Annotated in this window: 57 protein-coding genes, 4 tRNA genes and 1 pseudogene (2 of these 62 only partly in view); 48 read left to right on the top strand and 14 right to left on the bottom strand. The window is 34.6% G+C overall.

Going from position 1 to position 57,671, the window contains the following annotated elements; genetic code table 11:
* A protein-coding gene (locus tag LACWKB8_RS01905) for a PTS system mannose/fructose/sorbose family transporter subunit IID (RefSeq protein ID WP_038521355.1) crosses the window boundary here: on the top strand, positions 1-570 show its 3' portion. Its footprint begins 345 nt before the window's first position; the window shows 570 of its 915 coding nt (coding positions 346-915); the start codon falls outside the window, past its left edge; its stop codon occupies positions 568-570.
* A 6-nt stretch (positions 571-576) separates the two neighbouring features.
* Complete coding sequence (locus LACWKB8_RS01910; protein ID WP_038521358.1) at positions 577-939, top strand: DUF956 family protein; 363 nt, start codon at positions 577-579, stop codon at positions 937-939.
* Positions 940-978: 39 nt separating this feature from the next.
* Here LACWKB8_RS01910 and LACWKB8_RS01915 read toward each other — a convergent pair whose 3' ends face one another.
* Entirely contained in the window at positions 979-1,668 is a 690-nt protein-coding gene (locus LACWKB8_RS01915) for a B3/4 domain-containing protein (protein WP_038521361.1), read from the bottom strand.
* A 134-nt stretch (positions 1,669-1,802) separates the two neighbouring features.
* A complete protein-coding gene (locus tag LACWKB8_RS01920; protein WP_038521364.1) occupies positions 1,803-3,173 on the bottom strand; it encodes an amino acid permease in 1,371 nt (456 codons plus the stop codon).
* 186 nt (positions 3,174-3,359) lie between these two features.
* Between LACWKB8_RS01920 and LACWKB8_RS01925 the strand changes: the two genes are divergently transcribed.
* On the top strand, positions 3,360-3,908 hold the full coding sequence (locus tag LACWKB8_RS01925) for a GNAT family N-acetyltransferase (protein ID WP_038521367.1): 549 nt from the start codon (positions 3,360-3,362) through the stop codon (positions 3,906-3,908).
* Positions 3,909-3,946: 38 nt separating this feature from the next.
* On the opposite strand, the gene galE is transcribed toward LACWKB8_RS01925, so the two are convergent.
* Positions 3,947-4,939, bottom strand: coding sequence for a UDP-glucose 4-epimerase GalE (gene galE, locus LACWKB8_RS01930; protein WP_038521369.1), 993 nt, complete (start codon positions 4,937-4,939; stop codon positions 3,947-3,949).
* Between the two features lie 140 nt (positions 4,940-5,079).
* Here galE and LACWKB8_RS01935 point away from each other — a divergent pair, with 140 nt between their 5' ends.
* Both LACWKB8_RS01935 and LACWKB8_RS01940 read left to right on the top strand, forming a co-directional pair.
* A complete protein-coding gene (locus tag LACWKB8_RS01935) occupies positions 5,080-5,838 on the top strand; it encodes an NADPH-dependent oxidoreductase (protein ID WP_038521371.1) in 759 nt (252 codons plus the stop codon).
* A gap of 67 nt (positions 5,839-5,905) precedes the next feature.
* Positions 5,906-5,978, top strand: a tRNA-Thr gene (locus LACWKB8_RS01940).
* A gap of 417 nt (positions 5,979-6,395) precedes the next feature.
* Here LACWKB8_RS01940 and LACWKB8_RS09320 read toward each other — a convergent pair.
* A complete protein-coding gene (locus LACWKB8_RS09320; protein WP_255409515.1) occupies positions 6,396-6,518 on the bottom strand; it encodes a hypothetical protein in 123 nt (40 codons plus the stop codon).
* A gap of 113 nt (positions 6,519-6,631) precedes the next feature.
* On the opposite strand from LACWKB8_RS09320, the gene LACWKB8_RS01945 reads away from it, so the two are divergent.
* Positions 6,632-8,929, top strand: coding sequence for a hypothetical protein (locus LACWKB8_RS01945; RefSeq protein ID WP_038521373.1), 2,298 nt, complete (start codon positions 6,632-6,634; stop codon positions 8,927-8,929).
* A gap of 5 nt (positions 8,930-8,934) precedes the next feature.
* Positions 8,935-10,536 carry an ABC transporter ATP-binding protein gene (locus LACWKB8_RS01950; protein ID WP_038521376.1) on the top strand — a complete coding sequence of 534 codons (1,602 nt, stop codon included), beginning with the start codon at positions 8,935-8,937 and terminating at the stop codon, positions 10,534-10,536.
* Positions 10,537-10,604: 68 nt separating this feature from the next.
* Here LACWKB8_RS01950 and LACWKB8_RS09385 read toward each other — a convergent pair.
* A pseudogene (locus tag LACWKB8_RS09385) lies at positions 10,605-11,080 on the bottom strand (DDE-type integrase/transposase/recombinase); the annotation flags it as partial.
* 126 nt (positions 11,081-11,206) lie between these two features.
* Entirely contained in the window at positions 11,207-12,253 is a 1,047-nt protein-coding gene (locus tag LACWKB8_RS01955; RefSeq protein WP_038521379.1) for a hypothetical protein, read from the bottom strand.
* A gap of 208 nt (positions 12,254-12,461) precedes the next feature.
* Here LACWKB8_RS01955 and LACWKB8_RS01960 point away from each other — a divergent pair, with 208 nt between their 5' ends.
* From LACWKB8_RS01960 to LACWKB8_RS02015, 13 genes are all read left to right on the top strand, one after another.
* On the top strand, positions 12,462-12,800 hold the full coding sequence (locus LACWKB8_RS01960) for a hypothetical protein (protein WP_052059631.1): 339 nt from the start codon (positions 12,462-12,464) through the stop codon (positions 12,798-12,800).
* Entirely contained in the window at positions 12,781-13,920 is a 1,140-nt protein-coding gene (locus LACWKB8_RS01965; protein ID WP_052059632.1) for a chromosome partitioning protein ParA, read from the top strand. The genes LACWKB8_RS01960 and LACWKB8_RS01965 overlap by 20 nt, the downstream gene beginning before the upstream one ends.
* Positions 13,917-14,372: a hypothetical protein gene (locus tag LACWKB8_RS01970; RefSeq protein ID WP_038521387.1), complete on the top strand. Its 456-nt coding sequence runs from the start codon at positions 13,917-13,919 to the stop codon at positions 14,370-14,372. The genes LACWKB8_RS01965 and LACWKB8_RS01970 overlap by 4 nt, the downstream gene beginning before the upstream one ends.
* Before the next feature lie 163 nt (positions 14,373-14,535).
* Complete coding sequence (locus tag LACWKB8_RS01975; RefSeq protein ID WP_038521390.1) at positions 14,536-15,576, top strand: Rep family protein; 1,041 nt, start codon at positions 14,536-14,538, stop codon at positions 15,574-15,576.
* 4 nt (positions 15,577-15,580) lie between these two features.
* Positions 15,581-15,769: a hypothetical protein gene (locus tag LACWKB8_RS01980; protein ID WP_038521393.1), complete on the top strand. Its 189-nt coding sequence runs from the start codon at positions 15,581-15,583 to the stop codon at positions 15,767-15,769.
* Positions 15,770-15,833: 64 nt separating this feature from the next.
* Positions 15,834-17,066, top strand: coding sequence for a tyrosine-type recombinase/integrase (locus tag LACWKB8_RS01985; protein WP_038521395.1), 1,233 nt, complete (start codon positions 15,834-15,836; stop codon positions 17,064-17,066).
* A 524-nt stretch (positions 17,067-17,590) separates the two neighbouring features.
* Positions 17,591-18,442 carry a matrixin family metalloprotease gene (locus tag LACWKB8_RS01990; protein ID WP_038521398.1) on the top strand — a complete coding sequence of 284 codons (852 nt, stop codon included), beginning with the start codon at positions 17,591-17,593 and terminating at the stop codon, positions 18,440-18,442.
* A gap of 364 nt (positions 18,443-18,806) precedes the next feature.
* A complete protein-coding gene (locus LACWKB8_RS01995; RefSeq protein WP_038521399.1) occupies positions 18,807-19,667 on the top strand; it encodes a matrixin family metalloprotease in 861 nt (286 codons plus the stop codon).
* A gap of 101 nt (positions 19,668-19,768) precedes the next feature.
* The gene (locus tag LACWKB8_RS02000; protein ID WP_038521402.1) at positions 19,769-20,254 is read left to right on the top strand and encodes a hypothetical protein; all 486 of its coding nucleotides are present in this window, start codon (positions 19,769-19,771) and stop codon (positions 20,252-20,254) included.
* 155 nt (positions 20,255-20,409) lie between these two features.
* Entirely contained in the window at positions 20,410-21,234 is an 825-nt protein-coding gene (locus tag LACWKB8_RS02005; protein ID WP_166484937.1) for a zinc-dependent metalloprotease, read from the top strand.
* A 183-nt stretch (positions 21,235-21,417) separates the two neighbouring features.
* The gene (locus LACWKB8_RS09300; RefSeq protein WP_371211449.1) at positions 21,418-21,552 is read left to right on the top strand and encodes a Rep family protein; all 135 of its coding nucleotides are present in this window, start codon (positions 21,418-21,420) and stop codon (positions 21,550-21,552) included.
* A 181-nt stretch (positions 21,553-21,733) separates the two neighbouring features.
* Complete coding sequence (locus tag LACWKB8_RS02010; RefSeq protein ID WP_038521407.1) at positions 21,734-22,444, top strand: uracil-DNA glycosylase family protein; 711 nt, start codon at positions 21,734-21,736, stop codon at positions 22,442-22,444.
* A 38-nt stretch (positions 22,445-22,482) separates the two neighbouring features.
* Entirely contained in the window at positions 22,483-23,178 is a 696-nt protein-coding gene (locus LACWKB8_RS02015; RefSeq protein WP_052059633.1) for a hypothetical protein, read from the top strand.
* 188 nt (positions 23,179-23,366) lie between these two features.
* Here the strand turns inward: LACWKB8_RS02015 and LACWKB8_RS02020 are convergent, their stop codons facing one another.
* Positions 23,367-24,131 (bottom strand): MerR family transcriptional regulator, encoded by a 765-nt coding sequence (locus LACWKB8_RS02020; protein ID WP_038521410.1) that lies wholly within the window; start codon positions 24,129-24,131, stop codon positions 23,367-23,369.
* Positions 24,132-24,262: 131 nt separating this feature from the next.
* Positions 24,263-25,225 (bottom strand): D-2-hydroxyacid dehydrogenase, encoded by a 963-nt coding sequence (locus tag LACWKB8_RS02025; RefSeq protein WP_038521412.1) that lies wholly within the window; start codon positions 25,223-25,225, stop codon positions 24,263-24,265.
* Between the two features lie 312 nt (positions 25,226-25,537).
* Here LACWKB8_RS02025 and LACWKB8_RS02030 point away from each other — a divergent pair, with 312 nt between their 5' ends.
* The 9 genes from LACWKB8_RS02030 (at position 25,538) to LACWKB8_RS02070 (ending at position 32,982) form a co-directional block, all read left to right on the top strand.
* Positions 25,538-26,392, top strand: a complete 855-nt coding sequence (locus LACWKB8_RS02030; RefSeq protein WP_038521414.1) for a zinc ribbon domain-containing protein — start codon at positions 25,538-25,540, stop codon at positions 26,390-26,392.
* Between the two features lie 14 nt (positions 26,393-26,406).
* A complete protein-coding gene (locus tag LACWKB8_RS08970) occupies positions 26,407-27,807 on the top strand; it encodes a zinc ribbon domain-containing protein (protein WP_052059634.1) in 1,401 nt (466 codons plus the stop codon).
* Between the two features lie 165 nt (positions 27,808-27,972).
* Positions 27,973-28,299, top strand: coding sequence for a hypothetical protein (locus LACWKB8_RS02040; RefSeq protein WP_038521417.1), 327 nt, complete (start codon positions 27,973-27,975; stop codon positions 28,297-28,299).
* A gap of 145 nt (positions 28,300-28,444) precedes the next feature.
* Complete coding sequence (locus tag LACWKB8_RS02045) at positions 28,445-28,630, top strand: hypothetical protein (protein WP_038521420.1); 186 nt, start codon at positions 28,445-28,447, stop codon at positions 28,628-28,630.
* Entirely contained in the window at positions 28,617-29,546 is a 930-nt protein-coding gene (locus LACWKB8_RS02050; protein ID WP_038521422.1) for a phosphate/phosphite/phosphonate ABC transporter substrate-binding protein, read from the top strand. The genes LACWKB8_RS02045 and LACWKB8_RS02050 overlap by 14 nt, the downstream gene beginning before the upstream one ends.
* 164 nt (positions 29,547-29,710) lie before the next feature.
* Positions 29,711-30,139, top strand: coding sequence for a galactose-6-phosphate isomerase subunit LacA (gene lacA, locus LACWKB8_RS02055; RefSeq protein ID WP_038521425.1), 429 nt, complete (start codon positions 29,711-29,713; stop codon positions 30,137-30,139).
* Positions 30,140-30,149: 10 nt separating this feature from the next.
* On the top strand, positions 30,150-30,725 hold the full coding sequence (gene lacB / locus LACWKB8_RS02060; protein ID WP_038521428.1) for a galactose-6-phosphate isomerase subunit LacB: 576 nt from the start codon (positions 30,150-30,152) through the stop codon (positions 30,723-30,725).
* Positions 30,726-30,885: 160 nt separating this feature from the next.
* A complete protein-coding gene (locus LACWKB8_RS02065) occupies positions 30,886-31,965 on the top strand; it encodes an AEC family transporter (RefSeq protein WP_038521430.1) in 1,080 nt (359 codons plus the stop codon).
* An 18-nt stretch (positions 31,966-31,983) separates the two neighbouring features.
* Positions 31,984-32,982: an NAD(P)-dependent oxidoreductase gene (locus LACWKB8_RS02070; RefSeq protein ID WP_038521433.1), complete on the top strand. Its 999-nt coding sequence runs from the start codon at positions 31,984-31,986 to the stop codon at positions 32,980-32,982.
* 43 nt (positions 32,983-33,025) lie between these two features.
* Here LACWKB8_RS02070 and LACWKB8_RS02075 read toward each other — a convergent pair whose 3' ends face one another.
* The 4 genes from LACWKB8_RS02075 to LACWKB8_RS02090 form a co-directional block, all read right to left on the bottom strand.
* A complete protein-coding gene (locus LACWKB8_RS02075) occupies positions 33,026-33,712 on the bottom strand; it encodes a response regulator (RefSeq protein ID WP_038521436.1) in 687 nt (228 codons plus the stop codon).
* 1 nt (position 33,713) lies between these two features.
* A complete protein-coding gene (locus LACWKB8_RS02080; RefSeq protein WP_038521439.1) occupies positions 33,714-35,309 on the bottom strand; it encodes a sensor histidine kinase in 1,596 nt (531 codons plus the stop codon).
* A 142-nt stretch (positions 35,310-35,451) separates the two neighbouring features.
* Complete coding sequence (locus tag LACWKB8_RS02085; protein WP_038521443.1) at positions 35,452-35,742, bottom strand: PTS sugar transporter subunit IIB; 291 nt, start codon at positions 35,740-35,742, stop codon at positions 35,452-35,454.
* A 27-nt stretch (positions 35,743-35,769) separates the two neighbouring features.
* Positions 35,770-36,237 carry a PTS sugar transporter subunit IIA gene (locus LACWKB8_RS02090; protein WP_052059635.1) on the bottom strand — a complete coding sequence of 156 codons (468 nt, stop codon included), beginning with the start codon at positions 36,235-36,237 and terminating at the stop codon, positions 35,770-35,772.
* 204 nt (positions 36,238-36,441) lie between these two features.
* Here LACWKB8_RS02090 and LACWKB8_RS02095 point away from each other — a divergent pair, with 204 nt between their 5' ends.
* The 12 genes from LACWKB8_RS02095 (at position 36,442) to LACWKB8_RS02150 (ending at position 46,463) form a co-directional block, all read left to right on the top strand.
* Positions 36,442-37,200 carry a DeoR/GlpR family DNA-binding transcription regulator gene (locus LACWKB8_RS02095; RefSeq protein WP_166484938.1) on the top strand — a complete coding sequence of 253 codons (759 nt, stop codon included), beginning with the start codon at positions 36,442-36,444 and terminating at the stop codon, positions 37,198-37,200.
* Positions 37,201-37,209: 9 nt separating this feature from the next.
* The gene (locus LACWKB8_RS02100) at positions 37,210-38,565 is read left to right on the top strand and encodes a PTS galactitol transporter subunit IIC (RefSeq protein ID WP_038521448.1); all 1,356 of its coding nucleotides are present in this window, start codon (positions 37,210-37,212) and stop codon (positions 38,563-38,565) included.
* Positions 38,566-38,590: 25 nt separating this feature from the next.
* A complete protein-coding gene (locus tag LACWKB8_RS02105) occupies positions 38,591-39,400 on the top strand; it encodes an SDR family oxidoreductase (RefSeq protein ID WP_038521451.1) in 810 nt (269 codons plus the stop codon).
* Between the two features lie 84 nt (positions 39,401-39,484).
* Entirely contained in the window at positions 39,485-40,480 is a 996-nt protein-coding gene (locus tag LACWKB8_RS02110; RefSeq protein ID WP_038521454.1) for a tagatose 1,6-diphosphate aldolase, read from the top strand.
* Between the two features lie 787 nt (positions 40,481-41,267).
* On the top strand, positions 41,268-41,939 hold the full coding sequence (locus LACWKB8_RS02115; RefSeq protein ID WP_038521457.1) for a hypothetical protein: 672 nt from the start codon (positions 41,268-41,270) through the stop codon (positions 41,937-41,939).
* A gap of 230 nt (positions 41,940-42,169) precedes the next feature.
* Positions 42,170-43,228, top strand: a complete 1,059-nt coding sequence (locus LACWKB8_RS02120; RefSeq protein ID WP_038521460.1) for an SEC10/PgrA surface exclusion domain-containing protein — start codon at positions 42,170-42,172, stop codon at positions 43,226-43,228.
* Between the two features lie 61 nt (positions 43,229-43,289).
* The gene (locus tag LACWKB8_RS02125; RefSeq protein WP_371211450.1) at positions 43,290-43,814 is read left to right on the top strand and encodes a GNAT family N-acetyltransferase; all 525 of its coding nucleotides are present in this window, start codon (positions 43,290-43,292) and stop codon (positions 43,812-43,814) included.
* An 85-nt stretch (positions 43,815-43,899) separates the two neighbouring features.
* A tRNA-Gln gene (locus tag LACWKB8_RS02130) sits at positions 43,900-43,971 on the top strand.
* Between the two features lie 209 nt (positions 43,972-44,180).
* Positions 44,181-44,885 carry a glycerophosphodiester phosphodiesterase family protein gene (locus LACWKB8_RS02135; protein ID WP_038521465.1) on the top strand — a complete coding sequence of 235 codons (705 nt, stop codon included), beginning with the start codon at positions 44,181-44,183 and terminating at the stop codon, positions 44,883-44,885.
* A 172-nt stretch (positions 44,886-45,057) separates the two neighbouring features.
* Positions 45,058-46,239: an aminotransferase class I/II-fold pyridoxal phosphate-dependent enzyme gene (locus LACWKB8_RS02140; protein WP_038521468.1), complete on the top strand. Its 1,182-nt coding sequence runs from the start codon at positions 45,058-45,060 to the stop codon at positions 46,237-46,239.
* A gap of 63 nt (positions 46,240-46,302) precedes the next feature.
* Positions 46,303-46,384, top strand: a tRNA-Tyr gene (locus LACWKB8_RS02145).
* 7 nt (positions 46,385-46,391) lie between these two features.
* Positions 46,392-46,463, top strand: a tRNA-Gln gene (locus LACWKB8_RS02150).
* A gap of 42 nt (positions 46,464-46,505) precedes the next feature.
* Here the strand turns inward: LACWKB8_RS02150 and LACWKB8_RS02155 are convergent.
* The gene (locus LACWKB8_RS02155) at positions 46,506-48,335 is read right to left on the bottom strand and encodes a BspA family leucine-rich repeat surface protein (protein ID WP_038521471.1); all 1,830 of its coding nucleotides are present in this window, start codon (positions 48,333-48,335) and stop codon (positions 46,506-46,508) included.
* Between the two features lie 432 nt (positions 48,336-48,767).
* Here LACWKB8_RS02155 and LACWKB8_RS02160 point away from each other — a divergent pair, with 432 nt between their 5' ends.
* Both LACWKB8_RS02160 and LACWKB8_RS02165 read left to right on the top strand, forming a co-directional pair.
* Positions 48,768-49,883 carry a hypothetical protein gene (locus LACWKB8_RS02160; protein WP_038521474.1) on the top strand — a complete coding sequence of 372 codons (1,116 nt, stop codon included), beginning with the start codon at positions 48,768-48,770 and terminating at the stop codon, positions 49,881-49,883.
* 80 nt (positions 49,884-49,963) lie between these two features.
* Positions 49,964-50,662: a GntR family transcriptional regulator gene (locus LACWKB8_RS02165; protein ID WP_038521477.1), complete on the top strand. Its 699-nt coding sequence runs from the start codon at positions 49,964-49,966 to the stop codon at positions 50,660-50,662.
* 41 nt (positions 50,663-50,703) lie between these two features.
* Here LACWKB8_RS02165 and tagD read toward each other — a convergent pair whose 3' ends face one another.
* Positions 50,704-51,090, bottom strand: a complete 387-nt coding sequence (tagD, locus tag LACWKB8_RS02170) for a glycerol-3-phosphate cytidylyltransferase (protein WP_038521479.1) — start codon at positions 51,088-51,090, stop codon at positions 50,704-50,706.
* 120 nt (positions 51,091-51,210) lie between these two features.
* Here tagD and LACWKB8_RS02175 point away from each other — a divergent pair, with 120 nt between their 5' ends.
* From LACWKB8_RS02175 to alaS, 5 genes are all read left to right on the top strand, one after another.
* The gene (locus tag LACWKB8_RS02175) at positions 51,211-51,942 is read left to right on the top strand and encodes a WecB/TagA/CpsF family glycosyltransferase (protein ID WP_038521482.1); all 732 of its coding nucleotides are present in this window, start codon (positions 51,211-51,213) and stop codon (positions 51,940-51,942) included.
* A gap of 2 nt (positions 51,943-51,944) precedes the next feature.
* On the top strand, positions 51,945-53,036 hold the full coding sequence (locus LACWKB8_RS02180) for a glycosyltransferase (RefSeq protein ID WP_038521485.1): 1,092 nt from the start codon (positions 51,945-51,947) through the stop codon (positions 53,034-53,036).
* A gap of 78 nt (positions 53,037-53,114) precedes the next feature.
* Positions 53,115-54,593: a nicotinate phosphoribosyltransferase gene (locus LACWKB8_RS02185; protein ID WP_038521488.1), complete on the top strand. Its 1,479-nt coding sequence runs from the start codon at positions 53,115-53,117 to the stop codon at positions 54,591-54,593.
* Positions 54,590-55,417, top strand: a complete 828-nt coding sequence (gene nadE / locus LACWKB8_RS02190; protein ID WP_038521491.1) for an ammonia-dependent NAD(+) synthetase — start codon at positions 54,590-54,592, stop codon at positions 55,415-55,417. The genes LACWKB8_RS02185 and nadE overlap by 4 nt, the downstream gene beginning before the upstream one ends.
* A gap of 297 nt (positions 55,418-55,714) precedes the next feature.
* Positions 55,715-57,671 carry the 5' portion of an alanine--tRNA ligase gene (gene alaS, locus LACWKB8_RS02195; protein WP_038521493.1) on the top strand. Its footprint extends 683 nt past the window's final position, so 1,957 of the gene's 2,640 nt are visible here — the first part of the coding sequence; it begins with the start codon at positions 55,715-55,717; its stop codon lies beyond the right edge, outside the window.

Below are 57,671 nucleotides of genomic sequence, written 5' to 3' on the forward strand. Positions count from 1 at the left end.
GTATTCTGGTATACCGTACGGCCAATAGTTGGTGCCTTAGGTGCTTCAATGGCTATTCAAGGCAACATTTTGGGACCAATTTTATTCTTCGTTATTTGGAATGTAATTAGATTGGTTTTCATGTGGTATACACAGGAATTTGGTTACAAAGCCGGTTCTGCGATTACTAACGACATGTCTGGTGGTCTATTGCAAAAGGTTACCCGTGGGGCTTCCATGATGGGGATGTTTGTTTTAGGTTCCCTGATTGAGCGCTGGGTTAATATTAAGTTCACCCCAATTGTCTCACAAACGCCGGTTCAAAAAGGTGGTTATATTGATTGGAGTTCACTTCCTGCAGGTGCCAAAGGTATTCAACAAGCTTTAATTGATCAGGCAAATGGCCTATCTCTTACTAAGTTTAAAGTAACTACTTTGCAAAACAACTTGGATAGTTTAATTCCTGGTTTAGCTGGATTACTCTTGACTTTCCTTTGTATGTGGCTGTTAAAGAAGAAAGTTTCACCAATTGTAATTATTATTGCCATCTTTATTGTTGGTGTTGTTTTGCACGTTCTGCATGTGCTTTAATTCAAAATGGTTGAATCAAGTAACACTAAAGTTGATTTAACGGCAAATGCGACTTGGTTTCGCTCGTTGTCAACATACGGTAAAGTAATGGTCGGAGATAAGGCGTTTGAATTTTATAATGACCGTAATATCTCTGATTATGTCCAGATTCCGTGGCAAGAAGTTACCTATGTGGTGGCGGATGTTTATTTCCATGGTCATTATATCCCTCGTTTTGAAATTCGCACCCGTGCAAACGGAAAATTTATTTTTACAACACGAAATAATAAAAAAACTTTGCGTGCTATTCGTAATTACGTGCCTGCTAATCGCATGCGGCAAGCATTGGGATTGTGGCAAAAAATCAAAAGAAGAATAATACATAAATAAAAAAGTTCCTAGACAATTACTTTGTCTAGGAATTTTTGTTTAGTTTTTGGTTTTGAGAGTTATTGTTCCCTCAACACCCAATTCTGTAGCGATTTTCTTTTTTAAGGCTTGAATTGCTTGCTCAGCTCTGTCTTTTTGATCAGCTGTTACCGCCTCCATGATTAATATTGCATTGGTGGTATCTTCAGTCAACATGGTTCTCTTGCCATCACGCCAGTTAAGAGAGCGACATACTGCGCCATTTTCGTCATAATAAATAACTTCACCTGCTCTTGGCGGATCGCTTTTTTCAGCACCAAGTGGATAAAAATCCTCATTTCCACTTGCTACACCGAGGTGCATTTGCCCGGCAATTTGATCAAGATCTTCACCACCGCACGGAACGGCATATTCTAAAGAAACGCTGTTATAAATGTCAACTAAAGGGTTGATAGGATTAAAAACTTTACCTTGAGAAACTCGCTTTAAAAGGGCCTCAATCGAAGACCGTGCACCTTTTTTCTTTTTAAATTTGCTCAGAACCTCACGCCATTCGGCAATAACAATGTTGTCCTTAAACTCTTTTGCTGTTAAATACTGTTTGGCTTCTGTTTCAGCCTGATTGAGCATAATTTGATATTTATCCGAATTATCAAGGATGTGATTGTTCAGGTCATTAACTACTAGTGTGTAAATTTTTGCTTGGGGAAAAATAGACCAAAAAGTATTATCAACAATTAATTTCTGCATGAGTTACCTCCAAAAATAAAAGCACCTACCGAACTCTACTAAGACCTAAAGAGTTTGGTAAGTGCTGTCGCCCGGTGGCGATACTTCTTAATTTTTTAAATTTTAATATAAAAAACCAGCAAATGCAAATATAATTATGCCTTCTTTTCTTCGTGCCAAATTTTTGACAGGGTTGACAAGACTATAAAGATTAACAGTGCTGAAATCATAGAAATCCTGTTTTCAGGTAAGATTAACAACAGTATGATCATTAAAATAAAAAAGATTAGTGTTATGTAGTCCAAAAAAGGAAAACCGGGCATCTTGAAATCAGTTAATTCTTGCGCAGGTGTTTTTTTCCTATATGCAATATGCGTTAAAAGCATCAGGCACCAAATAATTAAAAACATACTGGTAGAAGTAGAAGAAATAAAATTAAATGCCTCATTGCCGATGACGATGATGACAAAAGGTGCTAACGCCATTAGGCAAGCTGATAAGGTCAGTGCGTTTTGTGGTAATTGTCTTCTTAAATGACCAAATGTCTGGTTAAATTTACCCTTACCGTTAAAAGTAACTGAAAATAACAATCGGCCTGCACTATACAGAATGCTATTAGTTGAAGAAACTGCAGCAGAAATGACCACAAAATTAATAATTGAACCGGCATTGCGGATGCCCGTTGCCGCTAAGGTCTGTACAAATGGACTAGAATTAGTAGCCACCTTATCCCACGGAATAACTACTAAAATTGCAATGATAGCCAGTACATAGAATAAAATTATTCGTAGTGGGACTTGATTAATAGCCTTTCTAATCGTTACCTTGGGGTTTTGTGCCTCTGCGGCAGTTAATCCGACTAGTTCAACGCCAACAAAGCTAAAGATAACCATTTGGAAGCCGGAGAAGAAACCAGAACCTCCTTTAGCAAAAAAGCCACCATGCGCAGACAAGTTAGCTAGAGTAACGGGACCAAAAGAGGTTTTGCCACCAGTTATTAATAAATAGGCTACTAAAAGCACAAAAGCAATAACCGTCACAATTTTGATTATGGCAAAACTAAATTCCAAGTTGCCAAAAAGACGGGCAGAAAGCAAATTGATAAATAGCAAAACAGCGATGGTAATTAAACCAGGCACCCAGGTGGGTAAATGCGGGAACCAATATTGAAAGTAAATCCCTAGAGCTGTCATTTCCGCCATGCCTAACGTAACCCAACTAATCCAGTAAAGATAACCTGAAATAAAACCAGTGTTTTTGCCTAAATACTTTTCAATAAAATCAATATAGGTGTGTTTAGAAAAATCTGAAACTATCAGCTCTCCCAAAGCTCTCATTAGTAGAAATAAGAAAATACCGACCACGACATAAATCAGAATGACGCTGGGACCGGCTCGTCTAATGCTGTTACCTACACCTAGAAATAAACCAGTACCAATTGTCCCGCCTAGGGCAATTAATTGAATATGCGCGTTAGTCAAGGTTCGTTCATAGCTTGAACCGTTATTTTCCTCTTCTTCGCTCATTAAATCACTCCAATTTCTTAAAAAAACGTTACATTATTAAATTATAGCATTATACAAAAGTGTATGTTTTTAACTAATTAAAAAAATTAGCAGATTATAATTTTTGTTATGCTAAAAAGGGCTTCATTTAAGCTTAAATTGTAGTATGATATACTTTATTAAAATTTAATTAAGGAGAAAGATGCAATGTTTACCATTAGTCAATTTACTATTAACAACATGATGATTAGTTTAGTTTTACCCGAAATTAGTCATGCAGAAGCGTTATATGAAAATATCGCCCATGATCGTAAAGAGCTGGCACACTTCCTACCCTGGGCAGATAATATGACGAGCGTCAATGATGAGATTGATTTTATCAAGGCGATGCGTGTCGATACGGCGCGTTATGAAAAGTTGGCTCTAGTTGTTCTAGTTGATGGTGAACCGGCAGGAATGGTAGATTTGCATAATATCAAACTCAAAAATGAAAGCGGCGAAATTGGTTATTGGCTGGGGCAAAAATATCAGGGCCAGGGAATTATGACTCAAGCTGTTAAAAAGCTAGTGGAAGTTTCGTTTAACCAGTTGGGCCTACATAGCATTAAATTACTGGCAGATACTAATAATCAGCCTAGCAGAGCTATTGCAGAAAGGCTGCATTTTGCTCACGTAGCTACCCTCAGAGATGAAGTTAAATATCACGGTCAGTTTTGTGATATGGAGCTATACATCACATTTAACCCTAAAAATTAGTCAAAAAAATTGCTGGCAAGTTTTTACCAGCAATTTTATTATTTGTCTGCGTATCCTTGGGGATGACTTTGGTGCCATTTCCATGCACTTGTCATCATCTCCTCAGCGTTCTCATGTTGTGGCTGCCAGCCTAAAATAGTTCTGGCTTTAGCTGAATCGGCAACTAGACTGTCTGGGTCACCTGCACGGCGTGGGCCCATCGTATATGGAATTTCAACGTTGGTAACTTTACGAGCTGCTTGTAAGATTTCCAAGTTGGAGTAGCCGTGAGCAGTCCCGAGGTTGAACACATCAGATTTATTAGTTTTAACTAAGTATTTTAGTGCCAGTACATGCGCGTCAATGAGATCTTCTACTTGAACGTAATCTCTGACATTGGTACCATCTTTGGTGTTGTAATCATTCCCAAAAATAGTAAATTTACCGTCACCGGTCAGAGCACTTTTTAAAATATTAGGAATTAAATGCGTTTCGGGGGCATGATCTTCTCCGATTGAACCGTCACTTGCAGCACCGGCAACATTGAAGTAACGTAGTGCAATTGATTTGATGCCATCCGCTTTATCTGCCCAATGCATGATTTTTTCCATCATTACTTTAGTTTCACCATAGGGGCTGATCGGATTAAGCGGTGAATCTTCAGTAATTGGTAATTTTTTAGGGATGCCGTAAGTTGCCGCACTTGAAGAAAAGACGAGGTAATTGACACCAGCATCTTTCATTGCTTCTAGGAGCGCAATCATACCTGAAACATTATTGTCATAGTATTTCAGTGGGTTTTGTACAGATTCAGGCACTAGAGAATAAGCGGCAAAATGCATTACTGCTTCAATTTTCTCTTTACGCAATATTTGGCTAACTAAAAACTTGTTCTCAATATCGCCTTGATAAAATTTAGTTTTTGGATTGACTGCTTTTCTGTGACCTGTATACAAAGCATCAAGGACAACAACATCATTTTTTTGCTCAATTAGTTTCTTAACAGCTATTGAGCCAATATAACCGGCACCGCCGACGACTAAAATACGCATAAATTCCTCCAATTATTATATGGTAATGATCTTCTGTCTAAATTTTAGCACAGTCTGTTAGTTTAAAAGACAATTATTGACAGTAAAATCATTTTGCAATACAGTTACTTTTAGTAAGATAGTTAGAAAGAAGTATCAAAATGATTCATAATTCCACAATTAACCAACAAATCAATCATCGCTCTATCAGAAAATTTAAAGATCAAACACTAAATGCAGAACAATTAAATACTTTGTACACCGTTTTTCAACATACAGCGACAAGCATGTTTATGCAAAATGCTACAATGCTTCATATTACTGATGAAGGTAAAAGGGCAAAAATCAGAGAATTGTGCGGACAAAAATATGTTGGTGCTGAAGGAGATTTGTTTATCTTTGTAGTTGATTTATATCGCAACCAACAAATTCGCCGCCAATTAGGTAAAGATGACGGACGTGTTCATACCACGGATATTTTCTTTCAGGGGATGGATGATACATTACTTGCTTGGCAAAATGTGGCTAATGCTGTTGAAAGTATGAATCTCGGTTATGTGCCACTCGGCACCATTAATGATCACCCGTTAAAAATGTTAGAGGTATTAGACTTGCCTAAGCTGACATTTCCGGCTCTAGGGATGCAAGTGGGTATTCCTGATCAAGAACCGCAATTAAAGCCGCGCTTGCCACTAGCATTTACTACTTTTGAAAATGAATATCCGCGTGATTTTAAAGTGGCAGACTTGAAAGAATATGACCAAGTCGTTACCACTTACTATGACTTGCGGGATGCTAATAGACGTATTGATTCTTTTACTAAACAAATAACAGGTGATAAATTAAACGATAAGAGAATTGATCGTGACGAGTTGCCAGAATTGTTGCACAAACAAGAGCTTTGCCTAGATTGGAAATAAAATAAAAGTCGCGCATTCGATTGCACGACTTTTTTTGTTTTGGTATAATTTAAACGTTGTGAAAGTTGCTGATTTAGCTCAGTTGGTAGAGCGTTTCCCTCGTAAAGAAAAGGTCGCCAGTTCGATTCTGGCAATCAGCATAACAAAGGCTAATATAGCATTAAAGCCCGTTGTATCAATCTTGATATGACGGGCTTTTGTTTGTTATGAAGCATTTTAAATAATTGTAAATTAATGTGAAATGTTGTGGTCAGTCACACTATAGGTCACACAAAGTAAAATAAGTTGAAAATTTGTCGTCATAAATTTTTCAGGAATGGATATAACCCTTGATGTAGCAGGCTTAATTGCCTGCTTTTTTGTGTGACTGAGTGTTAACTTGCAGTTAGTGTAAAATACATGAAATATATATTAAACTATATAGTAAATTTTCATCATGTTTTAGAAATTGTTACGCTTAGATTGTAAACTTAGCGTAAACTAGATGAATAAAAAATAGCTGAAACAAAATTGATCATTTCTTGTTTTAGCTATTAGTCTTAATTTAATATATGTTTTTATTCAACACATTCTATAGTTGTGCAATTACTGTAGTGGCAGCTATCACTATCTTCAGGAGCTTCATTAGTTGAATCAGCCATATCAACTGCTAGTTTCTGCAATCTAATTAATTCAGTCATTTTCAAGTCCTACCTTTCTATAAACCGCAATAATTATTACTTAAAGCAAGTATACAACATTTATTTTTAATTGTTAATAAAAAATGATATAATTTTTAAAGGGTGATATTAATATGTGTAATTATTTGTTAAATAGTTATAAAAAGATTTATAGTACATCAGTTCTTCCAGACAAAGTTAAAGACATTTCATACTATCATATTTCCAGAAATGCCAATCATTATTTCCTTCAGTTTGACTTTTCAAATAAAAAATCATATCGGCAAGGATTTAAAATTCATATTTCAGCAACTATGAAAAACTATCAAGAGATTTTAAATTCAGTTTTTGAGTTCTGTAAAAATCATAAAGTTGATTTTAAATATATATCAAATATGAAAGAATTATATTTAAACCTTTCTGGTACTACTAATAATCTTTGGTCCACTGGAAAGTTCATAACAATTTATCCAAGTAATTATTCTGATTTTTTGAATTTGGTTAAAGATTTGTATGCTTTGCCTAATTTTAAAGACAAAGAAGGAATTTGCATCTTAACTGATAAAAAGTATAGGGATTCAAATAATATCTTTTATCGTTATGGGATGTTATCTAAAAATGATAATAAAGGAATATATGATAAAAATGGTCAAAAATTATACGATGATTACAAAACTTTAGAATACAAATTACCTTACTTTGTTAAGGAGCCTTTTCCAAAAAAAGAAGCAAGCAATAAAAATAAAAGTAATAATCTTATTTTTAATAGCTATATACCAATTAAAGCATTACATTCTAAGGCTGCAGGCTCCGTTTTCCTAGTAGAAACTAATAAAAGAGAAAAGTATGTTCTTAAGAGTGCAATTAACGGATACTATGACACAACACAGTCAAAAATAGAAATATTAAAGAATGAAGAAAGAAATATAAAAAGAATGCATCATTTAAGTTTCGTTCCTAACTATGTAGATTCTTTTTATGAAGAGAGAAATTATTTTTTAGTTGAAGAGTATATTAAGGGAATAACTGTAGATGATTATAGAGCCTTAACTAGTAATGACTTTATTTCAAACAAAGATACTGCTAGTAAATTCTCTAAGATTATTATAGATTTACTTTCTAAAGTTGATAAACTACATAAGTCTAATGTATTTTTAGGTGATATCTCTAGTCAAAATATTTTGGTTAACACAGATAAAAATGAAGTTTACTTTATTGATTTAGATCAAACTATATTTCTTGGAGAAGTAGATCTACATAAAAGAGAAAATAATTTCTATAGAACAGAAGGATTTTATGATAATAAAATTCAGTATTTGACTCCATTAAAGCAAGATATTGAACAACTGGGATATTTACTTATTTCGTTTTTTTGCCGTGCTAATATGTTTTTAAAAATTGATAATTCTGGTCAAACATCAATAAAATTTTTTGAAAAATTTGCCAATTTAAATAAAATACCTAAAGTTTTCGTTGAAGCAGCAGAACAGCTAATTAAGAATCCTGATATTGATCTGCAAAAAATGATAAATTACTTGAAAACTAGTAATTTAGATTCAGATTCAGTAATTAGCACTGATAGTTTTCCTGATAATTTTTTAAATAGATTAATTAAAACAGATGAATGCGCTAAAATTGATAACTTACTTATATCTGAGTCTTCCGATTCTTTTGTACTTACATATACAGATGATTTTATTTATTCTGATAAACTTTCCAAGCTAAGATTGTATTATTTAAAAGATGAGTCGTTAATACAAAACGTATTTAAAGATTTTAAAATGAGAACAAAGCTTTTTGATAAAGTAAATATACTTATTAAGGAAATTGAAAAACAGAACAAAGATATTAAACAGCTTAGTTTAGAAAATATTATTTCATTAATTTTTTGTTGTCTTGTTATCATTAAAGATTATAAACTGCATGATTCTGATTTCTTTAATAGAATAGTTGAATGTACAGATTTAATATTATCTAAATATTGTGTGCGAAACAAAAATTCAAAGTTGTTAGGATTTAAGGTAAAGCTTATATCAAAATATTTATCACCATACTTAAGTGACGGAACAGCAGGTATTTTAGAATTATTGATATATTTTAAAAAATATTTTGGAATTAATAAGTATGATGAATACATTTTTGAGATGGCAAAAAACCTTAGTAAGGCTATAATGCCTAAAAATGCTTCACTTTATCGTGGCTTAGGTGGAATAGTTAATGCACTATTGGACTATAGAATGGCTTTTGATGATAGCAGATATGATAATACTATTATTAAAATGATCAATTGCTTTAAGTACTATTCAATTAATTCACACGGTACTGCTTTAATGATTGATCAAAGTTTTGGAACAGCAACAACTAATTTTAAAGATGGTAATCAAGGAATAATTTATGTTTTACAAAAAGCAAAACATATTCTTGGAAAGTGACACCAATGAAATTAAAAGATCTTTTAAAATTAAATATTCCACTAAGTGTTGTAATAATCTTTCTTACATTATTAGGATCTATATCAATTGCATATAAGAATTATATATTATCAATAACTATTAATGCCCTAATAGCAACAAACTGGAGTAAATGGTGGCTCTTTACTTTCTTAGAAATGATAACAGATATTTTAGGACATTTTTTAAAGCGGTTAGGGATATATCTTTTTAGTAAACAAAGTCAAGCTTATATTCATCAGATAAGATATCGCATAACCGAAAATTATTTTTCAAAAACTGATAACATTTCTAAAGTGTCTACAATGCAGAATCGATTAACAAATGATTTAAATATGCTTTATGATTTGTATTTAACGCCAACTTATAGAATATGGGGGTTAGTTTGTGATATCATTTTTTCTTCCACAATGATTTTTACTTTTAATCCATTTTTACTTGCTCTAACTTTTATACTTGCAATTATTTTGCTTTTTGTCCCTAAAATATTGTCTAACTCTTTGCAAAAAGCCACCACTAAAATTTCTGTTAGCAATTCAACCTATCTTAATACTTTAGAAAAATGGTTATCTGGTTTAGCTATTCTTCAACGCTACAATGTTCGTAAAAAATTGTTAACAGTATTATCAGATAGTTCGGCAAAGTTAGAACAGGCAACAGTCACTAAAGAGAAAAAAGTTAATGAATTAGAAACTGTCAACATGGCGGCTAATATGATAGCGCAGATGCTAGTTGATATTAGTGCAGGTATTTTAGTATTAACTGGTCAGTTAAACATAGGACTATATTTTAGTTTAGGAAACTACTCTAGCGTAATTTTTAGTGAATTAGGTGCGGTGACATCAAGGATTACCCAAGTTCAATCAACTAAGAGTTTAAGAGATAGTGTTAGTACTAGTTATTCAATTATTCTAAAAAACAATCAAGAATTATCTAAATCTACTTTAGACAATTTTGCTACAATTACAATTAATAATTTAAGTTTACAATTTCCTAATGCTGAGCGACTTGAATATCCAGATTTTACTATTAATGCTGGTGAAAAAGTTTTGCTATCAGGTGATAGCGGTACAGGAAAGTCAACACTTTTAAAATTAATATTAGGAGAAATTATTCCATCAACAGGAACAATAACTTTTAAAGATAAAAATGGCAACTCATTGCAACCAAACTTATCACAGATTGGTTATGTTCCCCAAGAAGCGCAACTATTTCCGGGAACGATTGAAGAAAACATTACTATGTTTAATTCACAATTAGACCATAAGGCGTCGGCTTGGGCGGAAAAAATGCAATTATCCGCAGACTTAAATAAATTTCCAGCCGGGATTCATACAGCGGTCAATTTAAATAAGGAAAACTTATCGGGAGGACAAAAACAAAAAATTGTCTTAGCTAGAACAGAAACTTATGATAATAATATCATTTTAATTGACGAAGGTACATCTGCCATAGATTCTAATGCTACACACAAAATTTTAAAAAATATTCTTTCTAGCAATTCAACAGTAATCTTCATTGCTCACAACTTAACACCGCAAATTCATCAAATGTTTGATCATGAAATTCATTTAAAAAATCCCCAATAAATTTATAAACTGAAAAAAGGCTAGTGAAAATTGATATGGACCCTAAAATTAGGACAAATTATTAATTTTTAACTTAGGACTAGCTGCTGATATTTTATCTTAATTCTTTTGTTATTGTAGTAATCAATATATTCTCTAATTGCCTGTTCTAATTCAGTTGGCTTTTCAAGGCCATAAAGCATTTTCCGTTTTAAGATATCAAAAAACTATCCATTAATCCATCGTCTAATGAATTACCCTTGCATGACATTGATTACTCAACACCACTACTTTTTTAGCCATGCCTGGAAAGTGGTGAGTTGATACTGCCAATCTCGGTCAGTGTAAGTCATATAGTGCCGGATGCTTTTGCCAAGTTAACTCTAATATTAGTCATTGTCTGTCTTAAGTTAGGACTGTAGGAAATTGTATAAGAAATAATTTCTTGCGTGCAGCCATTAATAATTGTTGATAAGTAGGTCTTTTGTCCGTTAAGTTTGAACTCACTTACGTCGGAGTACCATTTATAATTAGGCAAGATAGAGAAGAAATTACGGCGAATTAAGAATAAGAATTTGGAATTATATAGTTTAGTTAAATCAACACCAAAAAGCTCAAGCAATTTCTGAACTACATTTTGTGTTTAAGAGTTTAGTTTTTATAAGACGCATTTTTCTGCATAAATTTTGAATTAATCTAAGTTCCAAATTATGTAGCCATCACTAGTTTTGGTCGCACTTATAAAAGAAGTCTGGTAATAAGTTTCGGAAATAGAGTTAAGGAGAAAATTTAAAACTTTAAAAGCCGCATTTAGCACAGATTCATTTTCGTGTTCTGATGTACTTAGATTATTAACTTCTGCTGCCATTCTTATATATATATTATTGTATTTTAACTCGTTATTTCCCTTATCTTGCGAAAGCGGATTGCCGCTTGGAAAATTTGTACGATTAATGGAAACCAAGAATTGCGACTTGTTTTTTTTGGCAGTTTCAATAATTGAATCAAGTACTTTAATATCCGACTTGGCAAATTCTTTAATAATTTCTTTTGTGATACGCATATTTCCTTCGGGTATCCCTTTACCCAGAGAAATATGCGTTTTTTTAGTTTGGAGGGATTTTTCAAGTGCCATTTTGCCGGTAGTTAAGGCTTCATGGAAAAACATTATCAAGCTTGCAGAAGACAGCTCCTCAGAAGATACTGACCCAGTAAATAACTTACTAGAACTCATGAAATAATCAAATGCTTCAGAAAAGTTAATAATACTAAGAACAAAATTGGCTACGGGCGCAATAAACTGATATTTCGTATATAAAATTTTTTCTTCTAATGTGCCAGCAGTTAATATATTTACGTCATCTGTAAAAAAATTCTTATCCCGAATTTCTTCAAGATACTTTACAGCGTAATTATATACATTGGTTAAATATTTTGTAACTTCTTGTCCATTGTCAAATAGAGTGTCAATATATTTCTTTTTTAGTGTGCGAATAATTGCTGCTCTTTGGACTGGATTTTCGGGTCTAGTAGGATTTGTGGGAGAAATCCAATTAGTAAAAGTTGAACTAGCAGTTTTTTTACCGTATTCATCGATCCGGATAGGTATTTTGTCTGCTTCTATAAAAATATTTTGATTTATATCTTCAATAACTTCAAAATTTTTCTTGTTTTTCTCTTTCCTATATTCAGTTAATAACTTAGGAAATTTGTTTTCAGGTTTAGGACATTCGGGCATAGTTTTGTCTCCTTTATTATTTTTGCTACCCATCATTTTGTATAAGAATGATGGGTTATATTTTTGTTCTAATAGCTATCATACTTAACCATGAAGATTAAATCTGATTGCAATCAAACAAATCTTCATTAGTTGAATAGTATATAAGTGAAATTTTACACCTAATTATGTAAGCGTATGTAAAAAAGCGCTTAGATTGGAGATAAATATGACAATTAAAATAAATTTAACGGCAAAACAAGTATTAAATGGTATCACAGCGATTGTTACTGGAATTAATGAACGTAAAGCCAGTGAAAAATATGACAATGCTAAAGATGTTACCGAATACCCTTATCTAGTGAGAATGGCAATTACAGTTGATAAAAACAATGTTAATAACGGTCAAATGTTAAACTTCAAACTTAAAAAGGTTGATGGATTAAAAGCTGGTAAAATGATCGATTTTGATAAAAGTTCTATTAAGAATGATCAAGTTAATTTATGGGCTAACCAACGTGGTTATGTTCAAGTTTCCATTAAAGGAGATGAGATCATTGCAGGGTAAACATACAACTATCTGTAATTATATTGAAAATGTGCTTGATAGTGTCTTATCGGATGAAGCAAGCACAATTAAGCAATCTTATCTAGTCTTGGAAGTAATTAAGGAGCCTTGTGGCTTCTTGTTTATTCCGCGTTACCCAACAAATTTAGTATTAAATACAGATACCTATTACCGTATTTACGATATTATTTCGGCAGCTGTTTTCCCTGAATATACCTGTGTTAGACCTACTTCTATGCAATTAGTGGAAGTGGACGGTGAACAATTAGCAACAGCCAGAGGGTTTTATTTTCCAGGTTACAAGGGTAAGAAACAACGGCTTGTTGGCACAATTACTAAAATTGTGGCTGATTATGATTTAAATAAGGAAATACCGTTGATGCGGGGCTTAACGGTTGGCAGGAATGCCACCACTTGGATTATTAGTGGTAATACAGGCAGTGGTAAAAGCTATGCTTTACGCTATTTAGAAGAAATAATTAGCCGTTTAACTAATCAAAATGGTGATAAATCAGCACAGGTTATCATGATTGATCCCAAAAAGTCTGATGGTGCAAGATATGCGAAAAAACATACTGAAATCAAATTGTTAATTCCAGAAGATAGCGATCGCCCAGAAGATTTTTTAACTAGAGTGAATGCGGAATTGGCTGCTGTAGTTAAGGAAATGCAGTTAAGGCAAAGTAAGCTTTATGAAGTTTCAAATAAGATTAGTACTGACGCTAACGAAATCAATGTACCACCGATTTTTGTTGTTTTGGAAGAAATGGCAAGCTTAACTTTGGGCTTAGCACCAACTTCAAGACAAGTTAAGGATTTATACCGTGAATTAGAATTAATTGCCTTACTTGGCAGAGAAAGCTTAATCAATTTAATTATTACCAGTCAAATTGCTAGAAATGATATTGTGCCTATTCCGATTCGCTCACAGATGAACGTTAGAATTTTGCTGGGTAGAATTGATAAAGCAACCGTGCAGTATTTATTTCCGTCAATGATTGATGGCTTGTCTATCCCTATTGGTGGCTTAGGAACAGGAATAATTGAGATTAATGATGGTAAACATTACGGGATTGAACCACTTGCAATGCCGACAATAACCAAAGGAGAAGAATCGTGAAGAGGATAGACTTAATTAATAAGTTATTTGATAAATTAATTGCTTTGCTTAGTAAGATCAGCGTAATTTTGTTGATTGTTCTAGTAATTCTGCTAATCGTACATTATTTTCTAAAATTTTATGGTAAATCAATTTCTAAAACAATTGCATTAGAACAAACATTAAAGCTTATGGAACCAGAAAAGCCAGATAAAATAATTGTGGCAGTTAATAAAGTGGTTTGTTGGGCGGGTGTTAAATACCTTGATAATAAAGAGCGTGTGCAGATAATTGTTCCAACTAAACGCTGGTTTCAATTATCATCACAATTAGAAGTTAAAAAACGGATTAGGGAAATGCTTAATTCAGAAGACTTCAGATTATTTTTAATGGATAATTTAAGCAATTATCGTTTTGTAAGTAAGCCTGACTATTATCATAATCAGTTTGTCTTAATCGGTACAAGAATTTAATAGAGGCAAGGTGCCAGCTTTGTCCTCAAGACAAAAAGAATGGCACCTTGCATAATTTATAAATATTCTACTGTGCAAGTGTGTTAAGCATTGATATAACAACATTTGCTGGGCTTGTTATGGCAAATGTTAAAAGTGTGCAAACTGTGCAGAAGGGAATTATATGGCAGAGATTAGAGCTAGACAGTTTATGTACATGCAAGATTTTGACCATTTAAAGATAGATTTTACTGAACTAACCAATATTTTAACTAAGGCTAATATTCAAGAGTGGGCTTATATAATTCATGACCAAGATTTTGATCAAGATAATAAGCTAATTAGGAAACATCTACATGTGGTCTTAAAATATGCTAATCCGCAAATACTTTCTCATGTTGTAAGGCTTTTTAATGATGAACCGCAATATTTAGAAGTTTGGCAAGGAAGAATCAGTAACGCTTATAGCTATCTAATTCATGCAACATTGGAAGCTAAAGATAAGTATCAATACGATCCTAATAGTGTGGTGGCTTCATTTGATTTTCCCGCAAGGATTACTGAAATACAAAGCAGTGTTAACCAAAGCAGGTTAAATTCTAAAGTAGTGGCTAATTTCTTAACGCAATATGCTAATGAAGAAATTGATTATCAAGAATTAGCGGATATTATTGGTTTAGCTGAAGTTGCCAAAAGAAAAAGTGTGATTGACAATATTACCAAATTAATCGCGGACAAAAAGCATGAAGAATGGTTACATGAATATCATGATCGCAAAGCAGAAACAATTTGGTTATGGGGCAGTGCAGGAGTTGGTAAAACACGTTATGCCAACAAGCTAGTTCGTGGTGAAAAAGTTGCTATTTTAGGCAGCAGTCGGGATTACTTTCAAGATTATCATGGTGAACATTATGTAATTTTGAATGATTTGCGTCCCAATGATTTTAGATATGCCGACTTATTAAGGCTATTAGATCCATATGAGCATGATAAAGTAGCGCCAAGACGTTATCATGATGTGAAATTGAACATTGAAATGTTGATTATTACTACTCCTTATAGTCCGTTTGAATTTTATCAACATGTGAAGATTGCTGACGAAAGAACAGATACTTTTGAGCAGCTTAAAAGACGAATTCATGCAATCCATATTACACCCAAATTTATTGCAGAAGTATTTAAAGACAGTGAATCTGAATATGAAGAATTATTTGAAGGTAAGTAAAACAATGAAAGAAGATGAAAAAATGTTTGGCAATGAATTACTTAATGCTAGGCAAATAGCAGAAAAGTTAGAAATTTCTAGCACCTACTTTTTTAAATTAACTAAATTAGGTATGCCATTTCACCGCGTAACTCCAAGAGGTAGAAAGTTCTATAACTATGATGAAGTGGTAAGTTGGATTAGAAATCGGTAGGAACTATGGTAAAATTTAAAGTGGTCAAGGGTATGTTCTTCTTGAAAATAAAAGGAGAGTAAACATGCCAATTAGTAAAATTAATAAAGGTAAGAAAGCTGGTAAGTATCGCGTAAGAATACAGCCAAGAGATGAACATACTGGAAAAGTTATTCCAGTTCCTAGTCAAGTTGCGGACAATTATCGGGCAGCTAAAGCTCTTTATGAAAAAATGTGGGTAGATTTTCGTTCTAATCCACGTGGTAATTATCAGGAACTGAATCAACCACTGGTGCAATCATATAAAAGTTTTATTGAAAGTGAGCATAAGTTAGGTAGATGGCAATCTGCAACTACTTATAAAGCGTGGACTTATACAGTTAGGCTATTAGAAGATTATTTTGGTGATAAAAAGGTAAAAGATATTACTGAAACTGATATCAGGCAATTTGCTCGTGATTATGTTGAAAAACATCATGCAAGTGTTGCGCCACATGCAACTATCGAACGCCAGTTACAGATTATTAGATGTTATTTTGGTTCATTAGATAATATTGTAAAAAATCCTGTTCCTGTAAAAGCTCTGTATAAGTTCTTTCGCAATGATGAGATGACTGTACCAGATGAAAAATATGTTTTTACTGATCAAGAAATTACTGCTATTATTGCAGATATTAAAAAACGTTTAGCTTTGACTAAAACAAATTATTGGTGTAGTCGCTTGGCAATTTGGATAGCTTTGGAAACAGGAATGCGACCGCAAGAAATTCAAGCTTTGAAATGGACAGATTTAACTAAAGATCATGATAAAGTAGTGTTTGAAATTAGCGATTCATGGAATAGCAAAGCAAAGAAATTAAACGGTCATTTAAAAAGTAGACCTAAAGGCGCTAAAAGATTAACTTTGCCAATATCTGAAACTTTGTATAAGACATTAATGATCTTTAAAGACAAGCAAACTGATGTATTGCAAGAATATGGTTTAGATAATGAGCAGGATTATATTTTATTAGCATTAACTACCTATAATTTATGTTCGTTAGGGATGCCAATAGATCAACGTGGCTTAAATGATATGATACGTAAAATCTGTAAAAAGATTGGTGTTAATAATCGTGGCTTGCGTGTTAGTATGTATACTTGTCGTCATACGGTGGCAACCAAATTAGCCAACATTCCAGGTATGAGTTACCCTTGGGCAGCTTATCGATTAGGTCATTCATTAAAAACTTTTATGAAAGTTTATGTTCATGTTGATCAAGATAAGAACGAAGATATGTTAAATATCGTCAGTTCACAATTAGTCACACAAAATTAGATACAATAGTTATAAATGCTAGAGTAGTACGACTTTAAAGTGTTTTGCTACTCTGGCAATCAGCATTCAGAAGAATAAAATTATTAAAATAACCTTGAAATATCAACGTTTTCTGTTGGTAAGTTAAGGTTATTTTTTGTTTATTAAAGATAATTATGCACACGCTACGGAAGACGTTTTTAACTGTGTTCCATGCAAAAACTTTTACGTAGGCTTTTAGGTTGATATAACGGATTTAGAGCTACTTTTTTGTGTGCAATGACAAAATTGTCATTAATCTACTAACCTCTTTAAAACATGTAATTATTAAAATATTCACATCAATTCTTTATTTGATTAATGTCTGCTATGTTTATAATTTATAAAACCTGGAAAGCAGCTGATGCGAAATTATTTATTCTTATGGCAATGTTTAATTTTATCGTTGAAAATCAATATGGTAACTTGTTACAAGTATGAAAGTAATGATATATTAAACTTGTTGTTTTATCAGTTGAGCTAATTTTAAAGAAAAAGAATTTATTATGGAAATTAAATTAAATAGAAAATTTATTAAACTTTGCATTGCAGCTTTAGCTTTAATTACTACTACTGGCACTTTATCACCAACTACTATTAACAATGTAACTAGTGTTTCAGCTAAAGCTAAAAAACATCACAAGAAAGTAAAGAAAACATACGTCATTGCTAAATACTACGATGAATTTAAACCCGGTTACAGCTACACCTACAACAAAAAGAAAGGTGTTTTCATTGGTCACAAAATGAAGAAACAGCATACTTCAACTACTCACTCCGATGAGCCAAGAGTTGAACAAGCCACTAGCACTTATGACGTACCTAAAGTAAAAAAATTTACTAAACAAATATTAAACGAATTTCATTTAAAAGGTTACCGTTGGGCAAAAACAACGATCACTTATAATTACAATGATGTAAACGAAAGCCAACAAACAATAATCAACCAGGCAATTGATCAAATAAATCAATTAGGCATCATTAACTTAAAGAAAACTAACAAAAAAGCTAATATTACAATAGAAGTGTCAACAACGAATCTGGCAAGAGCCGGTTACACAGCTGGACCAGTTTCAAAAGAAGATAATTCATTAAATCTTAACCTAATTGATGAACAAACTGTAACACTATATGAAAACCAAATTCAAGCACATTGTTACGGTAATTATGCTCTATACTTAAATCAAGTAGCTTTACATGAAATTGGACATGCACTCGGTCTTGAACATAATGAACAAAATAAATATGAAATTATGGCACCAGTATCGGATGTAAGAAAAATAAATAAGATTGATGCAACTCATGTAGCAATCGACCAAGATTACATCAAAGGTTTGGCCATTCTTTACCAAAACTAATCTCTGCTAACAATATATCGACCATATCAGTAACCATTACTGGTATGGTTTTTTATGTTACTAACAGCAGCACTGTATAGTTTAGAAAGGAAACTTATCATGAATAACACTATCCAAAAGTTGAAAGCAGTCATAATTATTACTTTAGTATTAGCAACTACCATTCCAATTAATCCGATTATTCAACTAATTACAGTTAAGTACTAACTAATCTAAATTAGGATTATAATTTCTCATCTATTATGCTTACTTTGGTATTAAGTAAAAATGACACTTGTCTATCGTTTGATAATAATGATATATTCAAAGTACTACAGCTTATTCCTTTCAAATGATCAATTAGTTTAAGAAAGAAGAATTTATCATGAACATTAAATTAAGTAACAAACTCACCAAAATCGCTGTTACCGCTTTAGCACTTATTACTGCTAGCGCAACCGTTGTACCAACCACTGTCACTAATTTAACTACTGTTTCAGCTAAAGCTAAGAAACATCACAAGAAAGTCAAGAAAACTAAAAAGAAAGCTTACGTCATCGCTAAATACTACGATGAATTTAAACCCGGTTATAGCTACACTTACAACAAGAAAAAAGGTGTTTTCATTGGTCATAAAATGAAGAAACACCAAACCACAACTACTGACTCTGACGAGCCAAAAGTTGAACAAGCTACCAGCACTTATGATGTACCTAAAGTAAAAGAATTTACTAAAGATATTTTAAATCAATACGGATTAACTGGTGACAGATGGTCAAAAACAAGTTTAACTTATAATGATAATGCTTTATCACAAATGCAACAACAAATAGCAGAAGATGCTATAAATCAAATAAATAATTTAAACATTGTTAAACTAACAAAAAGTAATAAAAAAGCAAATATTACAATTAAATTAGGACAAACCAATACATCAACACTAGCTCTAACATTTACTGATCCAACCGAAGATCATTACAAAGATTTAGACATATTAACTGGTAAAACAATAGAACTTTACGACAATAATATTCAAGAATATTGCAAAGGTAATTACAACTTGTATCTAAATCAAACAATTATTCATGAATTAGGTCACGCATTAGGCTTAAAGCATAATGAACAAAGTAAATATGAAATTATGGCACCATTTGCTAATATAAACAAAATAGCTACAAATGATGGAATTCATACCACAATCGACCAAGATTACATCAATGGTTTAGCTATTCTTTACCAAAACTAATCTCTGTTGACAACATATCAACCATATCAGTAACTATTACTGGTATGGTTTTTTATGTTGCTAACTAACAACAAAATACAATTTAGAAAGGAAAATTCATCATGAAATTCACTAAAAAGTTAAAAGCAACAATCATTACTTTGTTAGCCTTAATTACCATAGCACCAACTGTATCTACTGTTGAACCAATCACAGTTAATGCCAAAGCAAAAACTGTCATTGCTCACAAGAAATCACAGTTTAAGAAAGGCTACAAATATAAGTACAATAAGAAAAAGCACGTTTACATTGGTCACAAGAAAAAGAAAATCAAATATGAGAACCCTGATAAATATTACCCATATTTATGTGCCAGCAAACCGGTTCATAAGATTAAACCAATCCCTGACGTTTACACCAATACACCTAAGATTGACAATTTCACTCAAGACATTTTAGACAAATATCATCTAAACGGTTATCGTTTTGCTAAAACCAACATTACTTACAGCTATAATAATGTCAGTGATGCCGACCAAAAAATCATTGAAGATGCCATTAAGCAAGTCAATGATTTAGGTATTGTTAACTTAACACCAGCTAACTAATGATCCTACGAGCACCAATATAATTTAGTGATAAAGAGTAAAATAATAAGGCAGTTAATACTAAACTTTACGATCAACAGTTTAAAAAATTTAGCAAATAATATATCATAGAATTAAAACAATCACTATTTTTAAAGACATAGAAAGAGAAATTTATGATGAAATTCTCATCAAAATTATTAAAATCAACTTTCACCTTGCTTTCATTGATCACTTTGGCAGGAACAATTACACCAATCGTAGCCACTCCTACAACTATTCAAGCAAAGAAAGCCAAAAAGAAACACTATGTAACCGCTAAAAAGACAAGCCAATTCAAATTTGGCTATGCTTACGTTTACAATAAAAAGAAACATTGCTACATCGGACACAAAATGTCCAAAAAAGAACGTCAACAATTTAATATGCCAAAAGAACAAAAAATTCAAAAAGCCACATCAAATTATGACGTTCCAAAAATCAATGATTTTAATAATGCAATTCTCTCACAATATAGCCTACTAGGTTATCGTTGGAATAAAACAAACTTAACATTTAACGATAATCAATTAAACGCACATCAACAAGAATTAGCTGAAAATTCAATTGAAAAAATTAATAATTTAAATATTATAAAATTATCAAAAACTAACAAAAAAGCTGACATCACTATTCAAATAGCTAAAAAAGATAACCCAAGAGTAGTTGGTCAATCAACATACACTATTTCAGATGACGATACATATAAAAACCTAAATTTATACGAAATTGCAGAAATTAATATTTACAATAATTCAATATTAACACAAGTATCTGAAAATATAATTGATTACGACACACTGTTTAAACACGTAATATTGCATGAAGTTGGGCATTGCTTAGGACTAAAACACAACCCAACACAAAATCATATAATGAATGTAACAGACTCTCGTAGCGAGCACATAACCGATCCTGACCAAGATTACATCAATGATTTAGCTATTCTTTACCAAAACTAATCTCTGTTGACAACATATCGACCATATCAGTAATTATTACTGATATGGTTTTTTTGTTGCTGACTTTAACTACAAACATGTAGAAAGAAAATTAATTATTATAAAAACTATTACCATAAAAAAGATATAAAAATTCCGAGAATCATGGCACTATTTCTCCTTATTAATAGGAGGTTGATTTAAATGAAAAAAGAAATTAGATCAAGTAAATGGGCTTTTCTTTTATATAAAGATAGTGCTCCAAAAGACTATTTTAATAAATTTGAAGGGTTACATGTACCATTTATTTTAAATTCTTGGAAAGAATTTGCGAAATAATTGATACGGTTTGCCATAAGTTCATGTTCTAAAACCTTTCTATGAATTTATTAAATAAATTAATTTTTATAATAATTATAAACTAAATATATTTCTATCTTTTTAAACATGATGACGAATAAGAGTATATCTACTATAATTTGCTTATACGTTTTTGTAGTATGGTAGGTAGTATGAATTTATGCAACGAAAACAAAATTTTTCAGAAAAAGTTTTTCAATTTGATCAGGAATTAGGTAATGTAAAAATTGATTTACCAGCTCCATATAAATTAATTAATCCTTATAGTGGCAGAAACAAGAAGCAAGTTTTGCATATGGTTCAAATCTTCTATCAAAAATATTTCAATGACACTAACAAGCGGCGCTTAATATTAGGCAGTTCACCTGCGAGAAAAGGATCGGCAATAACAGGGATTCCCTTTGAAGATGCTTCAAATCTCCAAAAAGAAACAGGAATTTCAATAGCGAACTTTCATGTTAATGGTGCAGCTTCTGATTTTTTAAATGAAGTTATAGATAAATACGGTGAAAGGACCAAGTTTTATCATGATTTTTACCTCAATTTTGTTTGTCCCGTAGGCATTTGCAAGACCAGTTCCAAGGGTAACCAAGTGAACTGCAATTATTATGAAAACAAACAAATTGAAGAAATAGTAACTCCTTTTATGATTTCCGCACTTAAAGCGCAAATTAACTTTGGAATTGATACTTCTGTTTGTTACTGCATCGGCAGTGGTCAAAATTATCAAGAACTAAGCAAAATTAATAAGAAATTACATTTGTTTCAAAAAATAGTTCCACTTGAACATCCGCGTTTTATTACACAATATCATCCTGAAGATGAAGAAAAATATCTGACTAAGTATCTCAAAGCCTTGATGTACAAATAATAGGCAATAGTTTGAAAAATAAGTGAGGTCATCGATTTATGTCCGATGTAATTCTTAAAAAAGTAAGAAAAATTTATCAAATGTACCAAAATGGCGATTTAGGTGATACTACTTTACCTGAAGATAGCGACCCGCACCTAGATCCAAATACTAATGAAAATGCGCTTTATTTCACGTTACCAATGGCCTTAAACTATCAGAGAAATTCCTATACTTTGTGGGAAAGTGCCTTGAAGACATATGAAGATCCAGAAACTAATTTTGTTTTTATACCGGCAAAAGTGATTATTGCTGAGTATGAATCAGTACAAAAAGCTTTGACCAAGTATCGGCTTGCTTTGCAAAAGAATAAGCAGACAGATATTTGGCTTAAACTCTGTCAGACATTTATGGAGCTTTCTGACGGTAACATTAACAAATTCGTTAACAATTTAGATAATGATGTTGATAAAATAAGGTATTTCATGCAGAAAGACGCTAAGAAAAAGTTCCCATATTTGTCTGGTAATAAGCTTTGTAACTATTGGTTGTATGTTCTCAGTAAATACACTGCTATTCCTTTAAAAAATACTAATAATATATATATTGCTGCAGATAGGCATGTAATCAGAGCAAGTTACAAATTAGGCTTAATTACTAAAAAACAAATGGAAAGTGCTAAAGTGCAAACCTATGTGATTAGTGCTTGGGCAAAAGAACTGCAGGGCACTGAATTTGTGCCAACAGACCTGTAAAATCCGTTGTGGTCATGGAGCAGGAGTAATTTTAAAGAATTGGATTCTTACAATTGAGAGTAAATACAATTACATAAAAGATCTACAACTAAGATTGCTTAAACAAAAACCTTTCAAAACAATTCTTAACGAATTTGTGTTTTGAAAGGTTTTATTTTGCAGCTAACTTTTATATAGATTAAAGACTTTCACGCATAGTAGTCAATGATTGTTTTCAACGTTTTTGCAGCGTCAGGATTGCCCGTGCCTTCTGTATAGTATTTATTAAAACGTGGGTCACACACATACATTTGGGCAAGTTTCTTATGTGCTTCTCCCGAATACTGATCTTTAGGCCATATTGTTAATAAATATTCTTTATGTAAGTCGAAAAGGTGCTTGGCAGCAGCTAGTTTGATATCAGTAGTCTTATTAAAGTTCTTTAGTTCAGTTAAAATTTCCGCACTCAGTTTTTTGAAATGTGCTAATTCATCTGCAGATAAAGAACTGAACTTTTCATTACTAAGATCTATTTGAGCATCCCCATATTTCTTCCTGATTTCCGAACCGTATTGTTTTTCATTTTTGTTAATCATTTCTTTTTTTAATGTGGCAAATTTTTCCGTGTCAGTCATTTGTGCTTCTCCCTTCATTGTTGCAAGTGTCTTGTCTAAATTCTTAATCAAATCATCTAGATATTGCTCTTGAGCAACTAATTTGCCCCGCTGATTTCGTAAAACTTGATATTGAGTTTCCGGTGAAGTCTGCATTACCTGTTTTATTTGTTCCAGTGGCAAGTCAAATAGCTTTAAAAATAGAATTTTCTGCAATTGATCAACTTCGCTTTCCTCATAATAGCGATAATTATTTTCGGGATTCCTGCGCGCTTTTAAAAGTCCCTGTTTATCGTAATAACGTAAAGTTCGTGTTGAAATGCCAGCTAGCTTTGCTAGTTCATTGATAGAATACGACATGTTTAAAATCTCCTCACTTGCAAAATTAAGTATATTGGTTGACGTAACGTCAAGGTCAAGCACGGAAAATGATTTTTGAGAATAAAAAAGCCAGTAACTCAATCAAGATTACTGGTTTTTGATTATGATATTTAATTTACAACGTTTAATTTTTCACCTTTTAGAAATGCCTGCAGATTTTCAACGACAATACCCAGTAAACGATTGCGAGTTTCGCGCGGTGCCCAAGCAATATGAGGGGTGATATAACAGTTTTTAGCAGAAAGAAGTGGACTGTCAGCAGGAATGGGCTCTTTTTGTGCAACATCAATCCCCGCTGCAGCGATCTTGCCTTCATTTAAAGCGTCTGCGACATCTTTTTCATTAATTAAACCGCCACGAGCAGTATTAATTAAAATGACGCCGTCCTTCATTTGAGCAATTGCCCCTTGATTAATCATTTTCGTAGTTTCTGGAGTTTGTGGCACGTGTAAACTGATGATATCTGCTTTTTGATAAAGTTCGTCAAGTTCAACCTGCTTAACGTAATCCGGTAAATCTGATTTTGGCCGATGGTTCCAAAAAATTATATTCATAGAAAAAGCATGCCCGATTTCTGCCACTTTTTTAGCTATGTTGCCAAAGCCAATTAATCCTAAAGTTTTACCGTTTAGTTCCGTTAACGGTTTTGCCCAAAAAGTAAAATCAGGATTGCTGCTCCAGCGACCTTCATGGACTAATTTGTTATGTAAACCAACTTGACTGGTAATTTCAAGTAGCAATGCAAAAGTAAATTGGGCAACCGCATCAGTACCATAAGTAGGGATGTTAGTTACAGGAATGCCAGCTTCACGAGCTGCAGTGGTGTCTACAATGTTATAACCAGTAGCAGTCACACCAATATATTTGACGTTAGGCGCAGTCTTAAGGACTTTTTCGTCAAGGGGCGTTTTGTTAGTCAAAACAATTTCAGCATCCCCAATCCGCTTTAAAATTTCATCATCGTCGTCCACTGGAGTACGGTCATAAAATTTGCATTCACCTAATTTTTCAAGCGCTGACCAATCTAAATCACCAGGATTTAGAGCATAACTATCTAAATTAACAATTTTCATATCTTTACCTCATACATATCTACAAATCTTCTTTTAATTTCTAGTTTACTACATATACGTCTGAATAATTCGAAAACCTTAAATTGTATTAATGTAGTAATTGCAATCTTATTTGACAGTATTTATAAATAATTTTAAACTTAACGAGTATTCTGCTTTTTTAGTAATATTTAAAAATTATTAACTAGGTTGAAATAAAAAGTGTTAATGTCTTATTTCTAGATTTTTAAGCTAAGATTATGTTTTTAAATAGTGGTATAAATAAATTAGTAAATAAATATAGAAGTTAGTAGATTTATGAAGGAGTTATCTATGAAAAAATGTCCTCAGTGTGGCGCCATGATGGAAAAAGATGTTAATTTTTGTACGTCATGTGGTTATGATTTACGCAATGTTGATGTTCAAAAAGAAAAAACAGCGTCTGCTGCTAATGTAGTGCAAAATACTGCAAAAATGGGACCCCAACAGACTGAACCAGAAGTTCAAGATGTCAATACACCGAACAAAACGGAAGGACAATTTCAAAATTACTGGCAATGGTGTGTTGATTCTTGGCGTAATCCGGGGACTAGCAATCCCAATGTAGCCAGTTGGTATGGTTGGCTAACGATTTTAATTAAAGACGCTCTCGTCGTTTTAGGTCTATATTTTTGTGCCAACACTATTATTAATACGTTAATTGATTGGGCTAATCATAGAGGTAGCAACATTAGCGGCTGGGAAAATTTTCATGTCCCGTTTAACATCATGCTTGAAATATTTGTGATTGTAGTCATTTTTGAAGCAGTAGTAATTGGTGGCTTTTATGCTGGCTACAGATATATTTATGACAGAAAGCTCAGCTTTTTAGAGTTTGTTAACCGTAGTGCCCATGCTTGCAATTTAAACCTAATTCTGGCAGCAGCATTCTTTTTATTAATGATTCTGGGACTTAACAGTATTAAATTTGTCGTTGTTTTATTTTTGGTTATGCTAGGCTTATTTATCGCAAGTCAACACGTTATCTTGTTTGGTGATGATGGAGCGGTTCGCGATAAAATTTATGGGTTTTTAATCGCGTTTGCTATTATATTTTTATGTTTGATGATCTTAGATTCAATTATTTATAGCTCTATGATTCATTCAATCATTAACCAAATAATGGCAACGCAAAATGGATCTATGTAGATAGTGTGAATAAGATGAATGAATCTAAATTTTGTCCTAATTGTGGTAAGCGGGTAAAACCTGATGCCGAATTTTGTCCTAATTGTGGCCAGAAACTCTCTCCTGCAAAGCCCAGCAGAAAAGAATATCGTTCTAACCAGACTAACACTTCGGTTCAACCAGTTGCTAGTCAGCAGAAGGTAGCAGCAAGAACTGTCCGTCATCCGATGAAAAAAAGAAATAAAATTTTGTTAATCTGTTTAGGAATTTTGGTTGTGGCTTTTGCTGCTTTTTATGCTTGGGGTTCTAATCATTACCAGAGAAATAATCAGATTAGTCAGATTGCAGCGAGTCTAAAAAACCCGCATGCTGATTTAGCTCCATATGTGGTTTCTGAAAATCCAAATGCTAGTGTAACCACAGCAGCTTTAAAACCCACTCAGGAATATTATGCTGATCATTATGTTGAAGCTGACAAGATGGCTGAAGCTTTTAAATATGGTAATCAATATGAAAATGTTAGTTTGGTCCAAAATGGTCGCTATTTACTTTTATTCCCTAAATATTGCTTGCAGTTAAAAACATATTCACCGCAAATAAGAACAAATCATGCTAATTCGACAATTTATATTAATAACAAAAAGTTTGGTGGAGTTGATGGCAGTGGTGAAGATTATTATAAAAAGGTCACACCGTTATTTCCTGGTAAATACCATATTGAAGTAAAATCAACTGCATCAGGTCATCAGTTATCGGCTGATAAGAGTACTAATATTTTTTCCAATAAAGAAATTGATATGAATATCAAAACGGTCAATTTTATGATTAAAAGTATTCCTGCAGCTGCTATTTATATTAATGATAAAAATGTGGGTAATCTTGATAAAAAAGGAAATAAAGTATTTAAGGATTATCCGGTAACTGATGATATGAAAATTTATGTGGTTACTAAAGTTGATGGCAAAACAATCAAATCCGAAACCGTTGATTATGATGAAATGGGTTTTGAAGATGATGATGACAGTAGCAGCAATGTAATTAAACCAGAATGGCCAGGTCTAATTAGCAAAGATGATGCTGAGGATATTTTAGAAAATGACTTTAATTCTCCAGAGGAAGATGACTTTATCGGTGGTGCAGAAAATAAAGGCTATCAAGAATTACATTCTCAAAACTCTGGCTTTAATAATGACGATGACATTAATGACTATAATATGGAATGTTCTGTAGTTTCGATTACGCCTGCGCCTAACAACTGTAGTAGCGTAACCTATAAGATTACTTACACTTTTGAACATGATGATTTTGAACATAAGCAGGTCATGCTGTATACTGGGGGACTTTTTAAACAAACTGGTGATAGCGATGACGGCAGTCAAAAAATTAAATCAATTGGTAATGGCAAAATAATTAGTGATAAAAAATACGATAATTAGGAATATTTGTCAAAAAGCAAGTTTATTAAAACTTGCTTTTTTGATAAAAAAATAAAGCTGCTCATATTTTTACCGTCTAGTTGAATAAATCGTGCTATGATAACAGTAACAAAGTGATAATCATATTATTTGCAAAGCAATTTTTACTGCTAGGAGGTATTTTTTATGAAATGGCCGCTAAAAATATATGAATGGACAAATAAACTTTTTCCAACTACTAATAAATATTTTAAAGGAGAAACTGTTTTTTGGAGCTCTACTTACTTGATTACGCTTAAAGGTGGTCTAGTACTAGATGTTAATGATTACCCGGCTTTAAAGAAATTAGGCTATTGGGTTAAGAGTGCTGACCACAAAAATCTCAAAGTTTGGTCACATTTGTCCCAGCCGGAAGTAGAGCGGAAATTTACTGAAATTACGGGATTAACACCGGACCAATATGATATTGGTTCTATTGCGGGCTTATGGCAACTATGGCCTAAAGTTAGCTGATAATAATGATTTGGAGCCACTCTCTTATAGAGAGTGGTTTTAGTATGCATAAAAACAATTAAATTTCCTAATGCAAAACAACTATTATCACTAATAAAATTGTGCTAGTATTTTCATAGATTAAGAAAGAGAGGTAAGTTAACAAATGGATAAATCAATTCAAATTACTGAAGCAGATTTTATGGTTAATTTACTTTTTTCTTATCTCTTTAAATTGTTGTTGCTGTTTTTTAATAAGATCAATAAGGGGCTTAGCGTTATCATCTATGATATGTTGAGCCTTTTTGATTGCTATATTTCCAATGTGGGAGGAAATCATGCCAAAATTTAAAAAGTTTTTAGTCGGCGCAGTTGCTGTTTTAGGGGCTGCTTTTCTGGCTGGATGTTCAAACTCTACTAAAAAGCAAAGCGATAGTGGAACACCCAAATCTTTAAACGTACAATTCGTACCCAGTGTTTCTGCCAACAAGCTAGAGGGAAAAGCCAAGCCACTGGAAAAAATGCTGTCTAAAAGGCTCGGAATCCCGGTTCACGTTTCTGTTTCAACGGATAATAATGCTGTGGTAGAAGCGATGAAGTCTAAAAAAGTAGATGTGGGTTTCTTACCAGGTGACGCCTATGTGCAAGCTCATAAACAACATGCAGCCGATGTCTTATTGCAATCAGAACGATACGGACTGAAGGCTCCGAGTGGTACTTGGACTAAAAAGTTAGTTCATACAATGCGTTCAGAAATTTTAGTCAGAAAAGGTTCTGGTATTAAGAGCTGGAAAGATCTGAAAGGCAAGTCAATCTCCATTCAGGGCCCTACTTCGACAACGGGCTATATTTTCCCAGTAGCTGAATTAAAGCAAAAAGGGTTAGATGTTCCGCGCAGCTGTAAGTTAGTTACCGTTACCGGTCATGACCAAGGTGTGCTCAACGTTTTAAATAAGGATACTGATGCTGCCTTCGTTTTTGAAGATGCGCGCAATAACGTTATCAAGGATAATCCAAAAATTAAATCGCAGGTTGTCCCAATTTATTACAGCCGTCCAGTTCCTAATGATACGATTTCAGTAGTTCCTAGCATGTCTAAGGCATTTCGGGAAAAATTAGCCAAAGCTTTCATTGCTATTGGTAAGTCGAAGAGCGGCAGAAAAGTAATTGAAAATGTTTATGACCATGAAGGATATGTCAGGGCGAAAGACAGTGACTATGATATCGTACGCAAGTACCAAAAGATTGCTGAAGCAATCAAAAAATAACCAACTATTATCAAACTAATTCTTTAATGCACCACTTCTGATAAATTTATCTCAAAGGGTGCATTTTTTAAAAAAAGCAAAATTTCTTTTGCTAAAGAGTACTTTTTCCATTTAAATAATAGTATCAATGTTAATAAATACTCACTTTGAAAGGAGACTTGATTATGAAAGTTGTCATTGGCAGTGATAAAGACGGTTTTGCCCTAAAGGAGAAAGTAAAACATTATCTAAAAGAACATGACTATGAAGTCTTAGACGTTACACCAGAGCCCGCTGTGGACTTTGTCGAATCTAGCCTAAAGGTAACACGTAAAGTTTTGGAAAATGGGATAGAAAAGGCCATCATGTTCGACGAGTATGGAGTTGGGTCAGCAATGGCTTCGAATAAGGTCAAGGGCATGATCACGGCAAACTTAAATGAAGAAAGAACCGCACACATGACCGCCATGCACAATGGTGCCAAGGCTATTGCTCTTGGCAGTGGCATTGTCGGAGAAAAGCTGGCCTATTCAATTGTGCAGCACTATTTAGATGCTAAGTATGCAGGCGGCCGTCATCAGATACGTTTGAATATGCTTGAAGAAATGATTTAAGGGGGATCTCATGTTAGATAACGATAGACCGCAACCGGAATTTGTTGATCCTAAGGTCGATAAGCACACTGTTGTGGCTTTAGGAAATGATCACGTTGTTACTGCTGTAAAAATGGCTATTTCTGATCACTTAAAAGAAAATGGCTATCAGGTAATTGATGAGGGCACCCACGATAATACCAGGACGCATTATCCTATTTATGGTAAAAGAGTAGCAGAAGATGTTGCTTCTGGTCGTGCTGACTTGGGTATTGTGCTGTGTGGTACCGGCATAGGTATTTCAACGGCTGCTGACAAAAACGAAGGAGTTCGTGCTGCGATGGTCGGGGATGTTACCCAGGCTGAATACGCCCGTCGTGAACTAAATGCTAACGTACTGGGCTTTGGCGGTATTGTACTGGGACGCGATTTTATTTTTGATATTGTAGATACTTTTTTAAATACAAGTTATCACGCTACCAGTAAGAATAAGCAGTTAATTACAAAAATTGATCAGATTGCGCAGCCAAATCCTGAACAAAAAGATAATGAACACTTTTTTGACGCTGAAAACAAGAAGTGGGCTGAAGGCGCATATCATGACTAGAAACAAATTTAAAGAATAAAATAAAAAAGCCGTTAGCAAAAAAGCACGGCTTTTTTATTTACATAAGTTACAAAAGGTTACTTTAGTTTGTTAAAGTTACTAACTTCACAAATAAGTAGTATTATTAATGTGAAAAGAATAACTAATAGGAGGAAATAAAATGAATATTGCGCAAGCAATCAAAGTAACTTTTTCAAATGTTGCGATTGTCAGTTCAATAACATCAACAATTTTCATTATTCTATTGGGCTTTTACCTGCGTAAACGTGGTATTTTTACTGAAAAATTCGGTAAAATTTTGTCCAAGATAGTTTTGACGGTTGCATTACCAGCTTTGGCTTTTAACTCATTTATGCAACCGATTAGTAATGAAACTTTATCACAAGGGATGAACGTTTTAATCTGGGGAATTGTAATTTATATCATTTTGATATTCTTGACCCCATTGTCTTATGTTAAATACCCTAAAGATAAAAGAGATGTTTTAGCCGTACTAACTACATTTGGTTCAACTACTTTCTTTGGTATTCCAATTGTAGGGGCTGTTTTTGGTCCTAAGGGTATTATGTACAGCTCCATCTTTAACATCGGTTATCGTATCTTTTTATATTCGTATGCCTACATAAAGATGTCCGGTCTCAAGATGAAGGCCAGCAACTTAAAGAAGATGTTTGTTAACCCAGTCGTAATTGCAACATTCTTGGGTTTGATTTTATGGTTGTGCCAAAATTACGTACCGCAAGTAGCTGTTAAACAAGCAGTTAATGGCGTAATCGATGCCAATGCACCAATAGTTCACGTTGCGTTTTACCGTATTGACCAAACCGCAATTTGGCTATATAAACCGATGCAATACTTAGCAAATCTGGCTTCACCTCTGGCTTGGTTATCAATCGGTTCAACTTTAGGCTCAACCTCATTCAAAGAAGCTGCTGCCAACAAGACTTCTTGGTACTACAGCTTTAACAAGGTTATACTAGTGCCAATCTTGAACTTACTGCTCTTGGTTATTTTAACTGTAACTAATATTTTACCTGTCAGCTACATTGCGTTAGGAACAATTATTATCATGATGGCTACCCCAACCGCAGCTGTTGCATCATCTTATGCTATCAGTTTTGATCGTGAGCCGGTGCTATCTTCTGATGCATCATTTATTTCAACAATTATGGCGGTTATTGCCATGCCAATATGGATCGCTTTTCTGGGTGTTCTGAGCCAGATGGGTATATTTCACTAATTAGGAGGGAAATTCTATATGTTTAAAATAGTAGCCTACGGCGTTCGCGAAAATGAAGTAGATTATTTTAAGAAATTAAATAAATATAATTATGATTTACAACTGGAATCTGACATGTTAACCCATGATAATGTTGAAACGGCCAAGGGGGCTGATGCGGTTTTACTCAGAGCCAATTGTGTGGGTGATGAAACCAACTTGGCCAAATTCCACGAGTGGGGCATTAAATATGTTTTCACAAGAACAGTAGGTTATAACCATATCGATCTCAAGGCAGCTAAAAAATATGATATGAAAGTTGCCCGGGTTCCTGCTTATTCACCATACGCAGTGGCTGAATTGGCTATGACTTTGGGAATGATGCTCTTTAGACATACTGCCTTAGCTACCAGTTTGACTAATAAAGGAGACTTTTCAGTTTCGACTGCAACTTTTTCAGGTGAAGTTCATTCAAGTACGGTAGGTATCATTGGTACTGGTAGAATTGGTGCTACCGAAGCACAACTGTATCATGGTATGGGGACCAATGTTTTGGGCTATGACCCTTACCCGAGCGACTTTGCCAAGCAATATGTTAAGTTTGTAAGTCAAGACGAATTATTAGCTCAATCAGACATTGTTTCAATTCACGTACCGTATTTCCCAGGACAAAATGATAATTTAATAGATGCGACTTTTCTAAGTAAAATGAAGAAAAATGCTGTTCTGGTTAATACCGCCAGATCACAACTGGCAGATTACCCTGCTGTGATTAAGGCAATTAAAGATGGTCAGATTGCTGGTTTTGCAAGCGACGTGCTACCTGATGAAGAAGAAGTATTAGGACATAATTTTAACGGTAACATCACAAATGATTTGACTAGACAATTAACAGAATTATACCCTAAAGTTCTATTAACCCCTCATATAGGTTCATACACCAGTCCAGCTTTAACAGACATGATTAATGTCAGCTATGAAAACTTCCACCAAGTTTTGGAAACAGGTCATACTGATAATGATGTCAAACTTGACTAAAGTTTATCCAATTAAAAACAAGCTATATTAGTAGCTTGTTTTTTTATCTATTCAATTTGTAGATTTTAATTGGTCGACCAACTTTTAAATAGTGTACTTTGGCAGAAAGTTTGCCGGTTTTTTCTAGATAATCCAAGTATTTCTTAGTAGTAATGCGTGATAATTTTGATTGTCGTGCTACATCTTGATTGGAAAATTCACCGGCAAGTTTAGAAATAGCAGCTTCAATTTTGGTTAAAGAAAAGTCCGAAAGTCCTTTAGGCAAACCATTATCATTATTTGAGTTATTAATATCTTGAGTGATAAAAATGCGGTCTAGATCACCTTGTGATACTACGTTGTCTTTTTGCAGCACTTCATTATATTTTAAAAAATGTTCAATTGCCTCTTTAAAACGTTTAAAAGAAAAAGGTTTGAGTAAGTAGTCCAAAATGCCATATTTTAAAGCTATATTGATGTTAGAGCTGTCTTTGGCGGCAGAAAGCATAATGACATTGGGGTGGAGATTATGCTTAATAAATTGTTCCAATAGTTCGGTACCAGAAGTCTTTGGGAGGTAAACATCAAGCAATATCAGGTCAGGACTGATTTTTTTAGTAATTGCCAATGCCTTTGCGGCAGTATCAGTTTGATAAACAGTCAAATTTTCCGGCTTAATAATTCTCGTTAAATATTGTTTGTTAATTGAGCTGACCATTGGATCATCTTCAACTATTAAAATTGTTAACATTTTATTCCTTTTCGCTTTTTTCCTGCAAAGGTAATTCTATATAAAAATTGCTGCCATGAGGCTTACAAGATGAAACTACAAGATGACCACTATAGGATTTAATGATTTGCTGCACAAGTATAAGTCCATAGCCGTGATCTTTGCCCTTAGTTGAATATTTCTGCTTAAACAAATGCTTTTTGACTTCACTTGAAATGCCAGTGCCGGTATCTGTGACTTCAATAATCAAAACCGAGCTTTCGCCGTCAAAATTAATTGTTAAGGTAATTTTGCCACTATCTTTAATTGCCGCTAACGAGTTGTCAATGAGGTTGCCCAGTATTTTAATCAGATCCAAATTCAATTGCTCAGTAACAATCTTTTGCGGTAAGTTGGAGTCTGGCGTAATTTCCAAGCTGATTCTCTGCTCTTGTGCCTGGTTCATTTTCCCAGTCAAGAAACCCACGAGTGCAGGAGATTCAAGTTGCTTATTTAGTTGACCAAATTCTTGCTGGTAATTTTGGTTTATTTGCGCGATGAATGAGTTAACTTGATCATATTGTTTTAATTCAATCATCCCATAAATTGCCTGCAATTTATTTAGAAATTCGTGTGACTGCGCCCGCAGTGACTGAATGTATTGCTGACTGCCGGCAAGCTGCTCGGATAGTTTCTGATATTTGGACTGATCCTGCAGTAAAGCTACTTGACCGAAAATTTGCTTATGGTATACCAGCTGGCTGACTGAAACAATATATTCTTTAGCATTGATCAAGACCAGTTCATTTGTCTTAGGTAATTGCTGGTTATCTGCAAATAATAATTCATTTAAATTTTTATCTAAAGGCTTTCCTACTATTAGAGAGGGAAAAGATTTCTTGGCCAAGTAATTAGCCGTAATCAAAATTTTTTGATTATTAACCACGATAAGCGCTTCATCAATACTATCATTAATAGCATATAATTCTGTGAGCTTAAATGCAATTTCATTTGGTTCCATATCAAACAGCGTTTTTTTAATGTGTCTTGTTATTAATAACGCTAGCAGTATGCCAATTATTAGAGCAACCAAAGAGCCAATTACAACAGATCTTTGAGCGACCCGAATAACTTTACTGATTGATTTATCAGTTAAGCCAACACAAACTATTCCGATTTGCTGTTTTTGCGCGAAAATTGGACGAAAAATACGGTAGCCAGTTCCCAAAACACCCATACGGTGTGAATAATGCGCCTTACCGGAACTTGATTTTTGAGCATCAGAAGGCGAACTAAATTTTTTGCCGATATGATTTTCAGCAGGGTGGGAATAACGAACGTAGTTATTGTCAAGCACCACAATAAAGTCTACTTTAGTCTCTTTTTTTACTTGTTCAGCATATTTTTGGATTGAGTTATCTTTTGTCGGTCTGACTTTTTTTCTTAAAGCAGTTTGTACCTGCTGATTATTGGCCACAATTTTAGCTACACTATTAATTTCTTCTTTAATGATTTGTTTCTGATTTTGCGCTACTTGATATGATGTGATTGTGCCAGCAGTTAAAATAAAAACAATAGTGGTAAAAAAAACTAGAAAAATAGTTTTTGATTGCAACGTAAATCGTGTTTTTTTGAACATAAATCTTCCTTTGTTTTTTGCAATTATGTTTTATTGTAATATAAATTCCAAAATTAAGATTGTTAAATTAAAAAACATAAAAATAAGTGATTTTGCCATTTGGTAAAATCACTTATTTTAATTAAAGAAAGAATGTGTATTGTTATTGCAAATGCAAAGCACTGATAATTTGATCAACTGTATTATCCATATTAATGCCGGTTAGAAAAGCTAAGCCGTTAATGACCGGAGTACCTACGTCTTCAGTATACTTTGCAGTAGTGACGATTAAATCATAGTCATTTGCTTGACTACGTAATTGGGGAATTGAAGTCTGTGAAAAGCTCACTTTATCACTGCCAAACCCCCGTTTTTTTAATTCTTCTTCCAATTTGTTGCGTGCAACTGTTGAAGTGGCTATCCCAGAACCACAAGCTACTAAAATCTTTTTCATAATTCTATTCCTTTCTCTGACTAAATATTAAATGTGAACTTCTTGAAAAATTTGGTTTAAATCAGCAAATAATTCTTCTGCTGTAGTGTATTTCATGAGTTCTTTTAAATGTTGTGAATCTTGCACAATGCCCATGATTTTTTGCAGCATTGATAACTGTCCTTTTGGCTCTGCAATTGCCATCATAATAACAATGGAAACTGGTAAAGTATTTTTGGGTTCTCCCATATTATGAAAGTCTACGGGTTCTTTTAATGTCATTACGGCTAAAGTAGATGTTAATACATGTTCTGAATCTGCGTGGGGAATAGCAACATTAATTTCACCTGTCGGCAAACCCGTGGGAAAGATCTTTTCCCGTTCTAGCACAGCATCTTTATATGTCGAACGAGCATAACCAGCATTTTCCACTTCTAACGCCAAAAATGATAATGCATCATGATCATTTTCGAATTTTTTATTGGGAAAAACAAGGTTTTTATGAATTATTTCCAATATAGTCATCTCCATTAGCTTAAATATTTTTAGAAAAACTGAAGTAGTCTTAAGATAGAATAGCGCTTTCATTAGATGTTTGCAATACCTTTAGACAAAAAAATTGTCATATTTTATTTTTTGCAAAATATTTTTGTCAAAAGTATTGCAATTGGATTTAATCAGTCTTATATTAAATTTGAAGCGAAAAAGAGGAGTGTAAAATTGGACGCAACAAAACGTAGAATGAAAATTTTAGATATGTTTCAATCGCAAAATACTCTAAAAATTTCTTTTATATCCAAGAAGTTAAATGTTTCCAGGGAAACCATTCGAGGCGATTTATCGGTATTACAGGATCAAGGCAAAGTAACTTTGATCCGTGGTGGTGCTATCTTAATTGTCTCAAAGGATGAAACCCCTTACGAAAAAAGATTAGACTTTATGGTCGCGGAAAAAAACGAAATTGCTGAGTCATTTTGTAATTGTATTAAAGAAGGGGATACGATTTATTTGGACTTCGGTACCACGTCCTTGTTCGTAGCTCAGAAACTTCATAGGTTTAAAAAGCTGACAGTTGTTACTAATTCGCTTCCTATCATCAATGAGCTCTATAAAGATGATAATGTTGCACTCTTTGTATTAGGGGGGAGAGCTAGGAAAAATGAAGGGTCTTTTGTAGGCGAAATCGCTCATGAATATTTAGATTCATTAAACATCAATATCGGTTTCTTTAGTGGTGGCGGTTTTGATACAAAAGTAGGACTTTCAAACTTTAGTGTAGATGAGTCTAAATTATCAAGAATCTTTGTTAAGAAGTGCCTAAAAGTAGCAGTTGGGGTTGATCATTCAAAGTTTAATCAGATATACACCCAAAATGTTGCCAGCATAGAAGATATTGATATATTAATTTCAGATTCGATTGATAGAAAAATATATAAAAAACTGGAAGATAAAATTCCAGAAGTAATCTCAAGAAAATGAGGTGTTTAAATGCAAGTTTTACAATATATAGTTAACTTAGGTGCCTCAGTTATGATACCAATTGTGATCTTTATCATTGGTGTCATCTTCCGTGCAGGTGTGGGTAAATCCCTCAAAGCCGCTCTTTCAATCGGTGTTGGTTTTACAGGAATAAACTTGGTAATTCAACTGCTTACCAATAACTTGGGTAAAGCAGCTGAAGCAATGGCTAAGAATTTTCACTTAGGCTTAGACGTCGTTGACGTAGGCTGGCCAGGAACATCACCTTTAGCGTGGGCATCAGAACTAGGATTAATAGCGATTGTAGTTTCAATTATCGTTAATGTAATTATGTTGCTGACTAAGATGACGAAAGTTGTTAATGTCGACATTTGGAATATATGGCATATGGCTTTTACAGGCTGTATTGTACAAGTAGTTACAGGCAGCTACTGGCTAGCGATTATAGCCATCATCATTCATTCGGCCATTGTTTTTAAACTGGGTGATATTTTTACTCCAGTTACAGATAATTATTTTGGCTTAAACGGTATTTCAATACCTCATGGCGATTCAGCAATCATGGGAGTATTTGCTAAGCCAATTGATGATTTAATTGACCACATTCCAGGATTAAATAAAATAGATATTTCTTTTGAAACTATTGAAAAGAGATTTGGGGTTTTTGGTCAACCATCAATTTTAGGTGCCTTTTTAGGATTAATAATCGGTCTATTAGCAGGACAAGGAATTGGTAAAGCCTTAACATTAGCTATTCAAATGGCGAGTGTCATGGTTTTGATGCCAGTAGTTGTGAAATACATTATGGAAGGTTTAATTCCAATTTCAGACGCTGCCAAAAAAATTATGGATAAGCACTTTAAGAATGCTAATTTCACAATTGGTATGGATCCAGCTTTGTTACTAGGTGATTCCAACGTAATTGCAACGAGTTTATTGTTAATTCCGATTACATTGCTTTTAGCGATGATCATGCCTGGCAACCGCATTTTACCATTTGGTGATCTGGCTACTATTGGGTTCTTTGTTGCTATTGCGGCAGGTATTCATAAAGGTAACATTTTTAGAACGTTGATTTCAGGTACTGCTATTATGACCATGACGATCTGGATTTCTAACCAAACTTGGAAGTATCAAGTTAAGTTAGGTCGCTCCGTAGGTTTGTTAGCAGCAAATAAGAAAGTCGGCTCATTAGATCAAGGTGGTAATCCTATTACCTATATCTTGGCTAAGGGTCTATCAAAGGAATTCAGCATTGGGTTGCTTATTATTTTTGTCCTTTGGGTAAGCGCTTTCGCTTATACCTATATCAGCTACAAAAAGAAATCATTGTACAAGATTGATTCAGTCGAAGAAAAAAATTAGAACAAAATAGAACAAGAGGTTAGTAATGTTGCACGAGAATGATTGGTTAAATATTAAGAATAAGGTTTTTATCGTAACCGGCGGCTCTTCAGGAATAGGGAGCGCGATTGTAGATGAACTGCTTGATGATGGAGCTAAGGTTGTCAATGCTGATTTAAATGATGACAAACGTGAAGCACCAAATTATTTATGGGTTAAAACAGATGTCACCAGTAAAGAAGGTACAGAAAATGTCGTTAAAACAGCAATTGATCACTTCGGTCAATTGGATGGGTTAGTAAATAACGCTGGTATTAACATTCCTCGTATTCTGGTTGATCCCAAAGATCCAGACGGAAAATATGTAATCAATGAAAACAATTATGACAAGATGTTTGATGTTAATGTTAAAAGTGTTTTCTTAATGTCTTCTGCAGTTGCTAAAATTCTTGCTAAACAAAAACATGGTGTAATTGTTAATATGTCTTCTGAATCAGGCTTGGAAGGCTCACAAGGTGCTGGAATTTATTCTGGAACCAAGGGAGCAATCAATGGTTTTACCAGAGCTTGGGCTAAAGAATTAGGTCAATACAATGTCCGTGTAATTGGTGTCGCACCAGGAGTGCTGGAAGCAACTGGATTAAGAACGCTATCGTATGAAGAAGGGTTAGCATATTCTAGACATGAAACTGTTGAGCAATTACGTGCTGGCTACGCCAACACTTCAACAATTCCTTTAGGTAGGAGTGGCAAATTATCTGAAGTTGCCAATCTTGTTGTCTTTTTCCTTTCAGACAGATCAAGTTATATGACCGGACAGACTGTTAATGTGTCTGGCGGTAAATCAAGAGGATAAACTTTTAAATTTGTATTTCATTTTTAATCTTTTCACTCGTGGTTTTAAAGATGAAAAGAAAAATGATATTGAAGGAGAAATATAATGAGAACAATTTCTGCAGCAGTTGCTGAACACATGGCAAAATTGTCAACGGCTGACGGCATCATCAGCGCCTTGGCAATTGATCAACGTGGCTCTTTGAAAAAAATGCTGGCTGATGCTGCTAATAAGCCTGCTGACGAAACAACAATTGTTGATTTTAAAAAAGCAGTTTCCAGTGAACTGACTCCTTATGCTTCAGCCATTTTGACTGACCCTGAATATGGCTTACCAGCAACCAAAGTTAGAGATCAAGATTGTGGCTTGCTGCTTTCTTATGAAAAAACTGGTTATGATACGACAGAGCCGGGCAGAATGCCTGACCTAATTGCTAACCAGTCTGGATTAAGAATTAAAAATGAAGGCGGCGACGCCATTAAGTTTTTGGTTTACTATGATCCCGATGAAGGACAGGAAATTAATGATAAAAAGCAGGCTTTTGTTGAAAGAGTTGGTGCAGAAGCTCAAGCTAATGAACTACCATTCTTTTTAGAAGTTTTAACTTATGACGCAAATATTGCCGACGCTAAAAGCGAGGAGTTTGCAAAAGTTAAGGCTGATAAAGTGCTTAAAACAATGAAAGAATTTTCCAAACTCCAATACGGTGTGACTGTCTTAAAGGTTGAAATTCCTTTCAACATTAAGTTTGTTGCCGGCTTTAATGGGGACAACAACGTTGTTTACACTCAAGAAGAAGCTAAGGATTTGCTAAAGAAGCAGTCTGAAATAACTGATTTACCATATATTTTCCTGTCTGCTGGTGTAACCAGTGAAGAATTTATCGCTGAAATCAAAATGGCTGAAGAAGCTGGTGCTGATTTTAACGGTGTTCTTTGCGGGCGAGCTACTTGGAAACCCGCAATCAAACCTTTTGCGGCTGAAAGTGAAGCAGCAGGTAGAAAATGGTTATCTACTCAAGGTAAAGAAAATATCGAAAGCTTGAATGAGGCTCTTAAAAAGGCTAAGTCCTGGCAGGAAAAGTTAAAAATTGCTAAGTAATTTTTAGATTAAAAGAAAACTTTCTACACAGTAATTAATGTAGAAAGTTTTTTTATTTAATATGATAATTTTCAAAATAAGACCAATATTTTTGTTTCCGAGCTAGTTTTGTAAGCCGAGTGCCGCCCAAATGAGGTAATTGCTATTTAATTTCGTTCATCATTTTGTTTTAAAAAAAGTGGCTCTTGCATACTGCAGTTTAATTCATGAATGCTTCTCACTCAGATATTCAAATCAAACAAAAACAGAGGGCAAATTGCTGCCTTCTGTGATTAGTGTATTTTAATCTGCTATTTTTTTAGCGTTTTCCATTGCTTTCATAATTGCAGGATTTTTGGAATGACAATCCTTAATCATTTGCAAGTCTTTTTCATCTAAGATAACTTCGTATTTGCTCATTGTGTTTTTCCTTTCTGCCAAATCTAAATTTTACTATAACACTTTATTGGGTAAACGAGTAAAACTAGTCAAAGTTTTTCATTTGTGTTGCAAAATCAGTTTTGTTCAGTGAAGTTTGCACATTGCAAACGGGTGTTCCTGCTATAAGCAATTTAAGCTTAATCCCTTGTTACTGCAGCATTTTCAAGCACTAAATTTAGAACAAATTTGTGTTACAAGTGTGACATTTTGAGCGGCAGAGGTAATTAATTCTTAAAAGTTGAGTGATATTCCTGTTATGGTTCTGCAACTTTAACGTTGTACTATATAAACCATCAAATTGAATAATACTTTGCTATTTTTGATTTGAAAAAATTGTTAAGGATTTTTATTTAAGGAGAGAATTTTTTTGAAGGTAAAATCTATCTTAGCTAAATCAGCAGCAGTAGCAGCATTATCTGCTTCAGGAGTTGCGATCATGAGCAAGGCTAATACTAGCGATGTTCAAGCAGCTACTGTAGAAAATGATGCAGCAGTTGTGACTGTAAACTACGTTGATGGCAATTCAATTCGTGTTTGGGACAGTTACAAACATCCTGAAGCTACTGGGCAAATTTTACCAAGTAATTCTTCTTGGAAAGTCATTAAAACTGCTTATGACAAGAAGGGTCACAAGTGGTATGACCTAGGCAAGAATCAATGGGTTAGAGCTAAATATGTTAATAAAGGCTACTACCCAGCAAATGAATCTCAAAATACAGCAGCTGCAACCGGCAGCGTAACGCAAAACAGTACAGTTGCTGCTAATAATGATTCTACAAATTATAATAATGTAAATTACACTGCTGCTGCTTCTGATACAGAAGCAGGGGCTAAGGCATGGATTGCAAATCGTGAATCCGGTGGCTCATACAGTGCACAAAATGGACAGTACATTGGTAAATACCAACTTTCTGCTTCATACCTTAATGGTGACTACTCAGCTGCTAACCAAGAACGTGTTGCTAACAATTACGTTGCAAGTCGTTATGGTTCATGGGCAGCTGCTAAACAATTCTGGCAAGCTAACGGTTGGTACTAATTAGCTGGCTCTAAAAAATAAAGATTGATATCAGCAGACGCTCGTGAATTAGCGTCTGCTTTTTATTTTCTAGTTACTTAGTTTTATTTTTACCAATTTAGTAAATTAACTAATATTTCAAGTTGTTTTTTGAATTGAAAAAATAATTTAATTGGAATTCTCTAGTAATAAGTTTAGAATTAAATTTATACCAAAAAGAGCCAATATAAGAGTAACTCTCGAGGAAGATTATGAAGAAAAGCAAACTTGCTATTGCCGTCGTTAATATTATTTTTTTAATCACAATTCCAGGATTGACTTTAGGTGAACCTGAACAAGCAGCAGCAGCTACTATTAAAGGTTACGTTAAAGTAAAAAAGAAGAAAAAAGTACGACTTTATAAGTTATCTGGTAAGCATTCCAACTTTTATGCGCAATCTAAATACCGCTATCCCTATAGCGCAAAGAAAAAGATTGGCAAGAAAAAGAAAATGGCTTATAAAATTGGCAACAATTCCCATTGGATTCTGGCTAAAGATGTCAAAGTCATTAAAAAGAGTACCAAACGTGTTTATACCAAAGCAAAAATGGTGCTGCCAAGCGGCTATACTAAAACTGAACTGTTATCTGCCTATCAGGGCAAACCAAGTAAAAGTTTTATTGATGCATCAATGCAGGGGATGAAGATCAATGATTTTAGCCGTCTAAAAGTATCTGAAAGTAAAGCTGATGATGAAACCCAAGTAGATTTAGGTCAGCTAACCCCACAGCAGATTGGTGATCTAACAGCTTTTTCTTTAAGACTAATCAATGAGGCTAGAAATGATTTAAACCTAGCTCCGTGGGTTGCAAGTGGCGGAACGGGTAAGTTAGCCGCTGACATTGCGCTAGAGTACAGTAAAAACAATAAGACCATTAAAGACAGCCACTATGTTCCCGGAATTGTTCGTGCATGCAATGCTAACGGCTTAAAACTTGATGACAACTTTGTTGAAGATATGGCTGGGTTTTATAATCCTAATTCGACAATGACTATGACAGAACTAAAAAAGAGTATCTATTTTGGTTTAAAACAAATGATTTTTGGTTATGTCGGCAGTGGCGAAGAAGAAAGTGCCGACCGGAGTTATTATCAGGAATGGGAGCACGCTGGCGATTTGTTTAATACTCAAGGATCGTTGCATGATGGCGACTACAACTATTATGGCTTTAGTATCTCTCATAATGATAATATTTGTTCTTTGCACTTTATCAGCGTTCCCACATACATTGTAAAAAGTAAAAAATACAACTCTGGGTTTGAGCCTTAAAAAGAGCAGCCTTGTTGACGGGCTGCTCTTGCTTTCACTTATAAGTTTGACAAGATAGGATATGAAAATGTTAGTATACATTCGTTTGGCCAAAAAAGAAGATCTGGATCAGATTATGATCATTATTGGTGAAGCAAAGAAGCTATTAAAAAAAGACGGCATTCCTCAGTGGCAAAGTGGCAGTCCTAATCGGAAAATGCTTACTGAAGATATAGCTAAAGAGCGTGCTTATTGCTTGGTAGCAGATCAAACCATAGCGGGAGTGGCAGTTTTACTGACAACACCTGATCCCAACTATGCACAAATAGACGGTTCTTGGGCAAATACTAGTGAACAATATGCCACCATTCATCGGATTGCAATAAGCACAGAATTTCGCGGACAGCACCTGAGTCAATTTATGATGTCAAACTTAATTTCTCGTGGTCTAATGCTGGGCATCAAGAACTTCCGTATTGATACCCATGCACTTAATCAGCGCATGCAGGGCCTCATTAAAAGTCAAGGATTTAACTACCGGGGGATTGTTCAGGTTGATCAGACTGAAAACAGTGCCAGAAACGCCTATGAGCTCAATTTATCATAAGAAAAATATTTTTTTGCTTGACTTGCAGGACACAATTTTCTATACTATTTAATGTTGAGCAATCAAGTAAAAGCTCAAATGGCATTGGGTTATAGCCAAGCGGTAAGGCACTAGTTTTTGGTACTAGTATGCGCTGGTTCGAATCCAGCTAACCCAATTGTTCTTACGAACACCCAACCCGAAAAAGAAGCAGTTTTAAATAGACTGCTTCTTTTTTTGCTTATTTAATTCCAGTAAAAATTGAAGAAAATAAATTACAATTATTTAGCTTTTGCTATTTAAATTTTATATGAATGGGTTTATTATATTTTCTGTGCTTTGTTTGTAATGTTTATATTCAAAATGAGGTAAAACAAACATAAAAATATGAATAGCGGTAACAACAAAACGATTGTATTTGGCCATAGGGGTTATCCCGCTAAATTTGCTGAGAATTCGATGGAAGGTTTTCGTAACGCAGTTGAAAACGGGGCTGAAGGGATTGAATTTGACGTTCATTTAACAAAAGACAGTGTACCGGTGGTTATGCATGATGAAAAGGTTGATCGTACAACTGATGGCAGCGGCTATATTAAGGACTACACTCTTCAAGAGTTGAGAAAGTTGCATCTAGCAAATGGTGAGCGGGTACCAGAACTGAAAGAATTATTTGCGTTACTCGAAAATCGCGATCTTCAGATTAATTTAGAGCTTAAAACAAATACTATTCATTATCCTGGAATTGAAAAAATTGTTTTAAGTCTCGCACAGAACTATCATTTTATTCATCCCATTATTTACTCGTCATTCGATTATGTTACTTTAAAAAATTGTCAGGAGATTGACCCTAAGCAAATTTATTGTTACTTAACCGATGAGGATGTAACTAATTCGGCTAAACTAGTTAAAGATAATCATTTTGCTGGTATTCATCCGGGAAAGTTTTTGCCGGCAACTGAAGCAATAACTGAGCGTATTTGGACGGTAGATGATCCCCAAACTGCCAAAAAATATTTTCAGGAACATGTTGCAGGTATTTTTACCAACAATTATCCGGCAATGATTAAACTGAGAGACCAAATACAAGGCTAAGATAATTTGCATTTTAATAGACACCTTTAATTTTTGAATTAAAGGTGTTTTTTAGTTAAAAAGCTTTTGCTTTATACCAATTGTATGAGCTAAAAATTAGAAAAATCTTGTAGAAAAATAATTTTATTAAAGGTATAATTTAGATAATTCAAAAGAAAGTTTGGTGAAAGATATGGCAAAATTAATTAAATATGTCCGCAAGGGACTAGCTGAAACCCCTTCTAGCCCAATCTTAAAATTTTCAGATTACGCTAGTAAAATTCCTGATGTAGTTAAATTTACTCTCGGAGAACCCGATTTTAATACTCCTGACCATATTAAGGAGGCTGCTAAGAGAAGTATTGATGAAAATCATTCTCACTATGCTCCTTCAAATGGGACAATGAGCTTGCGTAAAGCCGCTAGCCAGTTTTTGAGTAAAAAATACAATCAAAATTATGATCCGGAAACTGAGGTACTAGTTACTACCGGTGTAACTGAGTCAATTTTTGATGCCGTTTTAGCAACTCTTAATCCTGGCGACGTGATGGTTGTACCCACGCCTATTTTTCCGCTCTATATGACAGATGAAAACATTATTAATGAGGGCATAGAGGTTGTTAAAGTTAACACATCTGATGACGGCTTTAAGTTGACACCAGCAAAATTGCAAAAGGTAATTGATCAGTACGGAGACCGGGTGCGAATGCTGGTCATGAATTATCCTACTAACCCAACTGGGGTAATGTATAGTCAAGATGAATTGGACGCACTAGCAGATGTTATCCGCGACAAACCCATTTTTGCGCTATGTGATGAAATTTATAGTGAATTAAACTATGACCAACCGCACGCATCAATGGAAAAAACATTGCATGACCAAGTTATTTTAATGAACGGCGTTTCCAAGTCATGGGCCATGACCGGTTACCGTATTGGGATTGTTTGTGCTCCAAAAGATATTTTGCAGCAAATTGCTAAAATTCACCAAGCAATTGCCACAACTGAACCAACACCAATGCAAGATGCAGCAGAAGAAGCCTTTAAGAATGGAATGGATGATGCACTGCCAATGAAAGAAGAATTTCAAAAGCGGCGCGATGTTTTATATGCCGGTTTAACTAAATTAGGCTTTGAATGTGCTAAACCCCAAGGCGCATTCTATATCTTTGCCAAAATACCAGAAGGCTTTGACCAAGATGATAATCAATTTATCTATGAATTGGTTGATAAAGCTCATGTAGCTGTTTCTGCCGGCTCTAGCTTCAGTGAAGGCGGACAAGGCTACATCAGATTTTCTTACGCTGTTGCTATGGATCAAATTAAAGAGGGATTGAAGCGATTAGAAAAGTTTGTTAAAGAAAATAAGAAATAATTTTTAAGCAAATTTTGCTTGCAATCACGTACGTTTTTCGGTATTATAATTAACGTGCGTGACGGAGGAGTAGCGAAGTGGCTAAACGCGGCGGTCTGTAAAACCGCTCTCTCTGAGTTCGGCGGTTCGAATCCACCCTCCTCCATTATCACTGGGTTATAGCCAAGCGGTAAGGCACTAGTTTTTGGTACTAGTATGCGCTGGTTCGAATCCAGCTAACCCAATAATCAAAAAGACGACTCGTATGAGTCGTCTTTTTTGTTACTTCAGGCTATGTTATTAACCTTAATATACTTATTCTTATCAATTACATAGTAAAGCTTCTTTTTAATTTTGATCGGATTACCATAGACCCGAACTGATTTGCCTTTCTTTATCAGTAATTTACGAATTCTTTTGCCTTTTTTGTTATAAACGAATGAATTGTGCTTGATTTTTCTTTTCTTACCCTCAATGTCTTGTGAGTTAGCAAAAATATTTTCACCAAGTTTATAAAACTTTTGGTTATTAATAGTTTGTGTACCGAAAGTTTCAACAGTCATTCCTGGTTTAAGAATAAAGCCTTGAATTGGACTGCCTGTTTTATCATAAACCTGAATTGTGCAATATATTGTGCGTGGTGTCTTAACATTGCTGCTATCAACTGACTGCGGTTCTACCGTTTGCTTTTCATCTTTAGCCGGTATTGCGACCGGTTCATCTTCTGTAGTTTTTTTGTTATTTTGAATTTCGCTAGAGGGAGCAGAAACAGCAGGGACATTAGTTGAAATACCTGTGGTAGTTCCGATTGAACCAGCGGTAGAATTGTTGGATTCAAAATTGGAGTCCCCTTTATTAACAGGTAAGTGGTTGTCACTAGTGGTGTGATCTAAATCAATTGAACCAGTAGACCAAGTTATAGGCTGACTGACATAGGTTTCAGCCGGACAATTGACATCTTCTCTATCGTATAATTTTATTAATTCTGCTATCGAAATTGCTTTTCCTGCAGGTTTAGCTATGCTGCCATTACTTACTGGGATAACCTTAGGCATTTTGAAAGTAGCAAAAGCTGCTGGCTTTAGTCGATGCTTTCCGAGACTAAGAACAAAACCATTACTGTTATTGCCTAGTCCGTCTAACATGCTTGTCATTTCAAAAATGTTACCCGTGTCCCAGTGGCTTAAGTTTAATTGCCTTAAATTGGGATCATTGAACATATAACTCATATTGGTAACGCTATATGTTTGCCAAGAAGTGATATCATCTAAATCTGTAGCAGCTATTCCATTAAACATATAGCTCATGTTTTTGACATTACCAGTTTTCCAGTTAGCCAATTTTAGAGTTGTTAATGAAGTGTCACCCTCAAACATGTGACTGAAATCAAAGACACTGTCAGTCCTAATATTATCTAAATTGACCTCAGTTAACTGAACATCATTTTTAAACATGCTGTTCATGTCCCTGTTTGAGATTGTATCCCAAGAGCTCAAATCAAGCTGTTTGAGACTAATGTCATTTGCGAATAAACTGCTTAAATCACTGGCATTGCTGGCATCAACATTATCTAAACCGATAAGACCAATTAAATTAGGTAAATTAGCAAACTTGCTACTGGAATTACGTGCTAGTCCAGCTTTTAGGTACTCGCCATAATCAGCCATCACTAATTCAAACTTAATATATTGAATATCGCTAGGACTAACTTTTTCACCTTCGTAATCATGATCTGCCAATATCTGGCTGATTGGTGTAGCTGACAAAGCTCCACCTTTAATTGTTAGGGTCTTTGTGTCCTCGTTATAGGTCCAGTCACACTTGTTATCTTTGCCGCGAGCGGTAACTTTTTCGTTTTGTGTGCTTTTGGTAACACTATTTTCAATTTCTGACTTACCAGTAATGTTATTTTTAAAACTGTTATTATTTTTGGTGTCAGAATTACTTACTGAAATGGGTGACGAGTTAATACTGGCATAGACCGCTTTTTCAGTAGTTACCATTGCCGATCCAATTAAAGCGCTTGCAATTAAACTATAAGAAAAAAACTTAACCCTGTTATTTTTTGAAAAATAATAGGCGTTATTTTTCCCCTCTCCATTATTAAACTTTAGCATAATTAAAACCTCTTTATGTAATTTATACATTTACCTTTACCATAGGGTATACAGCATTTTTTATGGTAGGTCAACTATTTATATCGAGGAATTAAATACTTTTTGTTATCTAAAAAAAGCCAAAATAGTCATTACTATGCACGGTAATTTATTAGTTATTTATTTCACAAAAGATAAAAAGTGTTATTTATAAAAAATCGTATATAATTGGTCTGAACCAATGTTAATAAAGTAGTATTTATATGCAAAAACAATATTGTATATATTATTTTTTGAAGTTAGCAAATTGTAGTTTGATAAATTTAATGGTTATTTTTAATTGCAATAGAGCTGTTATTTAGCTCAAAAAATCAAATCGTTAAATTTTAACTATTTTTGCGCTAATCATAGTACAATAGATGCTAGCTTACTTTTAATTGGGAAGGGAAATTTATGTCAAGACTTGTGCGAGTGGGCGCTGGTGGCAAGGAAATCAGCTGGCACGATGCCTTAAAAGACTTGCGTGCAGATGATGTTCTCTTATTAGAGCCCGGATTTTATGAATTGCCTACAGGAATATATCTATCTGATATCACAGTTAAAGGAACTGGCAATCTGCCTGAAGATACAACAATACTTGGTTATGTTAACGTTGATGCTGGCAGTCAGTTTATTAATTTAGAAAACTTATGTATTAATACGGTTGATGACGCTAATAGTTTGTTTTTGCCAGCAGAAGCAAACGCTTTTTTGTCATTGCGCAATTGTATAGTTAAAGGCTTCGGCAATGATACTGCCGTTATTGCAGCAAATGGTAAAGTCACTCTTGAATTATATTCAACTGTGATAATGAACGGCTCCGTTTCTTTATTTGCCGATGCAAATTTTCGCTTAGAGATGAACGATTCTACCATTAAAAATGTTACTAAGGATATCGGTGCTTTAGCTTTAGAGGGTCACGGTACCGCGATAGTTAATAATTCTCGCATTCAAGGTAGTATTGATACTTTTACAAAATCTAATGTAGAGCTTGATGTTAATAATTCTCAGGTTGACTCATTGCTGTTGCAGGGACAAGTTTGGCTGAACATGCTTAATAGCACGGTATTATCACAAGAAGATACTGGAATGTTTGTTACAGATGAAGCCTGGGTTAATATCATTGGCAGCGAAGCTAAAGGTGGTATTTATTTTGAAAAGAAGCCGCATGCTATTATTCAAAATAGTCGGCTTAATCGTTTAATTGCGACAGGAGAAGCTCAGCTTACACTTAATAATTCTGTGATTGTTAATCACGCTGATTTTCAGGATAAAGTTGATTGTAATTCTCGGCGGGTTACTTTCAATGGTGGTAATGAATATGAATATTTTTTAGCACTTAGTGATCATGCACAACTAGAAGGACATGACCTTATCTTTAACTCTAACGGAGCTAATTTAGCGGTAGAAAATAAGGCACAAATGCATGCGACTGTGATTGCGACGAGTGATAAATCAATTACCGTTGAATGTGGGCAAGATGCTGAATTTCGCCTGTGGGGAATGAAATGGACCACCAAAAAAAGTTAAAAGTAAATAGGTGAATGATAGCGCTTTATGCAAAATAGACCAATTTAGATTATAATAAAAGATGTAATGGGGGTGTATACATGGAAGAACCAATGTACATCAAAATTCATAATCAAATTAAAAGAGAAATAGAAAATCATGATTATCAAGTTGGCAGCAAGATACCAGCTGAAAGACAATTAGCGCAAAAGTTCGGTGTTTCCCGCATGACATTGCGTCAAGCAATAAAAACTTTAGAAGATGAAGGGATATTGGAGCAACGTTTGGGTAGCGGTACGTATGTTGCTAATCAAAAAGTGCAGGAAAAAATGTCAGGTATTATGTCATTTACCGATATTACCCATGCCAATGGTCAAACGCCATCCAGTAAGTTGATTTCGTATCGCTTTGGTAAGCCGTCTTTATCTGAAATGGAAAGGCTTGATTTAAGTGATAAACAAGAAGTTTTGCGGATGGAGCGAATTCGCTATGCCGATGATGTTCCTATTTGTTATGAAGTAGTAACCATTCCGCAAAGTGTAATTGCGAATATGTCAAAAAGTGATATTTCTTCTCATTTATATCAAACTTTAGAAAAAAGCGGCTATAGTATTGGTCGGGTAACTGAACATATTTCTGCAGCTGTCGCAAATGAAAATGCTGCGCGTTTACTCGATGCCAAAAAGGGTGAGGCCCTGATTACGCGTTTGCAAGTAACGGAATTATCAGACGGTACCCCTTTTGAATACACCAGGGCCAGCTACGTGGCAGATCGTTTTGAGTTTACTTTTTCCAAATAAAAAACTCCGAATTAACTTCAATCAGTTAGTTCAGAGTTTTTTTATTTCAAATCGTTTTTGATTTTTGTGGTGGAGATTCCCGGCGTTCGCGGCAGATAAACTACTTTGCAATAAGGTTTTAAAAAGTCAAATTTGCCTTGCCAATCATTTCCCATCACAAAAGTGTCAATACCATATTTTTTAACATCATTGGTTTTTTGTTGCCAGTCTTTTTCAGGAATGACCTCATCGACGTAACGAATGGCTTCAAGAATATACTTACGCTCCGCATAAGTATTATAAGATTCTTTATGCTTTTGCAACTGATTAAATTCATCGGTTGATAAGCCAACAATCAGGTAATCTCCAAGTTCACGTGCGCGCTTTAATAAACGAACATGACCATAATGCAACAAATCAAATGTGCCGTAAGTAATAATTTTTTTCATATCGGTACTCCTATTATTTTGACGAGTTAATAGTATCATATTTATAGAAAAGGTAAAGCATGTCCAGAAATGGATATTAATTTGGTAAAATAAAAGTAAATTGAATGGTAGGAGATAGTTATGGCTAAAGTAAATATTTTAGGAGTTAATTTCGATAATAAAAGTTTTACTCAGTTTCAAAACGAATTTATTGGCCGAATTAACGCCCACAAATCAACTTTGATCGTTACCGCCAACCCAGAAATTGTCATGGCAGCTAATGAAAATCCTGAATTCATGAAAATTTTAACTTACGATGCTGATTATATCACTGCTGACGGTATTGGCATTGTTAAGGCAAGTCAGATATTAAAAAAGCCTATTAAACAACGGGTAACCGGCTATGATTTATTTGTTTGGCTGATGAAATTAGCTAATGAACGGGGACTACGGGTATACCTGATAGGAGCCAAACCTGATGTAATACATGCTATCCAGGCAAAAATTGCACGTGATTATTCTGATATTCAACTAGTTGGTGCTGAGGACGGTTATTTTAACGAAGACCTTGAACTTGTTGCTTATCAAATTGAGCGCACCGAACCTGATTTAGTTTTTGCTGCGTTAGGTTCACCTCGGCAAGAACAGCTTTTATCTATTTTACGTAAAAATTTATTACCTGCTTTGATGATGGGAGTTGGCGGCAGTTTTGACGTTTTTTCAGGAAAGACAAAACGCGCTCCGCAAATTTGGCAGTCAGCTCATTTAGAATGGTTTTATCGCTTACTTAAAAATCCTTCACGTTATAAAAGAATGCTGGTTTTGCCACGATTTGTTAATGAAGTTTACAAATCAAAAAAGGGAAAAGAATAATTATGAAAGTTTTGCATGTTAATGCCGGTCTTGAAAATGGCGGCGGTTTAACGCATATTATCAACCTGTTAAAGCAGGCAAAAAGTGAACAGCAAGACTTTTCTTTGCTCTGTTTAAGCGATGGACCCGTTGCTCAAACTGCAAGAGCTGCAAAAATAAAGGTGCATGTTTTGGGAATAACAAGCCGCTATGACTTAAGAAGCTTAAAAAAACTCACTGATTTTATTAATAATGGCGATTATCAAATTGTTCATACTCATGGTGCCCGTGCAAACCTGTTTATTTCCCTAATTAGGCGCAAAATAACTGCTAAATGGTGCATAACTATCCATTCAGATCCCTATCTTGATTTTACCGATCGCGGTCTGAGTGGAAAATTGTTTACCAAAATTAACCTCAGTGCTATTCGTAAGGCAGATTGTATTTTTGCTGTTACCAAAAGATTTGCCGATTTAGTGGTAAAGAAGGTAAAGGTAAAAGCTGAAAAAGTTCATGTCATTTATAATGGCACTTTTTTTCATCAAGACAGTGAAATTCCGGCAAAGTATGAACACCCTAACTTTAATATTGTGAATGTGGCCAGAACTGAAAAAGTTAAGGGTCAGGATTTGTTATTAAAAGCTTTGAAAGAACTAAACAATGCCAACGTGCACTTATTTATTGCTGGGGATGGTTCACAATTAAAGGCACTAAAAGACTTAGCCCAGAAGTTAAATTTAGGACCACAAGTTACTTTTCAAGGTTTCATGACACATAAGCAGTTGAAAAATTTATATCGGCGAATGGATCTAGCTGTATTGACTTCTTATTCTGAAAGCTTTCCTCTGGTTTTACTAGAAGCAAGTGACAATCTGCTACCGCTATTATCGACAGCAGTTGGTGATATTAACATGATGATCCCTGATAAAGAGCATGGCTTTGTGGCTCAAATTGGAGATGTTTCTTCAATCTGTTCTGCCTTAGAGCAGGCAATAAGTATGCCCCAAAAACAACTGAAAGAAATGGCATATCGGGAAAAGAATTATGTGGTAAAGCACTTTTCATTACACCAGCAGCTAGATAGTATTTTGAAGGTGTATGACACTATCCTTTGAGTTGGTAAGATTGTTAAAAAGTCCACAAATGTTTATAATAAAACAAAAATATTTAGTGAAATTAGTTAAGAGGACAGAATGTTTTACCAAGAATTGGATAAAGATGATTCGTTAACCCTTCATACAGACCTGTATGAAATTAATATGATGTATACCTACTTTAAAAAAGGAATTTCGGAGCGTAACGCTGTTTTTGAAGCGTACTATCGTCAAGAACCATTTGGCAATGGTTATTCCGTTTATGCAGGTCTAGAACATGTGATTATGTACTTAAAGAACTTAAAGTTTAAAGAAAGTGATTTGAAGTACTTAAAAGAAGAAGTTGATTACGATGATGACTTCATTGACTATTTGCGTCATTTAGAAATGAAGTTGACAGTTCGTTCTATGCCGGAAGGTGAAATTGTTTTTGCCAATGAACCATTATTGCAAGTTGAAGGACCGCTTGCGCAATGTCAATTAGTAGAAACTGCTATTTTAAATATTATTAACTACCAGACTTTACTTGCTACTAAGGCGGCGCGTGTTAAATTGGCTGTTCAAGGTGACGGTGTGATGGAGTTCGGTACACGGCGCGCACAAGAAACAGACGCCGCACTTTGGGGCACCAGAGCAGCATATATTGGTGGCTTTGACTCAACAAGCAACGTACGTGCCGGTAAACTGTTTGGCATACCAGTTTCAGGTACTCATGCTCATTCTTTAGTTGAAGCCTTTGGCAATGAATACGAAGCATTTAAAGCTTATGCAGAAACGCATAAGGACTGTGTATTTTTGGTTGATACCTACGATACGGTCAGAAGTGGGGTTCCCAACGCAATTCGGGTTGCTGATGAAATGGGAGAGCGGATAAACTTCCAAGGCGTAAGAATTGATTCAGGAGACATGGCCTATATTTCAAAGCAGGTTCGCCGTGAACTTGATAATGCTGGTTATACTAAAGCTAAAATTTATGCTTCTAATGATTTAGATGAAACAACAATTACCAGTTTAAAGATGCAGGGCGCTAAGATAGATGTTTGGGGTATTGGTACCAAGTACATTACCGCTTATGATCAGCCTGCGCTAGGAGCTGTTTATAAATTAGTTTCAATTGAAGATGATCAACATCGTATGCGTGACACATTAAAAATTTCTTCGAATGTGGAGAAAGTGTCAACACCTGGTAAAAAGCAGGTTTGGCGTATTTCAGCTAATACGGAAAAGAAAAATGAAGGTGACTGGATTGCGCGCGTAGGCGTAGATCCCCGCAATTTTGATTCATTGTACATGTTTCACCCACAATATTCGTACATTAACAAAGTTGTGACTAATTATACTGCTGAGCCTCTCTTAAAAGATATTTTTGTTGATGGCAAACTAACTTATCAGCAACCTAAATTAATTGATATTAAGAAGATCTGTGCTGCTAATTTAGACGGGTTATGGGAAGAATATAAGCGCAGCCTGAACCCGCAAGAATATCCAGTTGACTTATCCCAAGATTTATATGACAGTAAAATGAATATCATTCAAGATATTCGCAATAATATCAACAAAGGAGTTGCTGCACAATGAGACCGTTGCAAGAAAAAATCATTGCCTATGAACATGTTTTACCCCAAATTGATCTTGAAAAAGAAGTAAGACGGTCAATTGATTTCTTGAAAGATTATCTCAAAGCTAATTCTTTTTTGAAAACTTATGTTTTGGGAATATCGGGCGGTCAAGATTCTACTCTGGCTGGTAAACTTTGCCAGATGGCGATTGCAGAAATGCGCGCTGAAACGGGCGACAACTCCTATCAATTTATTGCAGTTCGTTTACCATACGGTGTTCAAGCAGATGCACAGGATGCAGCAGATGCAGTAGCTTTTCAAAAGCCCGATCAAGACTTAATCGTCAATATCAAGCCTGCTGTTGATGCTTTGGTAACCAGTTTGCATGAAGCAGGTCAAGAAATTACGGATTTCAATAAAGGTAATATTAAGGCCCGTGAGCGTATGGTAGTGCAGTATGCTATTGCAGGAGCTAATAACGGTGCTGTTGTCGGGACAGATCATGCAGCTGAAAACTTTAGCGGCTTCTACACTAAATATGGTGACGGTGCGGCAGATTTAACACCACTTTTCCGCTTGGATAAAAGACAAGGTAGGCAGATGCTCAAGTTTTTAAATTGCCCAGAGCATTTGTATCACAAAGCACCAACTGCAGATCTGGAAGAAGAACAGCCGGGTCTGCCTGATGAAAAAGCCTTAGGTGTCAGCTATCACGATATTGATAATTATTTGGAAGGGCAGACTGTAGCAGACGAGGCAGCAGAAAAGATCGAAGCTTTGTGGCGCAAAAGTGAGCATAAGCGGCATTTACCGGTAACTGTTTTTGATGATTTTTACCGCTAATATGAAAGTGGATATTTTGTGCATAACTTAGTATAAATTGCCCAGTTATTGACAAAAACTGTGCAAGTAGTACAATTACTGTTAACTTAAGATATGTTTTTTAAGATTTGCAGTTCAAAGAGAGAATCGTCTGGTGAAAAAGATTTACTGTTACTTAAAAAATGCTCCTTAAAGTTCAACAAATAAAAATAATTAAGAGGTAACAAACACTGTTGCAATTGAGGTGGTACCGCGTTTAAAGGCGTCCTTAAAGTAAGCAACGGTGTTTTTATTTTGGCAAAAAGGGAGATATATTTGATGAAGAAACTGACAAGTTCAGAATTTAGACAAATGTTTTTGGATTTCTTCAAGCAGCACGGACACATGGTATTGCCGAGTCAATCTTTAATCCCACAAGATGACCCAACTTTGCTGTGGATAAACTCTGGTGTAGCAACCATGAAGAAATATTTTGACGGTTCTGTAGTCCCTAAGAATCACCGGATTACCAGTTCACAGAAGTCCATTAGAACCAATGATATTGAAAATGTGGGTAAAACTGCCAGACACCAAACCTTTTTTGAAATGTTGGGTAACTTTTCAGTTGGAGATTATTTCAAAAAAGAAGCGATTACTTGGGCTTGGGAATTTTTGACGAGTCCAGACTGGCTTGATTTAGATCAGGAAAAGCTATACTGCACGGTTTATCCTAAAGACACCGAAGCGTACAAAATTTGGTTGGAAGTTGGGATGCCCGAAGATCATATTGTTAAGCTGGAAGAAAATTTCTGGGATATTGGTGAAGGTCCTTGCGGTCCTGATTCCGAAATCTTTTATGACCGTGGTCAAGAAAATAATGACGTGGCAGAAGATGATCCCGAAAACTTCCCTGGTGGTGAAAATGCTCGTTATTTGGAAATTTGGAATATCGTCTTTTCACAATACAATCACTTGGCAAATGGCAAGTATGTTGATCAACCGCATAAGAATATTGATACCGGTATGGGCTTAGAGCGTGTTTTGTCTATTTTGCAGGATGCACCAACTAACTTTGAAACTGACCTCTTTTTGCCAATTATTCATGAAACTGAAAAAATGGCAGCAGGCAAAAAATATGGCACTAATAATGCCGATACTACTGCTTTCAAGATTATTGCCGATCACGTCCGTACTGTTAGTTTCGCTATTGCTGATGGGGCTTTGCCATCAAATACAGGTCGGGGCTACGTTTTGCGGCGTTTAATTCGCAGGGCAGATTTAAATGGTCAAAGGTTGGGCATTAAAGGTGCTTTTCTCTACAAATTGGTGCCAGTAGTCGGCAAAATTATGGAGAGTCACTATCCAGAAGTTACTAATCAAAAAGACTTTATTGCCAAGGTAATTAAAAATGAAGAAGAAAGATTTCAACTGACACTTGAATCCGGCTTGTCTCTGCTAAATGACTTAATTGTCAAAGCGCAGAATTCAAATGATAAGACCATCTCTGGTAAAGACGCCTTTAAATTATTTGATACTTACGGCTTCCCTTACGAACTTACATTTGAAACTGCCCAAGATGCAGGTTTAAAAGTTGATCAAAAAGGTTTTGATGCCGAAATGGCTGCTCAAAAAGAACGTGCCCGTAAAGCTCGGGGCAATCTGCAATCAATGAGCTCTCAAGATGCAACTTTGATGAATTTAAAGGACAAGTCAGAATTTGAATATGGCGTTTATGAAGAAAAACATGCCAAATTAACTGATATTATAGTCAATGACCAATTAGTTGATAAAGCTGATGGCGACAATGCTGTTTTAATTTTTGATAAAACTCCATTTTATGGTGAACGTGGTGGTCAGGTTGCCGATCACGGCAATATTTATGACCAAGAAGGAGAACTTGTAGCCCAGGTAACTGATGTGCAACATGCGCCAAATGACCAGAACATGCATTTTGTTGACGTGATTTTACCATTGAAAAAGGGTGAAGAATATACATTAAAAATTGACCGGGTTCGCCGTGAGGGTTTGCGCCATTCACATACTGCTACTCACTTATTACATGCAGCACTTAGAAGCGTCTTAGGTGAGCATACTCATCAAGCCGGCAGTTTAGTTGAACCTGATTATCTGCGTTTCGATTTTACAGCTGTTGAACCAATGACAGATAAGGAAATTAAATCGGTTGAAAATCTGGTAAATCAAAAAATCTGGGCTGCAATAGAAGTTCAAACAACGATTACCGATCCAGAAAATGGTAGAAAAATGGGTGCGCTGGCATTATTTGATGGCAAATACG

It is taken from the genome of Lactobacillus sp. wkB8 (assembly GCF_000761135.1).
GTDB classification, from domain to species: Bacteria; Bacillota; Bacilli; order Lactobacillales; family Lactobacillaceae; genus Lactobacillus; species Lactobacillus helsingborgensis.

Coding starts and splice junctions, on each gene's coding strand:
- LACWKB8_RS01910 (WP_038521358.1), top strand. CDS start 577: ATGGTTGAATCAAGTAACACTAAAGTTGATTTAACGGCAAATGCGACT.
- LACWKB8_RS01915 (WP_038521361.1), bottom strand. CDS start 1,668: ATGCAGAAATTAATTGTTGATAATACTTTTTGGTCTATTTTTCCCCAA.
- LACWKB8_RS01920 (WP_038521364.1), bottom strand. CDS start 3,173: ATGAGCGAAGAAGAGGAAAATAACGGTTCAAGCTATGAACGAACCTTG.
- LACWKB8_RS01925 (WP_038521367.1), top strand. CDS start 3,360: ATGTTTACCATTAGTCAATTTACTATTAACAACATGATGATTAGTTTA.
- galE (WP_038521369.1), bottom strand. CDS start 4,939: ATGCGTATTTTAGTCGTCGGCGGTGCCGGTTATATTGGCTCAATAGCT.
- LACWKB8_RS01935 (WP_038521371.1), top strand. CDS start 5,080: ATGATTCATAATTCCACAATTAACCAACAAATCAATCATCGCTCTATC.
- LACWKB8_RS09320 (WP_255409515.1), bottom strand. CDS start 6,518: ATGACTGAATTAATTAGATTGCAGAAACTAGCAGTTGATATGGCTGAT.
- LACWKB8_RS01945 (WP_038521373.1), top strand. CDS start 6,632: ATGTGTAATTATTTGTTAAATAGTTATAAAAAGATTTATAGTACATCA.
- LACWKB8_RS01950 (WP_038521376.1), top strand. CDS start 8,935: ATGAAATTAAAAGATCTTTTAAAATTAAATATTCCACTAAGTGTTGTA.
- LACWKB8_RS01955 (WP_038521379.1), bottom strand. CDS start 12,253: ATGCCCGAATGTCCTAAACCTGAAAACAAATTTCCTAAGTTATTAACT.
- LACWKB8_RS01960 (WP_052059631.1), top strand. CDS start 12,462: ATGACAATTAAAATAAATTTAACGGCAAAACAAGTATTAAATGGTATC.
- LACWKB8_RS01965 (WP_052059632.1), top strand. CDS start 12,781: ATGAGATCATTGCAGGGTAAACATACAACTATCTGTAATTATATTGAA.
- LACWKB8_RS01975 (WP_038521390.1), top strand. CDS start 14,536: ATGGCAGAGATTAGAGCTAGACAGTTTATGTACATGCAAGATTTTGAC.
- LACWKB8_RS01980 (WP_038521393.1), top strand. CDS start 15,581: ATGAAAGAAGATGAAAAAATGTTTGGCAATGAATTACTTAATGCTAGG.
- LACWKB8_RS01985 (WP_038521395.1), top strand. CDS start 15,834: ATGCCAATTAGTAAAATTAATAAAGGTAAGAAAGCTGGTAAGTATCGC.
- LACWKB8_RS01990 (WP_038521398.1), top strand. CDS start 17,591: ATGGAAATTAAATTAAATAGAAAATTTATTAAACTTTGCATTGCAGCT.
- LACWKB8_RS01995 (WP_038521399.1), top strand. CDS start 18,807: ATGAACATTAAATTAAGTAACAAACTCACCAAAATCGCTGTTACCGCT.
- LACWKB8_RS02000 (WP_038521402.1), top strand. CDS start 19,769: ATGAAATTCACTAAAAAGTTAAAAGCAACAATCATTACTTTGTTAGCC.
- LACWKB8_RS02005 (WP_166484937.1), top strand. CDS start 20,410: ATGATGAAATTCTCATCAAAATTATTAAAATCAACTTTCACCTTGCTT.
- LACWKB8_RS09300 (WP_371211449.1), top strand. CDS start 21,418: ATGAAAAAAGAAATTAGATCAAGTAAATGGGCTTTTCTTTTATATAAA.
- LACWKB8_RS02010 (WP_038521407.1), top strand. CDS start 21,734: ATGCAACGAAAACAAAATTTTTCAGAAAAAGTTTTTCAATTTGATCAG.
- LACWKB8_RS02015 (WP_052059633.1), top strand. CDS start 22,483: ATGTCCGATGTAATTCTTAAAAAAGTAAGAAAAATTTATCAAATGTAC.
- LACWKB8_RS02020 (WP_038521410.1), bottom strand. CDS start 24,131: ATGTCGTATTCTATCAATGAACTAGCAAAGCTAGCTGGCATTTCAACA.
- LACWKB8_RS02025 (WP_038521412.1), bottom strand. CDS start 25,225: ATGAAAATTGTTAATTTAGATAGTTATGCTCTAAATCCTGGTGATTTA.
- LACWKB8_RS02030 (WP_038521414.1), top strand. CDS start 25,538: ATGAAAAAATGTCCTCAGTGTGGCGCCATGATGGAAAAAGATGTTAAT.
- LACWKB8_RS08970 (WP_052059634.1), top strand. CDS start 26,407: ATGAATGAATCTAAATTTTGTCCTAATTGTGGTAAGCGGGTAAAACCT.
- LACWKB8_RS02040 (WP_038521417.1), top strand. CDS start 27,973: ATGAAATGGCCGCTAAAAATATATGAATGGACAAATAAACTTTTTCCA.
- LACWKB8_RS02045 (WP_038521420.1), top strand. CDS start 28,445: ATGGATAAATCAATTCAAATTACTGAAGCAGATTTTATGGTTAATTTA.
- LACWKB8_RS02050 (WP_038521422.1), top strand. CDS start 28,617: ATGCCAAAATTTAAAAAGTTTTTAGTCGGCGCAGTTGCTGTTTTAGGG.
- lacA (WP_038521425.1), top strand. CDS start 29,711: ATGAAAGTTGTCATTGGCAGTGATAAAGACGGTTTTGCCCTAAAGGAG.
- lacB (WP_038521428.1), top strand. CDS start 30,150: ATGTTAGATAACGATAGACCGCAACCGGAATTTGTTGATCCTAAGGTC.
- LACWKB8_RS02065 (WP_038521430.1), top strand. CDS start 30,886: ATGAATATTGCGCAAGCAATCAAAGTAACTTTTTCAAATGTTGCGATT.
- LACWKB8_RS02070 (WP_038521433.1), top strand. CDS start 31,984: ATGTTTAAAATAGTAGCCTACGGCGTTCGCGAAAATGAAGTAGATTAT.
- LACWKB8_RS02075 (WP_038521436.1), bottom strand. CDS start 33,712: ATGTTAACAATTTTAATAGTTGAAGATGATCCAATGGTCAGCTCAATT.
- LACWKB8_RS02080 (WP_038521439.1), bottom strand. CDS start 35,309: ATGTTCAAAAAAACACGATTTACGTTGCAATCAAAAACTATTTTTCTA.
- LACWKB8_RS02085 (WP_038521443.1), bottom strand. CDS start 35,742: ATGAAAAAGATTTTAGTAGCTTGTGGTTCTGGGATAGCCACTTCAACA.
- LACWKB8_RS02100 (WP_038521448.1), top strand. CDS start 37,210: ATGCAAGTTTTACAATATATAGTTAACTTAGGTGCCTCAGTTATGATA.
- LACWKB8_RS02105 (WP_038521451.1), top strand. CDS start 38,591: ATGTTGCACGAGAATGATTGGTTAAATATTAAGAATAAGGTTTTTATC.
- LACWKB8_RS02110 (WP_038521454.1), top strand. CDS start 39,485: ATGAGAACAATTTCTGCAGCAGTTGCTGAACACATGGCAAAATTGTCA.
- LACWKB8_RS02120 (WP_038521460.1), top strand. CDS start 42,170: ATGAAGAAAAGCAAACTTGCTATTGCCGTCGTTAATATTATTTTTTTA.
- LACWKB8_RS02125 (WP_371211450.1), top strand. CDS start 43,290: ATGAAAATGTTAGTATACATTCGTTTGGCCAAAAAAGAAGATCTGGAT.
- LACWKB8_RS02135 (WP_038521465.1), top strand. CDS start 44,181: ATGAATAGCGGTAACAACAAAACGATTGTATTTGGCCATAGGGGTTAT.
- LACWKB8_RS02140 (WP_038521468.1), top strand. CDS start 45,058: ATGGCAAAATTAATTAAATATGTCCGCAAGGGACTAGCTGAAACCCCT.
- LACWKB8_RS02155 (WP_038521471.1), bottom strand. CDS start 48,335: ATGCTAAAGTTTAATAATGGAGAGGGGAAAAATAACGCCTATTATTTT.
- LACWKB8_RS02160 (WP_038521474.1), top strand. CDS start 48,768: ATGTCAAGACTTGTGCGAGTGGGCGCTGGTGGCAAGGAAATCAGCTGG.
- LACWKB8_RS02165 (WP_038521477.1), top strand. CDS start 49,964: ATGGAAGAACCAATGTACATCAAAATTCATAATCAAATTAAAAGAGAA.
- tagD (WP_038521479.1), bottom strand. CDS start 51,090: ATGAAAAAAATTATTACTTACGGCACATTTGATTTGTTGCATTATGGT.
- LACWKB8_RS02175 (WP_038521482.1), top strand. CDS start 51,211: ATGGCTAAAGTAAATATTTTAGGAGTTAATTTCGATAATAAAAGTTTT.
- LACWKB8_RS02180 (WP_038521485.1), top strand. CDS start 51,945: ATGAAAGTTTTGCATGTTAATGCCGGTCTTGAAAATGGCGGCGGTTTA.
- LACWKB8_RS02185 (WP_038521488.1), top strand. CDS start 53,115: ATGTTTTACCAAGAATTGGATAAAGATGATTCGTTAACCCTTCATACA.
- nadE (WP_038521491.1), top strand. CDS start 54,590: ATGAGACCGTTGCAAGAAAAAATCATTGCCTATGAACATGTTTTACCC.